Genomic DNA, 57,671 nt, shown 5'->3' with positions numbered 1-57,671 from the left:
GTTTTTTTGATACAGTGTTCATTGTTTTTCCTCCTTTTTTATTCATTTGTAAGAACACAAAAAACTCGTCCCTAAAGAAAGGGACGAGTTATATTTACCCGCGATACCACCCTAATTTACACATGTAGAAATAAATCTATATGTATACGGCTTTGCAACGTACAACATGATACGTGTTCCTTGTAACGGGGGACGGCCGGTAAGAACTTACTGTAACATTCGGTTCTACTTCTCGGAGATGATTTTCGGTTACGCGCTGAACGTTGGCTTTCAGCAAATCGCCAACTCTCTGGGGAACAGTTCTATAACGTACTCGTTCTCGTCAATGAATTTTTATTCAAGTATTCTGACAGTATTGTTGCATGTTTTTTTTAGAAAGTCAATATGTTTTTTGAAAGATATATTTATATACGGAAATATCGAAAGTGATATTCGTTGTTGTAAAGGAAATGATGAATTGTAAAATGGTAGTGAAAATTTGCGGAGAATTGTAAATTTTATAGAGAAAATTGATATTTATAGGAGTGAAGAAGGGATTGTTTGAATTTATAGAGAATAATACAACAATCCACTTGCTGGAAAGAACAAACCAAAAGAGGTGACTGAAATGCTTGCGATGGGAGTATTATTTGGCATTATTGCTATAATTGGTTTTATGTGGTTATATTATTCGCGTTCGTTTAAACAAGCAGAAGTTTTACTCTTTCAAAAAGGTAGTTTGTTGACAAATCAGTCTAGATATTTAGTATGTCCGAAGTGTGGAAGTGCACAGGCCAGAAGTGGAGGATATCAAGAGTGTTGCAAAATTAGATTATGAAAGAAAGGAAGCCTCACATTATTTTGTGAGGCTTCCTTCCTTACAACTTCATGGCGCTCCAAATTGTCCATCGATCTCTTTCAATAATAGGAGAGACGTTTTGTAATGCGGTCTGTATATGTTGTAGAAGTTGAGAAAGTTCATCATCTGTTAACTCATATAGAATAGATCGACCTGTTCGAGGAGATAAATCTTGCAATAATGCTTCTACAGAATCATGTATTTTTCGTATTTCCCATTGTGTTTGTGCGGGAAGTACATGAAGAGAATGTTTTTGTAATTCTGTCTGTATAGTGTTGGTTTTTGGACGTCTTTTTGACTCTATTTCAATAAGTTTTGGAAATAGAGAGAAAAAATATCCGCGAATGTGTTCGGGACTTCCTGGAATTGTACAATCTTCAATTGTTCGATCTTGTAAAATAAGTAAACCGTTTTTATTTAATATACGAGAAGCTTCACGTAAAAATGTAGGAATGTCTTGTAAATGATGAATAACTGCACGCGAAATAACTATGTCGAATGTTTCATTAGGGTATGGGATATTATGTGCATCACCGTGGATGAATGAAATGTTTGAAAAGTTGTTACAATTTTCTTTTGCAGCTTGTAATATTTCTTTTGAAAAATCAAGTCCCACAACATTTTTGGCTCCCATAAGAGCGAGTTCTTTCGTATAAATCCCACCACCACAGCCGATATCAATTATTTGCTTGTTTTGTATTTCTGTAATGTTTTTTACCATTTCAGCCCAAGAAATATGAGCGTTTCTTGTTGCATATGTGTACTTATTATTTTCATCATGAAAATTAATGGACATGATAAAGACCTCCTTTCAATGATTAGTATAGCGTATTTAATAGGATGTCACGTTTTTGTTTTGTGTATGAAGATTATAAGGATTTCTTATCGTAAGAGGAGGATTAATTTGAAAGGGAAATATGTATTGGTGTTGTTGTTTGTTATGTTACTAGCAGCTTGTGGTCAAGTTGAGCCGAAAAAAGAAACAAAAAAAGTAGAAGAGACGGTGAATGAAGTGAAAGAAACAATAGGGGTAACCGTTATACAAAAAAAACATAAAGAGAAAAAGTTGCAGGAATCAGAAGCGAAGTTAGTAATAGACATTTTGAATAAAGCTGAGAAACAAGAAATAACAGGAAGCTTCGGTGAACCTGAATATGAAATACAAATTAGTAGAGATGGGAAAAAAGAAACTTATTATGCATGGTTAAGGGGAGAAGATAGACGAGGATGGGTGCAATATAAGAAAGCTATGTATATGTTGAATGAAAAAGATACGGAAAAGCTTTTGGATATATTTCCAAATGTCTCAGAACAAAAAGAAGATGAGATGCAGGTAAGCCCTTTAACGGAAGTAACAAAAAAAGATTTGCAGATTACCGCGTTTCATATTAAAACAGGCGATCAAAACGTGAATTATACGGTACGGTATACGATTTCACAATCACTATACAATAAGTTAGTGAAGGAGCAAGAATATTATTTGCAACTCAATTTTCCAGAAAAAGTTCAAAAATTAATTGGAGCAAAAGAGAGTGAAATGATTTTAGGTGAAAAAGTAAAGGAAGGGTATAAGCAATATGAATTACATGCTACTGTTCCGATAAAAAGCGCTTCAGAATCACAATTAAAATCATTAGAAACATATTACGAAAATTATGATTTGAAAATATTAAACAGTGAAAAAGAAAAAATAGGTGTGTTTCAAAATATAATTCAGATTGTTAAAGATTATGGTGAAAAAATGAATTTTCAAAGATAAAGTGAGACTTTAATTAGCCCTTACGGATTGGAATGAATGTAAACTCGTCAAATCTATATGACCTTTCCTAGGAAATGATAATAGAGAGGGGAAAGCACCCCTCTCTATTACTTTGCTTTTGTAGATGGCTCATTCATTGATTTTCGTGTAATAAGAAAAGAAATCATAAGAGCGGAAAGGATGACAAGGGCAATAAATACGTGATTGGGCAACAAATCTAATAATAATACGTAACTAACGGTATAAAAAATAAGAGTTGAAGCTAAAAACGATAGAGCACCTATTATAAGAGATTGTAAATTCATTTGTGTACACCTCCTTTTATTTATATTTTTGGCTGAAAATGGATTATATAAACATTATTTCTAACAATAGAAAAAAATATGTCATAATAGAGAAAAGAACAAGCTTTGATGAATGATATGATTCATTAATGAGAGATAAAGGAGAGGAATATGAAAAATAATAAAAAAGGATTATGGGGAATTATTGTTGCGATAGGTCTATTTTTACTGTCTAAGTTAAAGTGGGTATTTGCAATTTTTAAATTAGCAAAGTTTTCAACGGTATTTAGTATGTTTCTATCGCTTGGCGCATACGCAGTTCTATATGGTTGGAAATTTGGAGTGGCGCTCATTTATTTGTTGTTTGTTCATGAAATGGGCCATTTATGGGCTGCGACAAGAAAGGGGATCCCAACATCGCCAGCAATCTTTATTCCATTTATGGGGGCCCTTATTGGAATGAAAGAGATGCCGAAAAATGCGAAAGATGAAGCTTACATTGCCTATATGGGTCCGTTTTTCGGACTTCTGTCATTTTTACCAGCGATACCGCTTTATATAATGACGAAAGAGCCATTTTGGGCGCTTGTTATTTTGCTTGGAAGTATGATTAATTTCTTTAATTTAATTCCCGTTTCGCCGCTAGATGGTGGGCGAATTATTTCAGTTGTCAGTACTAAAATTTGGGGAGCAGGCCTTATTTTATTACTTGGCTATTCAATTTACTTTAAAAGTATTTTGGGAGGATTTATTGTTATTATCGGTTGTATGGAGTTATATAGAGTAATAAAGAGAGATGAGCCGATTAAGGAATTAGGGCATAAAATTGATGGGATGAAAGAATATGTTACTAGGCTTGAAGAGGAATTAAAAGAAACGGGTGCTGTACATCGGACTATATACGTGATGCATCATGAGATGAATGCATTAAGACAAAGAGAACGGGAAAAAGAGTTACAAATAGGTGAACTTCAAAAAATGGAAGTGTTAGAGTATCTTTTACCGAAGTTCGAACCGTTAGATTATGTTCCATATGAAGATGAAAAAGATGAGTATACAATTCACATAAGGGAAGCATTTGAAGCGTCAGAAAGAAAATTAAATGAATGGAAAACAGAAAAGGAACAACAAGAAAACTATTATAAAGTGGATGCGAAAACGAAATGGACAGTATTTGCTTGTTATATCGGATTAATGGCTATACTCGGTTACACAGCTTATGAAGGATATATTGTTTTACAAGAACATTTGCCAACGAGAAATGTATAGAAAAATATTGTCGAAATGATAGGAAGAATTTATACAGGAATTATATTTCTACGAGAGAAAGTTACAAGTATAGTCATACATTGTAATATTTTTAGTAGAGAAGGAGTTCTGTATATGAAGAAATTGTTAAGTGTATTCGGGATTATTATCGTGATGATCATTGCAAGCTATAGTCTTATGAAAGTGCTGTTACATTATGCGAATAAGCCTGCTGAGGTAAATACAATAGCTCAAATAGAAGATGTGCAAGAAGAGACAAAAGTGCTAAATTTTATTCGAATGACACATGAAAGCTATAATAATTTCTTAAATTACGGTAAAGCAGAGAATTATACAGACGGGGATTGGAATCAATTTAAGCAATGGTTTCAACAGCAAGAACAATCTTTAAAAAATATACACATGGAAATAAAGAATGAAAAAATAAAACGCGATGTAAATAGAAGCTATGAAATTGTAAAAAAAGGTGTGGAACTTCAAAATATTGAGTATGTAGTGTATGCCCACCGTGTATATCATGACTTGGATATTATCGTAAATAAATATAGAGGTGAAACGAATATCTGGGGATATACGGAGTTTGGCGATGGGAAAGATATAAAAGTAATTGAACAAGCTATACAAACAAAATAATAAGCTAGCTAGAATTCTAGTTAGCTTATTTTCTTTTGTAAATACAATGTTCATATATTATTCACAAAAACACCGTGTTAATAGTGATTAAAATCACAATCTGCATTATAAGATTCAGTTAAACTAAAAACAGTTAAGGAAATAGAGGAGTGGGATACAATGTTAAGTGCAAAAACAATTGAAATCGTAAAGTCAACAGTACCATTATTACAAGAAAAAGGCGTTGAAATTACAACGAGATTTTACGAAATTTTATTTTCGGAACATCCGGAGTTATTGAATATTTTCAACCATACAAATCAGAAAAAGGGAAGACAACAACAAGCGTTAGCGAATGCTGTTTATGCAGCTGCAACGTACATTGATAATTTAGAAGCTATTATTCCAGTTGTAAAACAAATTGGTCATAAGCATAGAAGTTTAGGTATTAAAGCAGAGCATTACCCGATTGTAGGTACATGTTTACTACGTGCCATTAAAGAGGTCGCAGGTGCACCTGATGAAGTTTTAAATGCATGGGGAGAAGCATATGGTGTCATTGCTGATGCATTCATTAGCATTGAAGCAGAGATGTATGAAGAAGCTGCACATAAAGAAGGTGGATGGAAAGACTTCCGCAACTTTGTGATTGTTAAAAAAGTGAAGGAAAGCGATGTTATTACGTCATTTTATTTGAAACCTGAAGATGGAGGGAAAGTTTCTTCATTCATCCCAGGTCAATATGTAACGGTTCAAATCAATATTGAAGGTGAGACATATACACATAATCGTCAATATAGTTTATCCGATGCTCCTGGGAAAGAATATTATCGTATTAGTGTAAAAAAAGAAAAAGGTGTAGATACACCAGACGGTAAAGTGTCTAATTACTTACATGAACATGTAAAAGAAGGAGATGTTTTACCAGTAAGTGCACCAGCGGGAGATTTCGTGTTAAATATGGATTCAACATTACCAGTTGTACTAATTAGTGGTGGAGTAGGGATTACACCGATGATGAGTATGTTAAATACGTTAATTGAGCAAGATTCAAAACGTAATGTATATTTTGTTCATGCAGCAATAAATAGTAATACACATGCAATGAAAGAAGACGTTAAGGCAGTAGAAAATGAATATGAACAAGTTAAAGCATATACTTGTTATTCTGCACCGACTGAAAAAGATTTAGAAATGAAGAACTTTGATAAAGAAGGTTTCATTGAAAGTGAATGGTTAAAAACTATTATTCCGACAACTGAAGCAGAGTTTTATTTCTGTGGTCCAGTAGCATTTATGAAGCATATAAATGCTGCACTAACTGATTTAGGTGTGAAACAAGAGCATATTCATTATGAATTTTTCGGCCCAGCAACAAGCTTACAATAAGCAAAAAAACGAGGTATTTATTTTACCTCGTTTTTTATTTGTTCTCGTAATAAACGGTTTACTGTTTCACGACGTATACCTATCAGTTGACCAATTTCGGTTTGTGTTAATATTTCATATATAGGAATGTCACCTAAATATAGGGTGAACCATTCTTGTAAACGATGAAGACGTTCTTTCGGAGAGACGGTTGTCAATTGATCAATTCGTTGTTGCATCATTCTTAATTTAGATTGCAATTGCATAGCGATGTTAGCATACGATTCGGGATTTGCTTGAAGTCTCTCGTACCATTCACTACTAGTAATCGGTTCCACTTCTGTTTTTATTAAAGCGATAGCTGTACCGTGATATTCTTTCGGTGAAATTAAAGAATGATGAGGTATCGTTTCACCTGGAACGATAATGTTGAATAAAAATGGTGTTCCGTCTTCTTCTAGCCGAACTACTTTTAATAAGCCTGTTTTTATAAAGTATAAAGGACCGTCCTCGCCTTGACGGAATAGTACATCTCCTTTGTGTAGAATCAATGTTAGCCCCCCATTAATATGTTTCTATTTCTTCTATTTTAGCGTATATGTATATAGACAATATGCTATTTCAACAGCAATTTCATTGACGAAATGTATGCTATTACAGTAGTATACTATTTAGTGTGTAATAGTACTAGCAATGAATACGCTGTAGGGGGTTTAGTATATTGTTAGATGCGATGAGAATGACGGATATGAGAATTCCGGCGAATGCTATCATTCATGTAGAAGAGATGAAAGGTGGAGTCGTTTTATCCGTTGAAGTAGACGGCCAAATTATTTATACGATGGCTTATGATGAAGAAACAGATAGCTATGCTGAATTATATGATCGAAACGATAAGAGGGCGTGCCAAGTACATGAAGACTTCATGGGGTGGTCACTTCTTCATTAAAAAAGATGTCAATATGACATCTTTTTTTATTAAATCGATAGAATATACAAAGAAATGAAATATAAGGATAAAATTTGTAATAATTGATTTTGCATTGTTAGCACTCTGTAACTGCAAGTGAACTATTTTTTCGCTATCATAAAGATAACAGTCGCAGTTATAGGAGTGGTCAACTTGAAGAAAGTACATATTTCAAATTATATGTTATTATGTGTTTGTTTAATTTTATTTGTTCTCCTCGGAGGATTTTTATATTCATGTGTATAAGAAAAACGCATTCTAAAAAGAATACGTTATAAAAGGGAAATAATGATTAATCTAGTTCCAAGAATAATCAACGTAATACGTAATAAATTAATTACGGCGTTGCCACTTAGTTTTGTATTAATGTAAGCCCCGATTTTTCCGCCAATCCATGCACCCGGAATCAGGATTAATGCATAAATCCAGCTGACATTTCCAAGTGAGATGTGAGTTGCAGAACTTACAATTGCTGATAGAAATACGATGAACATTGAAGTTGCTACTGCAATATGTGCTGGGAATGCAAAAAGAAGCATCATTGCTGGAACAAGTAAGGCACCGCCACCAATTCCAAATAATCCAGATATAAACCCAACTATAAAGGCGATAAAGATAGCAAGAAACGGTGGGAATTGGTAGTGTACAGTATTTCCATCATTATCTGTAAAAGAACGCTTAATTACAGACGTATTTGAGAGGGAAAGAGGTTTTAATTTGTCTCGAAGCATAAGTAGAATTGAGACGAATATAAGGAAAATCCCAAAGTATAAAGAAAATGTGTCTTGGTTTAAAAATTTATTTGCCCATGATCCGATAATACCACCAGGGCCGCTTCCGATAAATAAAATAAGTCCACTTTTATAATCTACTCGCTTATGCTTCATGTAAGTAAGGGTGGAAGATAGTCCTGTGAAAACGACTGTTACCATGGAAGTCCCTACTGCAAGTTGTGGTGATAAACTGTGTAATCCAATTAATAACGGAACAATAATAATTCCGCCTCCAAGCCCAACTAGGCTGCCGACTGTTCCGGCGATTAGTCCGATGAAAAGTAACATGATGTATTCCAAAATTGCCAACTCCTCTAAATAACTTATCCACCAATTATTATACACGCTTTTTAATGAGAAATAGGCTTGTTCACAAAAAAGTCGTCTTCCTAGAAAAATAAGGAAGACGACTTTTGATTAGAAAACAAAATGTAATAGGTAGTAAAACAGAGCAGCTAAAGAAGCTGAAATAGGAAGTGTAATAACCCATGTAATTAACATACGTTTTGCAGTTCCCCATTTTACCCCTTTCACACGGTGAGAAGCACCAACCCCTAAAATAGAAGAAGAGATAACGTGCGTCGTACTAACCGGTAAGTGAATGAATGTTGCACCGAAAATAACAAGTGATGATGATAAATCGGCAGCTACACCATTTACAGGACGAATTTTCATAATTTGTCCACCGACAGTTTTAATAATTTTCCATCCGCCGACAGAAGTACCAAGCCCCATTGCGATAGCACAAGATAATTGTACCCAGAACGGGATATCGCTAGAAGTATGATAGTTATTAGCCATAAGTGCCATCGTAATGATTCCCATTGCTTTTTGTGCATCATTCGTACCGTGTGTGTAGGCTTGTAATGCTGCAGTGAAAATCTGGAATATACGGAAGTTCTTATTCGTTTTTGTTAAGTTAAAGTTTTTAAATACTACTTTAAAAATACTGTATACGGTATAACCAATAACGAAAGCGATAATCGGTGAAATGATTAAAGCTTCAATAATTTTAATAAATCCTTTAAGATTTAGCGAGCTAATCCCAGCGGCCGCAATTGCTGCACCTGCGATTGAGCCGATAATTGCATGCGAAGAACTACTTGGAATACCGTAGTACCAAGTAATTAAGTTCCAAGCTATCGCCGCAAGCAAAGCAGCTAAAATTACAAGAGAACCATTTTGTAAGGCGAATGGATCAACGATATCTTTTGTAATCGTTTTTGCTACACCTGTAAATGTCATTGCGCCCAAAAAGTTCATAATAGCCGCCATAATAATGGCATGTCTAGGCTTTAGAGCTTTCGTTGAAACAGCCGTTGCAATAGCGTTTGCTGTATCGTGAAATCCATTGATAAAGTCAAAAGCTAAAGCGCAAATGACTACTAAAACGGTCAGTATCAAGAGTGTATCCATGATCAAACTCCTTACGCGTTCTTCATAATAATTGTTTCTAATACGTTTGCAACGCTTTGACAGCTATCAGCTACTTCTTCAAGCTCTTCGTAAATCTCTTTAAATTGAATAATCTTAATCGGATCTTTTTCACGAGAGAATAAGTTCTTAATCGCATGACGGCGAATATCATCACACTGTGATTCATAATCCTTAATCTTAATCGCATTTGTACGAATGTCGACTAATTTTTTGTTAGACATTAATTCAACAGAGTTTGCAATCTCAATCGCACATTGATTAATTGCTTCTACGAATTTAATCATGTATTCATCAGCTTCTGTAATAGAATACATTTCGAACAGACCAGCACTGTGATCTAATCCGTCTAATACATCATCCATACTCATTGCAAGTTGTAGGATGTCCTCACGCTCAATCGGAGTGATAAACGCTTTGTTTAACTCCATAATGATTTCGTGAATAAATGAGTCACCTTTTGACTCATACTCTTTCATGCGCATAGAAAACTCTTTTAAATCGCTAGCATTTTTAATTTTATACTCCACGAAAAACTGCGCGCCTTCTTTTAAATTTTCGGAAACATTCATTAACATTTCAGAAAATTTATCTTTTTTTGATTTAAAGACCATTATTGTTACCCCCACAAAAGTAATATATGTAAAATATATTGGCTAATCAATTCTAACAAAAAACTGTCGTTTTTTAAAACATTTTATCGAAAAGTTTACAAAAACTTAACATAACTCTCGTTGTTCTATTAATAATATTAATATCCAATAGTGAATATCTTACTTGTAGAATGTCCTTTTCTTGCAAAAAGTATGAATGTAAAAGAAAAGCTTTACACTATAGGAATGACTACGTTATTATAATAAATTTAAAAGGCGGTATATTCTTCCTTTTAAAAAGAAGAGTGTAAATAAATGAAGGAAGTGAACGAATGAAATTGAAGAACACTCATTTTAAAAAAATGCTTGAGTGGTTCAATAAGAGGAAGAAACTTCGTAATTCATTAATTGTATTGGGAAGTGTATTCGTTACTCTATTTATTGCTGTAAATATAATTATTTCCATTCAAGACATATCTGAACTAAAACAAGCTGTTCCACAACCGACTTTAATTTATGATGCAAATAATGAGGTCGCAACTAAATTAGCTTCTTCGAAAACAGAAGGCGTTAAAAGAAAAGATATTCCTGATATTATGGTTCAGGCAATTGTTGCAGTAGAAGATAAGGAATTTTTTAACCATCATGGTATTTATTATAGTGGAATTATAAGTGCGGTTTTTAAAAATATTACAGCAGGAGAAGTTGTAGCTGGGGGAAGTACAATTACACAGCAGCTTGCGAAGAATGTATTTCTGACACAAGATCGTACATTTTCTCGTAAAATAAAGGAATACTTTTTAACAAAAAAAATAGAACGTACTTATACAAAAGATGAAATTATTGAAATGTATATGAATCAAATTTATTTTGGGGAAGGTGCTTGGGGTATAAAAAGGGCAGCAAAATCTTATTTTGATAAAGATGTAAAAGATTTAACAATTTCAGAAGCTGCAACGATTGCAGGCTTAATTAAAGCACCATCTGCATATTCACCTTATAAAAACTTTAACAAGTCAATTGAAAGACGTAATGTCGTATTAAGCTTAATGAAAGAGCAAGGGTATATTTCTGACGAACAGTATAATAAAGAAAAAGAGAGTGGTCTTGTATTAAAACGTGGTGTGGATGATAAATACAAGGGAAAATATTCTCAATATGTAGACTATATTGTTAGAGAAGCGATGGACAAATACGAATTAACACAAAATGAAATTTTAGCAGGTGGTTATCGTATTTATACTGAGCTTGATCCGAAAAAACAACAGGCTGTAGAAGATGTTGTGAATAATGATAGCTATTTCAAAGATAGTGGCTCAGATCAACTTATGCAAACAGGTGTAGTCCTTATAAATCCCAAAACAGGCGGTGTTCCAGCTTTAGTTGGGGGTAGAGGACCATATCAGTTTTTACAATTTAATCATGCTACGCAATTAAAAAGACAGCCAGGTTCAACATTAAAGCCTCTAGCTGTATATGTACCCGCTTTAGAACAAGGGTATGAAGTATACGATATATTAAAGGATGAACCATTTCATATTAAAGAATATGAACCGAAAAATAGTGATCAGGCTTTTCATGGTAATGTGACAATGTATGAAGCGGTAGCAAAGTCGTATAATGTTTCCGCTGTGTGGCTATTAGAACAAATAGGATTAGATAAAGGATTGAAATCTTTAGAGCGATTTGGTATTCCATTAGTACCAGAAGACCGTACGTATCCAATTGCTTTAGGTGGGATGCATGTAGGGACATCACCATTTGTAATGGCCCAAGCATATAGTACATTTGCTAATGATGGGGTTCAAGTAGAGGCTCATGCAATTAGAGAAGTTCAAAATGCTGAAGGGGAAATAATAGGGAAATGGTATAAGAAAGAGACACGAGTGACGAGTGAGAAAATTGCTCAAAAGATGACGTATTTATTAAAAGGTGTTGTAGAAAAGGGAACAGGTGGAAAAGCGAAAGTTACTAATGTTGATACAGCAGGAAAGACAGGGACTACTCAACTTGTAAATGGCCCGAGCGTAGGGGCAAAGGACTCGTGGTTTGTAGGATACACACCAGATTTAGTAGGTGCGATTTGGGTAGGATATGACAAAACAGATAGCGAGCATTATGTTCCAGGTGGTAGTCAAATTACAACGACGATGTTCCGGGATATCATGAAAAAAGCAAATGCAAACCCAGCTCAAAAAGCGTTCCAATTATCGTTAATATCTGAGGCGGACTATAAAAAACAATTGCAAACAATTGAAGAAGAAAAGCGAAGAAAAGAAGAAGAAAAGAAAAGGCAAGAAGAAGAACAACAAAGGAAAAAAGAACAGCAAGAGTGGTTTAATAAAGTGAAAGAGTGGATTCCATCATTATGGTAAAAAAAGAGGCGAATTTCGTTATTCGCCTCTTTTTCATGTGAAAAATAAAGTGTGCTCATAATTTGTGAGGTAAATGCTACTATTCATTAAGAGTAATGTTCGTACTACCAAAGGAGTGGGAATCGTATGTGATGATTATTGTTCCTTTACTAATCGGTTCGTATGGTAATTCTTCTTCATAACTACCATTATTTTCATTATGGATAGACAGCGTGATTTCATCAATTCCTTTATTGGTATATTGATCTTTAATCGTTTCAGCAATTTGAAGTAGAGTTTCGTAACTAGGAGCTTCCGTAATAAGCATTCCTTTTATAACTTTTTTTTCATTATTTGTGGAATTGGAATAAAGGATGTTGTTTTGTTTCGTATACAAAAGTGTGTATGGAACTGTTTTTCTCTCTGCTTTTGAAATAGTGGAATATTTTAGAGTTAAAAAAAATCCTACACATAAAATAATGCATATCATAAGAGCAATCCAAATGCGTATCGGTGACATAACTCTCATTTTTCATCCCTCTTTCATATCTTTGACTTCATTATTTATCATACAAAATGAGGATTAAGATAGAGTAAATTTGAGGTAAAGAAACGTAAAGAAGGAGCACTTATCCTCCCAAACAAGTGCTCCTTTTTATTAAAAGAGAGATTTAATAGACAATCAAAATCACATCTATTACTTATAAATGTGCTTAGTCCTCCCAAAATATTTTCGGAAATTGTGGTTAGTAAATTCGGAAGACAGATAGTGTCGCAGTTGTATCGCCCGCAGGTCCTTGAGCGCCTTGAGGTCCTTGAGCGCCTTGAGGCCCTTGAGCACCAGTAGTCCCCGTAGTTCCTCCGCCTAGGCAACCAGATCTATATTGAACTAGAATAGCTTGACCAAGAGCTTGAAGAAGTCTTTCTGTAAGTTCTGACTTAGGGATGTTAATATGGCTACATGCTCTTAATTTGCAACAATCATTACCATAAAATACTTTTCCTTTATTTTTATTGTTCATCTTTTCATTCTTTTCTTTCATATAATCATTAGTCATTACTATATATTAAAATGAAATTTATACTAAATTCGTGATGGACAAACTACCATTTCTAAAAAAATAAGAAATTGGCCCACCTAGAAAGAAATAAGTAAGATATAGAGAAAGGTTTATATAATGTAAAGAAGAAAAGTGCAACATAAAAAACTACATGCTAATTGTTGGGAGTGTTTAACAATTGGCATGTAGTTCGTGGATTAGTCCTTTATTTACATTGATTTAATTTTTCAAGGGTTGTTTTAGGTAAGATTGGAATTGAAATAGTGAAAGTTGTACCATCTTCATTACTAGTCATTTTTAATGTGCCGTTATGATTTTGGATGATTTTTTTTGTTACTGACAAGCCTAGTCCTGTTCCCGAATCCTTCGTTGAGAAGAATGGATCAAAGATATATTCTTGAATAGCTGGATGAATACCAATTCCATTATCTGTGAAAGTAATCCGAACGAAGTTATTAAGGCGATAACTAGTAATTTGAATAGAAAGAGGTTTGTCGCCTTGAGCATCGACGGCATTTTGAAATAGATTTAAAAACACTTGAACAAGTTCATGTCGATCAATATTGACTAAAATATCATCTAATTCATTAGAGAAGTTATAATCAATTGAAATATTATGCAAGGAGACTTCACTAGCTAGTAACTGTTGAATATAGTCACGTAAAAATGTATTGATGGGAAACGGTTCTCTTGTAAATTCCCGTGTTTTTGAAATGGCTAAAAATTTTGTAATAATATTATTTGCACGATCTAATTCAGGGATAAGCAAGTTTTTAAATAACTCTTTATTTGATGGAGAAATGCTTTCTTGTAAAAATTGTAAGTATCCTCGTACTGTTGTAAGAGGATTTCGTACTTCGTGTGCAATTCCAGCTGCGATTCGCCCTGCTAACGAAAACTTCTCAGCATCACGTTCTGTATTTAAATAATGAAAGACACTAATAACTCTAAAAATCTCCCCGTTATAATCGCGAATAATTCGGTTATTTATAATGCCATAGTTTTTGTCTAAAACTTCTTCATTATATATTTCTGTTCCCGTTTTTAATGTTTCAATTGCTTTAATTTTTTCTTCCGGCAAGTTTAGTAATTGTTGAATCGGTTTTCCGATAATATCATTTCGTATTACACCGAAATCATCTGCAGCAACTTGATTACATAAAGTAATATTCCCTTTACTATCGATAAAGGTTACATGATGTGAAAAGGCATCAAAAATATGTACAAAGTGTTTTTCAAGTTGTTCAAATAAAAATAATGAATCACAAGTAAGTTGAAAATGAGCCTCTTTATTCTCTTTTGGTATTTCTTGAATGGAATGAGTCGTTCTAGTTTTCTTTATTCGTAAACCAATATGTGGATTTTTGTATGTGAAATGATGTGGTAATTGATTCACAAGTTCTTCATAAAAACGTACTTTATTTTCTAGTTCTTCAATTCGTTTTTCATGAGATACAGTAGCATCGTTTGGAAGCATAAATAAATAACCCCTCATTTTAAAAATTCTTCCATATAGTATATCATATTTTTATAAGGATACTCTTAAAGAAAAGGCTACATGATGCAAAGTGTTTGGAAAGTGAATTGAAGATGAAGTTAAAAGGGAGGGGTATATGTGCTGTTTATTGGAGTGACAGGATGGGGAGATCATGATTCTTTATACATAAATCCCTATGAAAATAGAAATAAATTACGAACATATAGCGAGTATTTTCCTATTGTGGAAGTGGATAGTTCATTTTACGCGATGCAACCTGCACGAAATTATATAAAATGGGCAATGGAAACGCCGAAAGATTTTTCTTTTGTCGTAAAAGCGTATCAAGGAATGACAGGACATATGAAAGGTGAAATTCCTTTTTCTACGTTCGATGAGATGTTTGATGTGTATAAACAGTCTATTCTTCCTTTAATAGAAGCTGATAAATTAAAAACAATTTTATTTCAATATCCACCATGGTTTGATTGCAAAAAGAAAAATGTAGATTTTCTTCGATATACGAAAGAAAAAATGGAAGGTTTACCATGTGCAATAGAATTTCGAAATCAAACATGGTTTTATCCAGAAATGAGAGATAAGACGTTACAGTTTCTAGAACAGGAGAAATGGATTCATACAATTTGTGATGAACCACAGGCTGGGATAGGTTCTGTGCCACTCGTGTTAGAGGTTACGAATTCAGACATGGCATTAATACGTTTTCACGGTCGAAATGTTCATGGTTGGCTTGATAAAGGGGAAAATTGGAGAGCGGTTCGCTGTTTATATCGCTACAACAATAAAGAACTGGAAGAATGGGTTGAACGACTAGAGCAATTAAAAAAGAAAACAAAGGATATATACGTACTGTTTAACAACAATTCAGGTGGGGATGCAGCAGATAATGCGAAACAGCTTATGAAAATGATGAACATTACATATGGTGAGCCGAAGCCGGAGCAATTAAATTTTTTTGAATGATAATAAACAAGAAAGGCACTGTACAAACAGGGGGAATGTACAGTGCCTTTCTATATGAAAAAGAGGGGTAACAATGTTACTGAGCGTTTGGTTGATTCATCAATTGTTGGCTTCATAATAAATGATAATGGTTATCATTATCATTGTCAATGGTTTTTCTAAAAATATATAAAAAACTTTGTGTATTTTAAATAGAGATAAAAAAAGAACAGCGATTAATGCTGTTCTTTTCCATTGACGAATTGTTGTAAATCAAAAGGAGTTATCGCTTGGATAAATTCTTTTGAGATAAGTGTTTGAACGAGAGTGCTCTCAGAGATAGAAGCACCTGTTTTCTTTTCATAAGCTTGTTTTAATAAATCAAGTTTTTCAGCCGTTTCTTTTGGTAATTCAATTGTAAGTGTGTTCATAATTTCTCCCCCTTATTACTAGAGTACCACTACAGTATAGGAGAGACAAGAAAAGAGAATATGAAATATAAAAAAGGTTACCAAATTTTAAAATGGTAACCTTTTTTATATATAAGAGTTATTAAGCAATACCGATATACTTTAAAGTTTTTGATGGAGTACTGTGATCAAAGAAGTGTTGTAAAAACGCAATATCAACACCTGATTTGTATGCACAATAACCCCAAGTTTTTCGAAGTGTATGTGAGCTAATCCCTTCTAATCCAACTTCTTTTGCAGCTTTGTTTAAAATGTACCATGCATGTTGTCTCGTAATAGATTTTGTTCCTTTTTGAGATTTTAACAATGGTTCATTACGTTTCCAAGTTTTACGTTCTTTCATGTAGTCTTCGATTGCGTGCTGTAAGTCTTCATTTACAGCAAACCATTTATGTTTCTTCACTTTTTCATTGTAAAATAAAATGGAATGGCGAACATTTTCATTTTCATCGATTACATCACTAACTTTTAATTGTAAGATTTCACTTACTTTTAAGCCAGAATTTACAGCTAATACGAATAATAAGCCATCACGTTTCGAAGATTGTAAAAGTATATTTTTGATAGTTTCTAATTGTTTTTCATTTTGAATAGGTTGTCCTGCTTGTTTCATTTCACGCACTCTCCTCTTTTATATGTGTAAAGGAAAGGATTAACTTGTTTCTTACTATAAAGGGAGAGTGTGAATTTCATGTGAACTCCTAGTGAAATTAAGACAAATTATTTGACTTCTTTTACTTTTTGTAAATTGAAATAGAATACAACACTGTTAGTCGTATTATACACACCATACTCGGCATGATGTAGGTCTAAAATGTTTTTTACAATAGATAATCCGAGACCGGTACCTCCAGTGTGACGGCTACGTGATGCATCTAGACGATAGAAGCGATCCCAAATTTTTTCAAGACTTTCTTCAGGGATAGGGTTTCCTGTATTCTCAATTTCGACTTTTACGGTATCTTCTGCTTCTATAATGGAGACTTGTATTTTTTCTCCCTCTGGCGTATAACGGATTGCATTACTTAGTAAGTTCACAACTACTTGCTCAATGCGACTGCGATTTGCTGTAACAAGTATAGAAGGGTCTGCATCGATGTTCACTTGTAAATGTTTTTCTTCCATGCTAAATAATAATTTTGTGTAGACTTGTTGCGTTAATTCACCGATTGAGAACGTCGTCATATCTAGTTTGTAAGTACCAGATTCCAACTTTGCTAATTCTAACATTTCAACAATCAGCCTGTTCATATTTTCTGTTTCTTCTAAAATAACATCAGTATAATACGAAGTATCCTTACTAACACCATCTTTAATTCCTTCTGCAAAACTTCTAATTACACTTAGCGGTGTTTTTAATTCGTGTGATACGCCAGAAATGAATTCTTTTCTTGTTTTTTCTAATTGACGTTCACGTTCAATATCTTGTTGTAACTTTGTATTAGCAACATTTAATCGATCGATTCGATCTTTTAAATTTACAGATAATGTATTGATACTGCCAGAAAGCCCGCCAATTTCATCGTCAGCTGTAACAGGTAATTTCTCGCTGAAATCAAAATTAGCCATTTTTTTTGTAACACGATTTATTTTAATTAATGGCTTAACAATGATTTTTGAGTAGTAGAAGGATAACAAAATAATTACGAGAAACACGATGATTAAGGCATAGACATAATAATCTTTTAAAACGAGCATCGCTTCATTAACAGGCTGCAAAGATGCTATCGCAAAAGCGTATTCTGTAATCCTTCCATTTTCTATAATCGGTTTTACAAAGATACTATTTTTTATATTTTCTCCGCCATCTAATATGAAAGTACTTAATTGGTTCGAGTTAGAAGTTCCCTCTCTAATCATATCTGCAAAATATTGAACGGCTTGTAATGTTTCAATATCATTTGCAAGACGAACCTCAGCTTTGGATGGGAGCTGTAACTTAGTTATAACACCTGTAAAGACGATTCGAGTTGTAGATTTGTATCGGCTTGCAAGTCTGTTCTTAGAAGGGTTACCATTAATTGACTGAAAATCCGAATAGAAATGTTCGTTTTGCCATTGATTATAATTCGTTCCTAATTTTTGTGGTGTGATTATATTATTCTCTTGCACGACTCCATCAACATTGATTATTACATCTTTTTTTAAACCTAAATTTTCGAATTTATTATATTCTTCTGGTGTTAAAAGATTATTGAGTGGAATGGAATACTGTTTATTATTGTTGGGATTAAATACATCGATATAGTAATTGTTATCACTTTTAATAATACCGTTAGAGTCCAAAAACTGCATATCGGCATTTGTTTTATCATGAAATTCTTGTTTTAGTTTTCTAACCTGCTCATAACTTTTATCACTTTTATCATAATTATCTACGAATTTTTCAAAAGCAGTTTGGACTGTTTTTACTTTCTTATTAATATAAAATTTCTCTAAAAATAGAGATTGTCCTAGGAAAAAAAGTAGGAATATGATTGTAAATAAAGTGGATGTTAATAAAAATAGTTTAAAGACGATACTTCTGTTTTTCACTACGTCACCTCTTATGAGAAATACTGTAAATGATTTCTTTATCCCGCTTTAACGGGCAATAAGACTCCCACTTCAAAATTCGGCGAATACAAGGGAGTTAAGTGGGAAATCAATTGCCCGTAAAATCCGATTGGTTCAACTAATAATCAGTGGGGGATGGAAAAAACCCCCACTGATTAAAGTTTCACTTTATTATAACAAACGTTACAAGAAAGTAGAGGGGAGAAATCTGTCTCTTTATAAAGTAGTTGTTTATAAAAAGTCACATAAAAAGAACTCGCCAGACGTATGACAAGTTCTTTAGTGTATTATTGTTGAATTGCTGCATCTAAAGCGATTTCAATCATTTCGTTAAATGTAGTTTGACGCTCTTCAGATGTTGTTTCTTCGCCAGTGAAGATGTGATCGCTAACTGTTAATATAGATAATGCATTTACACCGTATTTCGCTGCTAATGTGTAAAGAGCAGTTGTTTCCATTTCTACTGCTAATACACCGTAATCTCCAAGTTTTTTAACCATGTCCATGCTTTCACGATAAAACACATCTGCTGTTAAAACGTTACCGACACGAACGTGTAATCCTTTTTCAGTTCCAGCATCATAAGCTTTCTTTAAAAGGTCAAAGTTTGCAGCTGGTGCAAAATCAAATCCTGGGAATGTTAAACGGTTCATATTAGAATCAGTACAAGCCGTCATTGCGATAATAACATCACGAACTTTTACATCTTTTTGAATTGCACCGCAAGTTCCAACGCGAATTAAATTTTTAACTCCGTAGCTTTGGATTAATTCGTTTACATAAATAGAAATAGAAGGAACACCCATACCTGTACCTTGAACAGATACACGTTTTCCTTTATAAGTTCCAGTGAAACCTAACATACCACGCACATTATTATAGCAAGTAACGTCCTCTAGAAATGTTTCAGCGATATATTTTGCACGTAATGGATCACCAGGTAATAGAATAGATTCAGCGATTTCACCTTGTTTTGCTTCGATATGTACACTCATAAAAAAGTCCTCCTTATAATGTATTGATAGAAATCAATATCATTTGCATTATACACTACGAATCCTTTCAATTAAAATCTTTTTATTATTTGTAATATGTGCAAAATAGGAGGATTTCATAAATCATAATCTAGAATATATATCTTAAGAAGTTTTGTATGAATAGAGACAATAAAAATGGTAGGTGATGTTTTGAAAAATCTTGTCATCGGGCTTATTGCGTTAGTACTTATTGTGGCAGGAGGATTTTACATAAAAAAATATCAAGAAAACGAAGAGACTGTAGGAGATGTTCAGGAAGTAAAGTGGGGTGTTTCAAATGGAAAGGGAAATGAGAAAGTAGATATTGTATTTCAGTTGTTAAACAACAAGAATAATGAAATTCGTGGTGTAAATGATCAAATGCGGGCAGTGATTGTAGATGGACAGTTAAAAAACATACAACAAATTAAACCCACATTTGCAGGGAACGGGTCATATAAGTTATCTTCCAAAATAGCGAAAGACGAAGAATATACAATATTTTTATACGAAGACAAAAATAAGTCCGTAGAGTCATTCGCTAGGAAGAATTTTGGTAGAACGAAAGAGGAGAACAATAAGAAAAAAGTGAAATTTCCAATCGACAGTGTACTTACAAAAAAAATAGGAGAGTATGAAGTTTCTCTTTTATTTGGTGCATTACATCCGAATGAACCAGTTACGTTAACATTTCAGTTTCAAGCGAAAAAGGGTGAAAAATTGAAATTGCATTCAGAGAGAGGAGAAGTAGAGTCACTCTATATAGTGGATGAAACGAAGGAGAATTTTTTATACGCTATGCCTGTAGATACGGATGAACAATTACAATACCGAATTACATTTCCTGCCGAGGGCACGTATAAAATGTGGGGGAATTTCTATATAAATGGTAAGAAGTATGAAAAAGAATTTATTGTACAAGTTCAAAAAAGAAAAAACAGCTAAGAATTTAGCTGTTTTTTCTTTTTCCTATTAATTTTGTTACAGAGAGCATTGTAATTGGTAAAGAATGATTCTTCCTAAATGCTAAATATTTACCGCTCCATGCTGGTTTATATTTTTCTTTAAAATGTCGTAATCCGCTGAAACTATACGTATAACGAACGTTATTAAAGATTGCAGCAGCCACTCGTTCAGACCAGAAAGACTGTGTGGATAAACCAACATTTGAAAGTGGTGCCATACCGATATTAAAGGAGTGGTATTCATTTTCTTTTGCCCACTGGAATAAGTGGATGAAAATTGCGTCCATAATGCCGCTAGGCGCATCTGGATAATATCGCATTAAATCGACAGATAATGATCCGTTTTGATATACAGGCATGAATGTTGTGAATGCAATAATTTTTCCATCCGCATCAGATAATGTTGCGATAGGAGCGCGACTAATATATTCACGATCGAAGTATCCGAGTGAAAAACCTTTCTCTTTTTTTCCACCAAGCCATGCATCTGAAACTTTTCTTAACTCTTCATATAATTCGTCGGAGAAAGGTGGCTCATGAATAGAGAATGTATAGCCTTCTCTTTCAAAACGGTTGAAAGTAGCTCGCATGCCAGCGCGTTTCTTTCCTGTTATTGTAAAGGTATTTAAATCAACAACAGCTTCTTCACCAAGCTTAAAGAAGTTATAACCAAAATCGTGGTATAAACTCATCCATTTACTTTCAATTTGATAGAATACACAAATGTATCCAAATCGATCAGCCTCAGCTAAAAACTCTTGCAATACAGTACGATAGGAGGAAGGGTCCCCAATTGGATCACCTAGTACAATAAGTCGTTTTCCAGTTATTGAGAAGAGAATGAGTGCTTTTCCATCACTACTGAAAAAGAACTGTTTATCTCCTAAAAAACCTAAATGACTAAGTACATTTCCCCCATGTTCATCTAAGAAGTTTTGTAATCGTTTATCATTAGCTGGTTGCCCGGGAAATTCATTTCGATAACGATTTGCAATGAGTGAACCAATTAGTAAAAAAGTAGGAACAAAAAAGGCAGCTGCTAATGCACTTCGTTTCACTTGTGTAATATTACGAACGACAAAATCAGGTTTGAAAGCTTCTTTTGCACCTGCAAATAAAATACCTAAGTTTTTATATAAATATAACGTTACAAGTAGGAATATAAAAACTTTTACGATATCGGAAAGTGAGACTTCCATTTTCTCACGTACAAACCTTTTACGAAGCATATACAATACAGCGAGTACGATTAATAAAATAAAAGTTTCTTCAACATCAATTCCTTTTAGTGTGTTAAAAATAGCCGCTCCAATTAAAGAAACAATCGTCATATAATAAGAACGTTTTGTTCCGTAATATATCCCCCGCGAAAGAATGAGGAGGAGAATACCGAATGTTAGCGATAAGCTAAAAGAAAATTGAATAAGATGTTTTGGAGCTAGAATATGTAAGGCGTGTGCCCGATTTATACTTGTCGGTAGAATGGTTGATAAAATAACCATTAAGCCAGCAAATACTGTTAAAGCAGCAGATGCCCAAGAACCTAACTTTCCTAGAAAGTCACGCTGCAAAGTCCATATAACACCAGTTGTCTCTAATGCAGGCGCAATAAAAGGTTTATCTTCAAACTTTTTAATGGCTACTCCTGTCATTTCAAAAGCTGCAAAAATGAGACCAAGGCAGAAGGGCAAGATGTAATAGACGAGACGATATAATAACATAGCAGGGAGTAAAACACCTGTATCGATGCCGTATTGCCCAAGCCCAGTTAAGAAGACAAGATCAAATGATCCAAGGCCACCAGGAACAAGACTAACGACACCAGCTAAAGCAGCAATAACATATACGCCTAAAAACTTTTGGAATTCGATTTCAATGCCAAATAATAGTAATATGACGTACATAACAATACCAGCAGATACCCATTCGACTAATGAAACTAATGAGTATAAAACAGTTGGGTTTTTCTCCTCTTCTTCTTGTTCCTCTGTTTGCGTCGCTTTTCTATTTTTTAATTTAGAAAATCCGATATATATAGGGACGAAAAGAGCGAAGAAGATAAGAACAGGCCATAGCCATGGTTTTTCATGCAAAATAAATCTCGTGTCTAATATTCCGATGAGACCAAGAAATGAAAGAATGGCTAATCCATTAATAAAGGCAGTTGTCATCCAAGCGATACTTTTAATAAGTTTTCCATTTTCTTTTATATATGGACGATAAAGCATTGTGCGTACGCCGGCTCCAACAAGACCACCAAACCCGATAAATCCATTTAAAGTATTAGCAATCCACGAGATACGGAAAATCTTTTGGACAGGGATATCAGCTTTTAAGTAACGAAGCATAACATAGTCATAAAAGAACATTGTTGATACAGCGAATGCACCAAGTGTAATTGCTAAAAAGACTCCTCCAGTTGGAATGTTTTTAATTGTATCAATCGCTTCTAAAAAAGAAATGCCCGCTAATTCTTTTTTTGCTTGAAAGAATACAATTGTTAATACAACAAATGGGAAGACAATTTTCCCGATTTGTAAGAAACGTTTCCATGAAAACGACATAAATACAACTCTCCTTGTATAAGAAAACTGAGACAATAATATTATTATGACAAACTTCAAGAAAAATAAAAAGGTAAATTCCTGTATAGGCGAGCTATTTTTTATATAGGTATATTTAAAAGAATATTTTGTTTATCAGAAAATTAAGTTAGAATAAGATGAAAGAGGGGAAGGGGAGTATATGATTATAAAAGGTTATGTAGGATATGAGTTAGAAAAAGCGAAACCTAATACATCAGAAGATTTTTTTAACAGATCTGAAGTGACATATATATTAAATGGTAAAGAGAAAACTTTTTCGGTTTTATACGTTCGATATTTTGAAGAAGTTTTACAAGAAATTACTCCTTTTGAAGGAAATCCAGTGTATAAAGTAGAAGAACAAAACATATATTTGCGTGATATTGTAGCGATATGTTGTTTAGTGAAAGATAAGGAGCTTCGTGCGCAAAAACGTTTGTATTTAAATAATATGGAAGAATTTCAACAATATTTTGATGAGGGAACGGTGTCGAAAGTACAAGAAATATTGGCCGAATTACATAAAAATAAAAGAGTAGAAATAGCGTGAAATGGCAAAGGAGAGAGAAAAATGTCTAATTTGATGGTTGAAAATCAAACAGAACAAGTTTCTATATTTTTAGAAGATGCTATTAATTTGATAACCAATTATGTAAATTATCATACGTTACCTTCTTTATTAGAGGAAACACCAGCAGGGAATGAGCAATATTATAAAGGGGTATTAGCATCAATGAGACGACTTCTCGTTTTTTGCGAAGAAGGACAGGATGCATGTTTTGTTTTGTTGAATAGCCAGCCATTTCGAAAAACAGCAGCTGAAAAAATTTTATATAAGATTTACCATCAAGTAATTGCAGAGTTTTTTTCACCGAAGAGTGATCATTGGTATGAAAATAGTCGGTCTGCATATACAGGGAAAAATTCTATCGTTTTTCAACAAACACCACCTGCATCTTTGGAGCAAGTGATGAAGAATTTAGAAGGTAAATTTCAATTGATGCGTGAAGAACTAGAATATTATGAGACGGATTATCAGACAAAGATGTTACACAAATATTGATTGAGGAAAAGAAGCTAAGGTTACTTAGCTTCTTTTCCTTTTGTACAGTTATATAAGGGATTTTCATTGAATATAGTTAAGTGGATAGCATTAGGGAGGTGCAACATGAATCAGCAAGGTGTATTTACAGATTACTTTCATGAAGTAGAAAATTGGTGTGAAAGTGTTCTTCACGTATTAGATAGCCGCGCAATGGAAGTGTATGATGTCCATATGCTTGCCTATAAAATTCAGACGTTATTAGAGCGTATGAAAGAGCATGAGTATGAAACAGATGCAGAGTTTATGTATGAAATAAGCGATGATGTAGAACATATTCAGCATCACTTGCAGGAAGTATTTATGCAAGAAGAAGAGGAATATGAATTATATGAAAGAGGGGATAGTGAACGAGCTGTCCCGATTGGAGGACATACACTCCCGCCATTACCTTATCCGTATAATGCATTAGAACCGTATATTTCTAAAGAAATTATGATGTTACATCATGATAAACATCATCGGAGTTACGTGGAAGGGTTAAATAAAGCAGAGAAGATGATGGAAGAAGCGAGAAAAACAAATAAATTTGATTTAATTAAGCATTGGGAAAGGGAAGCGGCTTTTCATGGGTCAGGTCATTACTTACACACGATATTTTGGAATAACATGAAAAAAGACGGTGGTGGAAGTCCAAGAGGAGCTTTTTCACAACAAATTGAACAAGATTTTGGGAGCTTTTTACGTTTCCAAAAACATTTTACAGAAGCGGCCTCTAAAGTAGAAGGTTCAGGCTGGGCAATTCTCGTTTGGGTACCCCGGTCTGGAAGGTTAGAAATTTTGCAAAGTACACTTCATCAATTATTTACACAATGGGATACGATACCGCTCCTTGTACTAGATGTCTGGGAACATGCGTATTATTTACAATACCAAAATCGAAAAGATGAATATATTAAAAACTGGTGGAATGTTGTAAATTGGCCTGATGTAGAAAAAAGGTTTGAAACTGCGAAACAAATTGAATGGACACCATATTAGACGCAAATTCTCTGCGTCTTTTTTAATGGAAGTAGAAGGAAGATTTCGTTCATATTTTAAAAGGCCAAGCATACACTTGTACAAAAAGTGCCAAAAGGACGTGGGGGGAAATATGAGACGAATTTGTGTAATCATTACGCTTCTTATGATGTATGCAAGCGTTATGCCGATTCCTACATATGCAAAGATGAACAGCAATGTCAGTGCTCGAAATGCTGTATTAATGGAGCAACAGTCTGGTCGTGTATTATACGGAAAAGCAGAACATGAGCCTCAAAAAATTGCTAGTATAACAAAAATTATGACCGCTTTATTAGCTGCTGAATCAGGGAAGATGAAAGAAATGGTATCAGTTAGTAATGAAGCGGTGAGGGTGGAAGGATCGGCAATCTATTTAAAGCCTGGACAAAAAGTGAAGTTAGAAGATTTAGTATACGGACTCATGCTTAGATCTGGTAATGACGCAGCGCAAGTAATTGCTGAAAGTGTGGGTGGGAGTATAGATGGATTCGTATATTTAATGAATCAAAAAGCGAAAGAAATTGGAATGAAAGATACGCACTTCTCAAACCCTCACGGCTTAGATGGAGATGGATCACATTATTCGTCGGCTTACGATATGGCATTATTAACGAAATATGCAATGGGAAACGAGACATTTAAGAAAATCTTTGGAACCAAAACATATAAATCAGATTCTTGGGATTACCCGTGGAAAAATAAACATAAGCTGGTAACGTCTTATTATGAATTTGCAACAGGAGGAAAAACAGGCTTTACGAAGAAAGCTGGGCGAACGCTTGTGACAACGGCATCAAAAGATGGACTAGATTTAATTGTCGTAACTTTGAGTGCCTCTAGTGATTGGGATGATCATATGAATTTGTTTGATAAAGGTTTTGAACGTTTCAAACAAACGAAAGTTTTAGGACAAGGAGCAATTGCTGAAATAAATGAAAAGAAGTATGCCAACCATGTTTATACGAAAAATAGTTTTTCGGTACCGTTAACTGAAGAAGAAAAAAAGAACGTAGTATTAAAAGTTGAACTCCATAAAAGTATAAAACTTACGGATGGAGTAAAGGTTGGGAAGACAGACATTTATGTTGGTAATGAAAAAGTTGGAGAACGGAATTTATTTTATAGTAAACGGAAGTTAGTAGCTACAACGGGACTTTACTGGAATAATGTGAAAGAAATTTTTTCTTACATGATAGGTGTTGGGAACGATGGTTAATCTCGTATGGGTAGCGATGGCTGTCATTGGGATTGTATACGCCATGATAAATGGCACGATGGAAGAAGTGAATAAAGCTGTATTTGACGGAGCAAAAGATGCGGTAACGATTTGTATAGGACTTATTAGTGTTTTAGTATTTTGGCTCGGTTTAATGAAAATTGCAGAGGAAGCCGGATTGTTAAAAAAATTAGTTACACTTTTTATGCCGATAGTAAAAAGGTTGTTTCCAGAAATACCAAAGGATCATCCGTCCATGGGATTTATTCTATCAAATATGATGGCAAACTTTTTTGGTCTAGGTAATGCAGCAACCCCTCTTGGTATTAAAGCGATGGAACAACTGAAAGAGTTAAATGGAGGAAAGGATTCGGCGAGCCGTTCTATGGTGACGTTTCTAGCATTAAATACATCAGCCATTACATTAATTCCTACGACAGTCATTTCCATTCGAATGACGTATGAATCAGCGAATCCTACTGAAATTGTTGGGGTAACATTTATTGCACAAGTACTTTCTATGATTGGAGCAATTTGGATTGACCGCTATTTTTACCGAAGAAGGAGTAGAAAGGGGCGGAAAAAATGAGTATTGTAAATACAATTTCCTTATGGGTAATTCCTTGTGTAATTGGTTTTATCCTTTTATATGGCACAATAAAGAAAGTACCGACGTATGAATCGTTCGTTGAGGGAGGAAAAGAAGGGATTCAAATTGCAATTTCCATCTTACCGTTTATGGTTGGAATGCTTGTGTCTATTTCTATATTCCGGTCTTCAGGTGCGTTAGATGCAATGATATCGGTAATGAAGCCAATGTTAGATTTGATCCATGTTCCAGCAGAAATTGTTCCACTAGCACTTATACGCCCTATTTCAGGCTCTGCTGGTTTAAGTATTACGACCGATTTAATTGCCACATATGGGCCAGATTCGTTTATTGGGAGATTGGCTTCTACGATGCAGGGGAGCACAGATACGACTTTCTATATTTTAACTGTATATTTTGGAGCGGTCGGGATTAGAAAAATGGGTGATGCACTAAAAGTAGGACTTTTTGCAGATTTAATCGGGATTATATGCTCAATTGTGTTCGTTTCTTTATTGTTTCAGTAATACTATTCATTTTTTACGCTATTTCGCTTATAATACGTATACGACCACTATTAAGGTGTAGCTTAATAGTGGTTTTTTTTATGTGGTATTTTTGACAAAATGATGAACTTTTATTGTGAGAAATATGAAAAATATGGACAATAATAAAAGGTAAAAACATGATTTGACCTTTATATGTTTATTATCATCGCTATGTTGTTTAAGTAAGATGAAGCGAATAGCCGTAAAGCGTATGCGGTTGCCAAGTCTTTCTAATGTAAGGTAAGATAAATTCGAGGTGAAAAAAAGAAATGGAACGATTACAAAAAGTGATTGCGCAAGCAGGTATTGCATCGAGAAGAAAGGCTGAGGAATTAATTCAGCAAGGAAAAGTGAAAGTTAATGGAAAAATAGTGAAGGAGTTAGGGACAAAAGTAACTCCTCAAGATAAAGTAGAAGTAAATAACATCCCTCTTGAAAAAGAAGAACCTGTTTATTTTTTACTATATAAACCAACTGGCGTAATTTCAAGTGTATCAGACGATAAAGGAAGAAGTGTTGTAACGGACTTTTTCCCGGAAATTACACAACGTTTATTCCCAATCGGACGCTTAGATTATGATACGTCTGGCGTATTATTAATGACAAATGATGGGGACTTCGCAAACGTATTAATGCATCCTAGATATAAAGTTGAAAAAACATATGTTGCAAAAATAAAAGGGCCATTAACAGGTGAGAAAATTCGCATGTTAGAACGCGGTGTTACGTTAGAAGACGGTAAAACAGCACCAGCACGTGTGAAAATTATTTCTTGGGACAAGCGTAAAGAGATGGCTATTGTACAATTAACAATTCATGAAGGACGTAATCGTCAAGTACGTCGTATGTTTGAAGCGTTAGACTGTAAAGTAGTGAAATTAAAACGTGAACGTTATGCTTTCTTAGAAGTAGGAAGCCTGCGACCTGGTGATGCGAGAGAATTGACACCACATGAGGTGAAACAATTACGCGCGCTTGCTTCTACAAAGCCAAGATAAGCTATAGAGTTAAAAATTCACCAGTGGAGTGCTCTGCTGGTGATTTATTCAATACAACATTTACAGAAGATAATACATAACATTTATCGAGGAGAGGAGAAGTAATATGAAGAAAAATCGCTTATTATTTCGCGTTATTATTCTACTCATTTTATGTGGTGCTGTAGGATTTACCCTTTATCAAGGATTCTTTGCTAATAAAGAGAAAATGCAAATCGGAAAAGAAGCACCTAACTTTGTTGTGACGGATTTAGAAGGGAAGAAAATTGAACTAAAAGATTTAAAGGGAAAAGGTGTATTTTTAAACTTTTGGGGCACGTGGTGTAAACCTTGTGAAAAAGAAATGCCTTATATGAATGAATTATATCCAAAGTATAAAGAAAAAGGTGTTGAAATCATAGCGTTAGATGCAGATGAAACGGATATTGCAGTAAAGAACTTTGTGAACCAGTATGGTTTGAAATTCCCAGTTGCCATTGATAAAGGACAAAAGATTATAGGAACATATGGAGTAGGTCCATTACCGACAAGCTTTTTGATTGATAAAGATGGAAAAGTAGTGGAGCAAATTATAGGTGAACAAACGAAAGAACAGTTAGAAGGGTATTTAAAGAAAATTACTCCGTAATAAAGAAAGCCTTTACATAAGGGGTGCGTGTCTATAGTGCCTCTGGTTTAAAAATTCTGAGTATTGCGGTAACTTGAGGTTAGAATATACAATAGTACATATAGATACAGGGGCGGTGAGAGTGTTGAAAGAAATTAAATGTGAATGTGGACATGTTAATCCGATAGGAACCGTTTTTTGTGAAGCTTGCGGGAAACCATTTGAAAGCAATGAAAATACAAAACTATTGGATATGCGCTATGAGGGGAGTGCACGGAGATCTCTCACGCAGACAAAAACGATAATCGATAAAATTTGGAGCTTTTTCTCTTCTGTAAAAGTGGGTGTATGGCTAATCGTAATAACTTTAGCTGCATCAGCGATAGGAACTATTTTTCCGCAAGAAATGTACATAACTCCAGGGATTGCACCAGCTGAATATTATAAACAAGAATACGGATTTTTAGGACAATTATACTATCAATTAGGGTTTAATAATTTATACGGTTCATGGTGGTATATGATTTTGATTGCTTCTATCGGTATTTCACTTGTGATATGTAGTTTAGACCGTGTTATTCCGCTTTATAAAGCTTTAAAAAAGCAAGGCGTAAAAAGACATCCTAGCTTTTTAAAGAGACAGAGATTATATGGGACTGGTACACCGCAAGAAGGTGACCTGGAAAGAGTGCAAAAGAATTTAAAGAAAAGAAACTATAACGTGAAAGTGGAAGACGGAAACGTTTTAGCAGAAAAGGGACGCTTCTCGCGTTGGGGTCCATATGTAAATCATATCGGTCTTATTATCTTTTTATTCGGTGCGATGCTTCGTTTTTTACCGAGTATGTACGTAGACGAAGCACTTTGGTTACGTGACGGTGAAACGAAAGAGATACCAGGGACGGATGGACAATACTACTTAAAAAACGAGAAATTTATAAAAGAAGTTTATGATAAAAGTAAGGACAAGGAAGTTTTTGATGAAGCGATTGATCGTGTAGGCGATAAAATGATTGCGAAAAACTTCCAAACGAATGCCGTATTATATAAAGCAGTAGGAGAAAATATAGCAGGACAAAAACCGAAATTAGAAAAAGTAAAAGAAGCGGAAATTCGAGTGAATGAACCACTGAAATTTGATCAATTTGCAGTGTATCAAGTGGATTATAAAGAAAGTGAATTTAAAAGTATGTCCTTTAACTTACAAAATAAAGAAAATAATCAAAAGTGGGGACCGATTAAAGTAGATTTAACGAATCCTAAGGAAAAATATGATTTAGGAACTGGTTATTCTCTAGAACTATTAAGCTATTTTCCTGATTTTTATTTTGATGAGAATGGAAAACCAAATACGAAAACGAAATTACCAAACAATCCTGCATTTGTATTTAAAATGTTTACACCTGAAACACCAGATGGTGAAGTGAGTTTTGTTGGTATTCAGCAAAATATAGAACCAGATGGAAACAACAAATATAAAATGTCGTTTGCAGGTGTTGAAATGCAAAATGCAACAGCACTTACTGTAAGAAAAGATTTAACGCTTTGGATTCTCGGCATTGGAGGATTTATATTTATGGTTGGTGTCATTCAAGGTATGTATTGGAATCATCGCCGTATTTGGATACAACGTGTTAATGATGAATGGTGGATTGCAGGGCATACAAATAAAAATTGGTTCGGTTTAAAGAAAGATATTGAAAGAGTAATAGAAGGTACAGCAATTCCACAGCCAAATGATAAAGTAATTGATAAAAAAATTAGTTAAGGTGGGGAAACGATATGGTGCAAATAAGTAGTAACTTTCTCTTTACCGCATTTATTTTATATTTAATTGCGACTCTATTTTTTGGGGGAGCCATTAAAGAAAAGGGTCATAAATGGGCAAATGTAGGAATAACGATTACAATTTTAGGGTTTATAGCACAAACAGTATATTTTGTTACAAGGTGGATTGCATCAGGGCATGCGCCAGTTAGTAACTTTTTTGAATTCGGTACATTTTTCGGCATGATGCTTGTAGGAGCATTTATTGTCATGTATTTTATGTACCGTGTAAGCATAATCGGACTATTTGCATTACCAGTTGCGCTTTTATTAATTGCCTATGCAAGTATGTTTCCGAGGGAAATATCTCCGCTTATTCCATCTTTAAAAAGTAATTGGTTACATATTCACGTGACGACTGCAGCAGCAGGACAAGCCATTTTAGCGATTAGTTTTATTACAGGCGTTATGTATTTATTGAAAAATGTAGATCAATCGACGAGAAGTAAACGTACATTTTGGCTAGAGACGGTAGTATTTACACTTGTTTGTACAGTTGGATTTATTGGAGTAACAACGGTATTTTCTAGTATGAAATATGAAGCGAAGTTTCAATGGATTGATAAAAATGAACAACAACTGGAAATGAAGTACAATCTTCCGGCTTTAGTTGGACCGCATGAAGGGAAGTTACTGACAGAAAATAAATTAGAACCGGCAGTTGAAGTTCCAACAATTGTAAATGCAAAAAAATTAAATACTGTTATTTGGTCAGTGTTAGTTGGAACATTACTGTATATTGTATTAAGACTCGTTTTACGGAAGCGAGTATCGGCGGCACTTCAGCCGTTAGTAAAGAATACGAATAGTGATCTACTAGATGAAATCGGATATCGATCTATTGCAATTGGATTCCCAGTTTTCACATTAGGTGCATTAATTTTTGCGATGATTTGGGCTCAAATAGCGTGGACGCGCTTTTGGGGCTGGGATCCGAAAGAGGTTTGGGCACTTATAACGTGGCTCTTTTATGCTGCAGTACTACATTTACGATTATCTAAAGGGTGGCATGGAGAGAAATCAGCTTGGCTTGCAGTAATTGGTTTTGCAATCATTATGTTTAACTTTATTGTAGTAAACTTAATTATTGCCGGTTTACATTCATATGCATAGAGAAATAAAATAGGAGAGTGCATGTCACTTTCCTATTTTATTTTTGTCAACTTTTCTTCTTTTTTGAGAAAAACATGACAAAGTAGCGGTTGATTTTGTAAAATGATGTCGAGGACATTATATACAGTTCAAAAAAAATACATAGTTTTGGAAAAAAATTGAACAAAATTTATTATTCTTGTGAAGCATAATATGGGAAGTGAAACATTTAGAAGATTGCTTAAATAAGCGAGAATAGCGCAACATAATAGTTAAAGAAGGGTAGGTGTGAACCGCTGAGGTGAGAGTACGCAGCGGGTAGAGATGGAAAATGAATCAAGAATTTTAATTGTAGATGATGAGGATCGTATTCGTCGTTTATTGAAAATGTACTTAGAAAGAGAACAATATACGATTGAAGAAGCAGATAATGGTGATACAGCTTTAGAAATGGCGTTGCAAAATGATTACGATTTAATCTTATTAGATCTTATGATGCCTGGTAAAGATGGCATTGAAGTATGTAAAGGGGTTCGTGAGAAGAAAGCGACACCAATTATTATGCTGACAGCAAAAGGTGAAGAAGTAAATAGAGTACAAGGATTTGAAGTTGGAACAGATGATTATATTGTAAAGCCGTTTAGTCCACGTGAGGTCGTGCTACGTGTGAAAGCGGTATTACGTCGTGCTGTACCAACAACATTCTTTACACAAGATACAACGACAAAAGATGTTACTGTATTCCCTCACTTAACAATTGATAACGATGCACACCGTGTTACTGCAGATGGCAATGAAGTAAACTTAACGCCGAAAGAATATGAGTTACTATTATTTTTAGCGAAAGCTCCTGATAAAGTATTCGATCGTGAGCAGCTGTTAAAAGAAGTATGGCAATATGAATTCTTCGGAGATTTACGTACAGTTGATACACATGTAAAGCGTTTACGTGAGAAGTTAAGCAAAAAATCACCAGATGCAGCGAAAATGATTGTTACTGTTTGGGGTGTAGGTTACAAATTTGAGGTTGTGAACGACTGATGCTTTGGAGAAGTGTAGTAGGGAAGTTATGGATGACCATATTACTTCTCGTTTCGTTTGTTCTTGGATTTGTTGCGATTTTACTTTCACAATTTTTTAGAACGTATTATGTTGATATGAGTGAAAATAGACTTCAAAAAGTCGCAACAAGTGTTACGGAATTAATTGAAGAAGGTGCCGATGTAAAAACGATTGAGAACATCGCGTACAAATTCTCTGATCCACTTTCAAGGATTATTATTGTAGAAGATGGCAAGGAAATCTCTTCTTCACCGAAACAAGAAGGGTTAGTCACCCTTACAATGGATAATTTAAAAGAAGATAAAGAATTAGCCGCTGTTTTTACGGACAAAAAAGAAATTAAGAACAACATTAGAAAAGCTTCTGATAGTAGAAAGAATAAAAGCACTGAAAATGATATTGTGATCGTTGGGAAACCAGTGCAATCAAAAAATCAAAGCGCAGTGTTCGTATATGAATCTTTACAAGTGCCAATAAAAGATATGGAGAGAACGACTGATTTCATTTTCTTAGCCGCTGGGATTGCGATTATATTAACAACTTTCTTTGCGTTCTTCTTATCTACTCGGATTACAGCACCGCTTCGTAAAATGCGTGAGGTTGCTTTTGAAGTGTCACGTGGGAAATTTGATGCAAAGGCTCCTATGGTATCTCAGGACGAAATTGGTGAGCTGGCAACGGCCTTAAATCAAATGGGTAAACAGTTGAAGTTTAATATGAATGCTTTGCAGCAAGAAAAAGAACAGTTAGCTAGTATTTTGAGTAGTATGGCAGATGGAGTTATTACGTTAAATCAAGAAGGTGAAGTCGTAGTTATTAATCCACCGGCTGAACATTTCTTACAAGTTTGGCAAGAAGAAAAAGAGATAGAGTTAAGTAAAAAATTACCTTCTGAACTTGTGGAACTATTCCATCTCGTTGTAGAAAGCGAGCAACAACAAGTTGTTGAAATTAATTTACAAAAAGGGAACTATGTAGTTCTTATGACACCACTTTACAATCAAACGAAAATTCGTGGGGCTGTAGCGGTACTGCGAGATATGACGGAAGAACGTCGTCTTGAGAAAATGCGTCAAGACTTTATTGCGAATGTATCACATGAACTTCGTACACCGATGGTCATGCTGCAAGGGTATAGTGAAGCGATTTTAGATGATATTGTGCAAACGAAAGAGGAAATAGATGAGTTTGTTCAAATCATTTATGATGAATCCGTTCGTTTAGGTAAACTTGTAAATGAATTGTTAGATTTAGCTCGTATGGAAAGCGGTCACGTAGAGTTACATATTGGTGAAGTGGACATACATCCGTTTGTGGAAAAAATTGGTCGTAAATTCCAAGGGATTGCAAAGGATAAAGAAGTTGAACTAACAGTTGATTTCCGGAATCAGATTGAAGAATATGCGTTTGATGCAGATCGGATGGAACAAGTGTTGACGAACTTGATTGATAACGCAATTCGTCATACGAATGCGGGTGGACATGTAACGCTTGTAATTGATACGAAAAATAATGGCCTCATTTTTGAAGTACAAGATTCGGGTGTAGGCATTCCAGAAGAGGATATTCCATTTTTATTTGATCGTTTCTATAAAGCTGATAAAGCAAGAACACGTGGGAAAAAGGGTGGAACAGGACTCGGGCTTGCAATTGCGAAAAATATTGTTCAAGGCCATGACGGTAAAATTTCTGTATCAAGTGTTGTTGGAGAAGGAACTACATTCTCTGTATATTTACCGAATCGTATAATTTAGATATGCTTTTTTAAAGTTGATAATGAATAAAGTTCTGCTGTTTTTTATTTTTTTGTAAACTCAATTAAATAAAGAATGGTAGAACTTTTTTCTATCTTGGTCGAATCAAGAATAACAAGAGAGGGTGCTGTGAAGAAATGAAATTATATACAAAAACAGGAGATAAAGGAACGACAAGTGTAATAGGTGGCAGGGTTGATAAAGATGATATCCGTGTGGAAGCGTATGGAACAATAGACGAGGCAAATTCTCATATTGGATATGCAATGACTAAGGTTCAAGGCGGGGCTTTTAGAGATATTTACAATGAGCTCGAAAATATTCAACATGAACTATTTGATTGCGGAGGAGACTTGGCAATAGTGGAACAAAAAATTCCTTATAAAGTGACAATTGAGATGGTTGAAAGTTTAGAAAGAAAGATTGATTTATATATAGAAGAAGCCCCGCCATTAGAACGCTTTATTTTGCCAGGTGGTAGCGAGGCGGCGGCTACTATTCATATTGCACGTACTGTTGTAAGGAGAGCAGAACGCTCTATAGTATCATTGCAAAAAGAAGTGAAAATAAATGAAGTTGTCTTAAAGTATGTAAATAGATTATCTGATTATTTGTTTGCGATAGCTCGAGTAATAAATGCCCGATTACAAGTGAAAGATGTGGAGTATAACCGTAGTGCATTAGTTTTTCGTGATAAGAAAGAGAAGGAAGTGGAGTAATTCACTTTCTTTTTTTGTATACTTTTTTCTGTAATATACCAAAATAGAGAAGGTATGGTGGTAATTAGAAAACGGAGGATGTATATGAAAGTTTTAAAATGCGGCGTCATGTTATTGAGTATGCTGTTTGTATCTCAATTACATGTTTATGCAGAAGAAAATCGATGGACATGGCCTGTTGAAGGTCAGATAAGTGATTATTTTGGGACAAGGCATGGAAAACACTATGGTATTGATGTAGCTGCGCCGATTGGAACGCCTGTGGCAGCTATTCAAGATGGTAGGGTAACGAAGTCTTATTATTCAAGTAGTTATGGAAATGTTGTATTTATTAAACACGGAGAATATGAGGCTGTATATGCACATTTAAATAAGAGATATGTGGGGCAAGGAGATTATATTTCCAAAGGAGAAAAAATTGGAGAAGTAGGGAACACGGGAGAATCGCGAGGTGCACACTTACATCTAGAACTTCATCAAGGAAGATGGACGATGGCGAAAAAGAATGCGATGAACCCATTGCTTGTTTTAAATGAACAAAGAAATGAAGTTGTTTCTTCATCATTATATGTCGTACAAAAAGGGGATACTTTAGTTAGTATTGCACGGAAATTTAGTATGACACTTAAGGAAATTAAAGAAAAAAATGGATTGCAGCAAGAGCTAATTTATCCTAATCAACAATTATATGTTAAGTGAAGGAAACATTTCAAAAATTAAACTTTGAACAAATTTATGTTCTTCTTAAATAAGGTTCAATGTAAATGAAATTATATGGGCGCTTTTGCTAGAACTATTGAGTGAATTAGAGCATCTATATCTAAAAGAAAACCGTCCCAAAATTTATTTTGGGACGGCTTCTTTTACCAAAAAATAAAGACACATATAAATCCAGAAATAGCTAAATAGCTATATAAGTAAAAAACTTTTGTTCTTGTTTTCTCTTTTGTTCGAAACAGTACGATAGTCGGTTCAATTAAACCGATTGTCAAACAAAGTAGGCCAAGAAGCATACAACCAATCGAAATAGAATACAGGGCGATTTGTGGTGCTTGAAATGGAATCATCCATTTTAATAAAAATGCAATAAGTGCAGTGTAACAAATACTACCGATGTATTTATTCAGTGGTGTATTAGAACGAAAACCAGGAAGTTTTTTTAAGAAAGAGCGGGAAACAACTTCTGTTTGTAAAGATGTATGCTCTTCAATAATTTTTTGAGCTTCTTTTCCTTTTTGAAAAAGAGATAAGATCCAATTTCGCTCACCCTGAAAAATAAATTGAGAAGTTGTCAAATAGTGATCAATCTTCACTTTATTCCAACTCTTCCACGGATGACGCTCACACAATTTTAATTTACTTTCTGTTTTTTTATCATACTGATAAATACTAATGCCATCTTCATCGAAAGTAGCATAGTATGTCTCGTTTGAGAATGTGCCTAAATCAATTGGACAGTAGAAAAGTAATTCTTTTTTTAAGTAAAAGTATTCTTTTCTTAAGTTTTTTTTCATTGCTTCTCGAATAGAATGTCTCTTGTCTTTTTTCATGACATTTCCTCCATAACTCAGAAAATGTTCTTATCTTAACAATTCAATATCTTATCACTTTTAATTATATATGACTAGGTAATTCAAAAGAGAAATGCCGAATAATAAAAAATATGGATTGTATTGTAAAATATCTCGCAATTTATTTTTTGTTACGAAAAATAAATAACTAATTTTAAATAAGTTACAATTTTTTAGTTCACAATGTTATGAGGTTGTTGTATAATGAAGGGGAAAATAGAATATCGGTCTATCTTCGGGGCAGGGTGAAAATCCCGACCGGCGGTGATGAACTATTTATGATTTTGTTCTAAGCCCGCGAGCCGTTAAGGCAGGATTTGGTGTGATTCCAAAGCCGACAGTATAGTCTGGATGGGAGAAGATGGAGGTTCAAGCGTTCAAAAAAGATATGGATTTGAACGTCTGTTTGATGTGCCTTAAATTCTCCCTTTGTGTAAAACACAAAGGGTTTTTTCGTTCTATGAAAAAATAGGCATAGCAGAACCTTTCCACTTTCCATGAGATGATCGATGGAAAAGGAGAGAGAAAGATGAAACAAAAAAACAGTGTAGTGCAGATGGTGAGTGTAGCGATGCTAAGTAGTATTGCATATTTACTAATGATGTTAGATTTCCCGTTCCCAGGGCTTCCGCCATTTTTGAAAATTGATTTTAGTGATGTACCAGCTCTAATTGCAGCAATTATCTTTGGACCAGTAGCAGGAGTGATTGTAGAGGCGATAAAGAACATTTTACATTACGGGATTCAAGGAAGTTTAACGGGAGTACCAGTTGGAGAAATTGCAAACTTTATTGCAGGATGTTTATTTATTGGACCAGCAGCTTTCTTATTTAGAAAGTATCGTACTGTGAAGAGTTTAACTACAGGATTAATGCTAGGGACAATTACAATGGCGCTTATTATGAGTGTATTAAACTACATCATCATATTCCCGGCTTACACTTGGTTTTTAAATTCACCGGCTATGTCTAGCGAAGCTATAAGAACAACGGTTGTAACGGCAATCTTACCATTTAATTTAATTAAAGGGATTGTTGTAACAATTGTATTTGTAGCATTATTCTCACGCCTGAAAGTATGGGTGTTTGCAAAAATGAAAAATGCATAATATATATTAAAACCATTAGTAGTGTGAAACTACTAATGGTTTTTTATTAAGGAAAATAAAATTTAGATACAAAAAATGCCCCTCATCAATATGAGGGGCATTTTTTGAAGTTAATAAAAGACTATTCGAATTTTAAAGCGTCTCCGTCGAATGATTCGTCAGCAACTTTAATTGAGTCAGTTGGACAGCCTTCGAATGCATCCATCATATCTTCAATTAATACATCTGGAATTTCAACGATACCTTGGTTATCATCTAATGTTACAAATGCAATACCTTCATCATCATAGTCATAAATGTCTGGTGCAGCAGCGCCACAAGCACCACATGCAATACAAGTATCTTTATCAACGATTGTATATTTTGCCATCTTTTTTCCCTCCTGATAATATGTATGTGAAAAGCTCGCCATAAAAATTATAACCTTATTGTAAAACGGTTTGTAAAACTTTTCAACATAAAATTATAATGATAATGCTTATCAATTAGAGTGTCAACTTATTTTTGAATTATGTCATAAGATTTTCAAAATACGTAAATATGATTTCGTTTGATACAATAGAATATATACAAGTATATAGTTCTTATATGATAAGTTTAATGAGCGAAAGTAGATAGTGTAATTGTACTGAAAAGAATGAAGTTAAGATTGGAAGGTGGAAGCGGTCATGCAAATACAATATACTTTGTTGCATTGTTTAAAACAATTGAATGGTGAAAGAACCGTTTCTTCTATTTATTATTTACTAAAGGGCAAACGTTCTTCGCAAACTTTACAAGATGGAAATATGTTCCGAATTTCTTTTTTGTTCGGAATATACAAATCATTGAATAGAAATGACTATGATGGTGAAGTTGCAAAGTTGTTGCAAGCGAATTTTATTCAAGAAATACATGAAAATACATATGTGTTAACACCTACGGGTAAAATGCAGTTACATAAATGGGAGGAAGTTTATGCTTTTCCGGCGCATTTGCATGGTTTACATTATGGTGAATTAGGTGAAACATTTTGGAAAAGATTATCATTAATTATTCAAACTATATCAAATTTACAACAGAATAATACGAAGTTTATCCCAATTCAGCAAGATACAGAAATAATGATGTGGGTGAAACGTTTTCTAACAGGAATACCATATAAGAGAAGTGAGTTGGCGAGAAAACTATGGACGGAAGTACATAATCTTTTAGAAAAGAGCAATACGATAGAAGCGACGATTGTAACATATCGACTAACGGGTTATGAACGTATTGGTTGTACATTGCAACAATTAGCAGAAATTACGAAACAAGATATATTCAGGGTGTATTTTTTATTTTGGGGTACAATGCATTTCTTTATACAAGAAGTTCGTGATAAAGAAAATGAATTTCCACTATTAGCTGAAATTATATCTTATCCAAATGAGAGAGCTGAATTATTTAGTTTATCCACGAAAAAAACATATAATTTTTGGAGACAAGGACGTTCTTTAGAAGAAATAGCGACGATTCGGAATTTAAAGGTTGCAACGATAGAAGATCATTTTGTTGAAATTGCTTTGCGAGAAAAAGATTTTTCTATTGAAATGTTTATGGAAAAAGAAAAGATAGACAAAGTAATAAAAGTAATTGAAGCATTGCAAACGCGGAAGTTACGTGTTTTGAAACAAGCGGTTGGAGAAGATATCTCTTATTTTGAAGTTCGTCTTGTATTAGCGCGGATGGAGGGTGTAAATGAAACTTGAAGAATATTTATATAAGTGGTTTGGATATTCTGAATTTCGTCCAGGTCAAAAAGGAGTTATTACAGATTTATTAGAAGGAAAAGATGTGATAGCAATGCTTCCGACTGGAAGAGGGAAATCTATGTGCTATCAGTTTCCGGGGCTTATGCGAGAAGGAACAGTGCTTGTTGTATCACCGTTATTATCTTTAATGGAAGATCAAGTGACACAATTAAAGTATGTTGTGAAAAACCGAGTAATAGCATTTAATAGTTTTCGGACATTAAATGAAAAAAGAGAAGCGATGAAAAAATTATCTTCATATAAATTTATTTTTGTTTCACCAGAGATGTTACAGTCGGAGTTATTAATTAGGGAATTGAAGAAAATTCATATTTCATTATTTGTTGTTGATGAGGCTCATTGTATTTCTCAATGGGGTTATGATTTTAGACCGGACTATAAAAAACTAAATGTAGTTATTGAAAATATTGGTTCTCCTACAGTATTAGCATTGACAGCCACAGCGACAAAAGGGGTACTGCAGGATATCGCAAATAGTTTAAATTTAAAGGGTGCCGCGGAACATGTATACTCTATTGATCGTCCTAATATTGCAATGGATGTGCAATTTGTAGAGACGATAGAAGAAAAGAAAGAGGCGCTTTTAGAGCAGGTGATGTATTTACAAGGGCCGGGGATTGTATATTGCTCAAGTAGAGCGTGGACAGAAAGGTTAACGGAATACTTGAGAGGGAAAGGTGTTACTGGTGTAGCTTTTTATCATGGTGGTATGGAACATGAAGAGCGTATGTTAATTCAACAGCAGTTTATGAACGATCAATTGCAACTTGTAATATGCACAAGTGCATTTGGTATGGGGGTAAATAAGGCGAATACGCGATATATTATTCATTTTCATTATCCAACTAATATAGCTTCTTACTTACAAGAAATCGGAAGAGCTGGAAGAGATGGCGAACCGAGTATAGCTATTTTATTATGTAGTCCGCTGGATCATGATTTACCAATTTCAATCATTGAGGATGAATTGCCAAGTAAGTCACAAATACAATTTTTATTTTCTTTACTACAAGAAAGAATGTTTCAAACGAAAGAATTACCAATAGAAGATGTAGAAGAAATTTGTTATAATGCAGCAAGATTTAATGAGCAATATTGGCGTTTCGTTCGTTATCATCTCGAACAGGTTGGAATTATACAACAACGAAGATTATTATTAGAAGGTTTGTCAGATGAAATTATGAACCGATTAATAGCTGAAGTAGAAATAAGGTTGCGTAATAAATATAGTGAGCTAGAAAATATGAAATCATGGATACAAGTTAAAGGGTGTAGACGTGAATATGTGCTGCAACAGTTCGGTTATAGGAAAGAGCAAGAGTTAATTAATTGCTGCGATTATTGCGGTATTATAAAAGAAGATTATAAAAAAAGACGAGCGCAACAATCGGATTTCGACTATAATTGGGAAACAGAGTTACAAAAGCTTTTCGGCCTAGAAAAGATGGAGGAATGATGAACATTCAAAGGCATAATGTTGAAGATATGAGTCCGCAGGAAATAAGGCTGAATCTATATATAACACAGTTAATTATTATCGGTATTGGCTGTTTACTGGCATATATATTATTTCAAGATGTAAAAGAAGTCTTTAATTTATGGAAATGGGAACCAGTATCTATACTTATTATAGGTGGTTTGTTAGCGATTGGTATTGTGTTATTAGATTATGTTGCAATGCGAGTGTTTCCGGAGTCTTGGTTTGATGATGGTGGTATTAACGATAAGATGTTTCGAGGAATGTCCGTTCTACACTTACTCGTTATTACGTTCTTAATTGGTTTTGCAGAAGAATTTTTATTTAGAGGTGTAGTACAGACTCATTTTGGAATTGTAATTGCGAGCTTCGTATTTGCAGTGTTACATATTCGTTATATAACAAAGCCATTTTTGTTTTGTTTCGTCTGTTTCATTAGTTTTGTCTTTGGTTATGTATTTGAATGGACAGGAAATTTGTTTATAACAATCTTTGCACACTTTCTTGTTGATTTTATAATGGGACTCCAATTAAGAAAATAAATGGAAGGTGGTGGTGAACAACATGAGGAAACGAATTCCTGATTTTGAAGAGGAATTAGAAGTTGAGCGAGTGGAAGAAAAAGAAAGTTTACCGCCGCGTAGTGAAATTCATAGAAATAAAGAAAAAAAACAAAAGTTTAAAATAAATCACATTTTCGTCCGGGTTTTAACATTTCTATTCATTCTGCTGCCGATTAGTATTTTGTGGTACACGGATAAATATATTCAGGTGAAGGGTGATAGTAATAATGCCGGAAAAAGTGCGTTTGAAGTAATCTTCTTTGATTCAGCTAAATCTGAGTCGCAGAAACATTCTGAAAAAGTAATAACGCATACTGTGAAAGAGGGAGAAACTTTAGAAAGTATAGCGAAGCAATATTTTTCAGATGGAAATGGAATTGAAGTAATTAAAAAGTATAATAACTTGCAAGAAGATGAAGTGAGTGCAGGTCAAGAATTAAAAATTCCGATAAAAGATAAGTCCACAAAGCAAGAAAGCTAGTGAGTTAAGCGATCACCGTTTGTTATAAAAGCCTAGGATTATCTTTATGAGGAGGGGAGTCAAAAATATGATATGGATTATATTATTCAGTACTCTCATAGGCATGGGGATTTTATTGCTTCTTGTGATGTATAAAGAAGCGATGCGTAATACGGTGTTGGAACATACTTTAGTATTTAAAGAATTTCCGAAAAGTTTTCAAAAGGTAAATGTGTTTTTTATTTCTGATATTCATAGAAGAGTCATTTCGAATTTGTTAATTGAACAAGTAAAAGGAAAAGTAGATCTCGTAATTATCGGAGGAGATTTAGCAGAGAAAGGTGTCTCTTTATCAAAAATCTCTGCGAATATTCAAAAGTTAAGAGAGGTAGCTCCTGTATATTTTGTGTGGGGAAACAATGATTATGAGATAGAATATCATGAATTAGATGCGTTATTATTAGAAAATAACGTAAAAGTTTTAGATAATACAAGAGTGGTATTTGAGTCTGAATTAGGCGAGAAAATTTGTTTGCTCGGTATAGATGATGTTGGATTGCACCGTGATCGTCTAGATTTGGCATTGGCGGATTGTAAAGAAGATGGTTTTCGTATCCTAGTTAGTCACAACCCTGATATAATAAAAAAAATGTCTGGAAATGAACAGATTTCACTTGTCTTAAGTGGACATACGCATGGAGGGCAAATCCGATTATTCCCATCTAAAAAATATTTAAAAGGTGGCGTATATAACCATTTAAATACGATTCTCTTTGTTAGTAATGGGTATGGAACAACATTGATACCACTTCGTTTCCGAGCACCTGCTCAAACACACATCATTACATTGTGCGGAGGGAAATGATGCCAACTCTTAATGGGAAATACAATATAAAAGCCGTTTCGAATATAATTGGAGTTCAGCCGAGTACGCTTCGTGCATGGGAAAGACGATATCAAATTATTGCCCCAAAGCGGAATCAAGCTGGGCATCGTTTATATACAGAAGAGCATATTCAAATTTTAAAATGGTTAATGGAAAAAGTTTCTTCCGGTATGATGATTGGACAAGCAGTTCAATTATTAGAAGAAAATCGTTTGCAGAGTACAGTTCAAAAAGAGATACATTTCGATAAAGAAGTTGTTTTAGTGGACGATTTGCTACAAGCTTTGTTAAAATTTGATGAAATTACAATTGCTGCATTATTAAACGAAGCTTTTAGTATATATTCAACAGAGAAGGTTGTTGCCAGTATTGTTCTTCGAGTGACAGACAAATTATTAACGTCAAAAAATAATAATGAGATTTCAATGGTGCAATTTCAATATGCACTATCATTTTTACAAACGCGTCTAGGGATGGTGTATCACAATGCCTCAATGTTTTCCTCTTTACACAAAGTTATTGTGTTAGAAAAGGATGCATTGAAAGGATTTATTTTTTCAACTTATTTACGCTTAAAAGGATATGAGGCGATATATATTAGGACAAGCTTAGCTGAAGATGGTATGTTATCAGCGGTAGAGGAAATACAGCCGAAATATGTATTTATATCTTTTGCTGACGAACAAGAAATGAAAAAGACGATGAACTTTATAAATTTATTACAAGAAAAAAGGGAATCTCTTTCTGTTGGATTCATCGGAAAGCTAGGCGTTCTAAACCAGTTGGACATTGAAACAATCTTAATTGGTGATACGAAAGAAGAATGGGATGGATGGTTAAAAATGTCGGAATAGTTGTTCGAAAAGAACCATCTATTTTCTATTTCATATAATAAAAATTAGATGCATTGGTTACGTAGGGAGGGTATGAGATGAGGCTGGAACGATTAAATTACAATAAGATAAAAATTTTTCTAACATTTGATGATTTATCTGAACGAGGATTAACGAAAGAAGATTTATGGAGAAATGCACCGAAAGTACAGCAATTATTTCGTGATATGATGCAAGAAGCAAATAAGGAATTAGGATTTGAAGCAGATGGTCCGATTGCAGTTGAAGTGTTTTCTCTACAAGCACAAGGGATGGTTGTAATTGTAACGAAAGAAAATCAAGAAATAGATACAGATGATGAGTTCCGTGACGAGTTTATTGAAATGCAAGTGACTCTAGATGAAAGTGAGCATATATTATATGAGTTTGCTACGCTAGATGACGTAATTAACCTGTCGAATCGCTTATATAACCTTGGTGTAACTGGCGGAAAGCTATATACGTGGGATGAGCGCTTCTATCTTTGGGTGGAAGAAGAGGAACAAATTCAATTGTTAAAGGCGGATTTTATAGCTATTTTAGCGGAATACGGTAATCCGTCTACAGCAACCATTTATCGCATCATGGAGTACGGTAAAGAATTAATGGATGTTAACGCGATAGAACAAATACACAATTACTTTGTGAAAAAACAAAACCTCAGCTAATACAACATAGCTGAGGTTTTGTTCTTATTTGGAGAAGGGAAGGGATGATTGTAAATACTCGAACATACTTTTTGAAAATAAAATATGCAGTTTTATGGGAGTGTGGTTGATGAAAATAAAAAATATTTAAATATTTAAGTATTTTACTTTTCTAAAAGTAATAAAAGGACTATAATAATAGTGAAAACGCTTGCAATAGAAAATAGTTTGTATATATTTGTTAGCGTTTTCTATTGCATTCCAAATTTAAGGGTGTATACTAGGCAATGAAGGTTTACTAAACAAGTGAAATTACAGGGGGTTTACTTACTATGGTAGCCGAAAAGGGAACTCAAACAAAAACACAACAACAAAGGGAACAACATTTTGAACTATTGAATTCAACACAAATTGTTATTAGTGAAGCGTTAGAAAAATTGGGTTATCCAAACGAAGTATATGAATTATTAAAAGAACCAATTCGTATGATGACAGTGAAAATACCAGTTCGTATGGATGACGGGACTGTTAAAATATTTACAGGATATCGTGCGCAACATAATGATGCTGTTGGTCCAACGAAAGGTGGAATTCGCTTCCATCCGAATGTAACAGAAAATGAAGTGAAAGCACTTTCAATCTGGATGAGTTTAAAATGTGGTATTGTTGATTTACCATATGGTGGAGGTAAGGGTGGAATTATTTGTGATCCACGTGAAATGTCATTCCGTGAGTTAGAAAGATTAAGCCGCGGTTATGTACGAGCAATTAGCCAAATCGTAGGACCGACGAAAGATATTCCAGCTCCAGATGTATTCACAAACTCTCAAATTATGGCATGGATGATGGATGAGTATAGCCGTATTGATGAATTTAATTCACCAGGATTTATTACAGGTAAACCGCTTGTACTAGGTGGATCACATGGACGTGAAACAGCAACAGCGAAAGGTGTAACAATTTGTATTCGCGAAGCTGCGAAAAAACGTGGCATTGATATTAAGGGTGCACGCGTTGTTGTTCAAGGATTCGGTAATGCTGGTAGCTTCTTAGCTAAATTTATGCATGATGCAGGTGCGAAAGTTATTGCAATCTCAGATGCTTACGGCGCGTTACATGATCCAAACGGATTAGATATTGATTATTTATTAGACCGTCGTGATAGCTTCGGTACAGTAACAAAGTTATTTAACAATACAATTTCAAACAAAGAATTGTTAGAACTTGATTGCGATATTTTAGTTCCAGCTGCAATTGAGAACCAAATTACAGAAGAAAATGCTAATGATATTAAAGCGAAAATCGTTGTTGAAGCTGCAAATGGTCCAACAACATTAGAAGCGACTAAAATTTTAACAGATCGCGGAATTTTACTTGTTCCAGACGTGTTAGCAAGTGCTGGTGGTGTAACAGTATCTTACTTTGAGTGGGTACAAAATAACCAAGGTTACTACTGGACTGAAGAAGAAGTAGAACAACGTTTAGAAAAAGTAATGGTAAGATCATTTGATTCTATTTATGAAACAGCACAAGTTCGTAAAGTGAACATGCGCTTAGCGGCGTACATGGTTGGTGTTCGTAAAATGGCTGAAGCAAGCCGCTTCAGAGGTTGGGTATAAAATATTATATCTTGAGAAAACGTGATTTCCTTTCGAGGGAATCACGTTTTTTTGTTGAAGTATTAAATGAGGTGTTGTATATGGAGAATGAAATGTTGGAACGAGTAGAACAATTAGAAGAAAAGGTTAATAGGTTAGAGGGAGAACTCGCAAGAACGATGAAAGCTCGCAAAATAAGTACCGTTCGGATGTTCGGGGAAGGGCTACTGTTTCTGATATTTGGTGTGGTTGTAGTAGGGCCGATTATTGCCGTTGTAATCTCAATTTTTACTTGGCTTGCTGAAAAATAAAATAAAATAAAAATAAAAAAGAACGCTTGTTCTATACGAACAAACGTGCTATACTCTCCTTAGATAAACAAAACGGAAATGATTTTAAGGAGAGATAAATGATGAAAATGACAGTAGACCAAAGATTTATGATGCCAGCAGATGTTGTAGAGCGAGTGGAAGTATTACGAAACAAACAAAGCAAGCGTGGCACATTATTACAATCGGTAAATAAATTTTTCGGTTTAGATACGAAAGAAGATTGTGTTTGGTTTTACGGTTTTTATGGAGTGGCTGTAAGTATCTTGTTGTTTATGGTGTTCACTTCAAATATTTTCGATTTTCTCTTCGCGTAAGAAATATGCGATAAGGACATTGCTACCGAATACATATATAAGGAAGTAAGGTAATCTTCTAGAGCGGGAGTTGGTAGCAATGGCGATGTTTCCTATAGAGCGCAATTATATTGGATATGGAAGTTCACGACCGGGGATTCCTCTGACTAAAGTGAGATTTATCGTAAGCCATGATACGGGGAATCCTGGAAGCAATGCGATAGGCAATCGAGATTACTTTAATGAATTACAACCGAAAGCTTCGGCACATACATTTATAGATGATAAAACAATATTGGAGATTATTCCTATAAATGAAGTTGCGTATCATGTTCGATATGGTGTGCCGACGGATAATGACTTATATGGCTATGACGCGAATAAGGCGGCCATTGGAGTGGAACTTTGTTATGGTGGTGATGTTAACTTTTGGGAAGCGTATAATCGTTTTACATGGTATCATGCGTATTTATGCCAAAACTTTGGCTTAAATCCGAAAAAAGATATCGTGTCACATAAAACGCTTGATCCAGCTAGAAAGATTGATCCTGAGAATGTATTAGGGAAACAAGGTATTAAATTTCAACAGTTTTTAGCAGATGTCTATCGGATGTACGTTTCGTTTAGATGACAAATATATGAAAAATGAATACAATAAAGATAGGTGCCTACTGCTGTAAGTAGGTTTTTTCTTGTTTTTATAAATAGTGCATTGGTAGAAGACTAGGAGTGGACGAGTATGCAGAAAGAAACAGTTATTATAATCGGAGGCGGTCCGTGCGGATTAGCGGCTGCAATTTCGTTGCAAAAGGTAGGGATAAATCCGTTAGTAATTGAAAAAGGAAACATTGTAAATGCCATTTATAATTATCCAACTCATCAAACATTTTTCTCTTCTAGTGAAAAATTAGAAATTGGTGATGTAGCTTTTATTACAGAAAATCGTAAGCCATTTCGAAATCAAGCGCTTGCGTATTATCGTGAAGTAGTAAAACGTAAATCTGTACGTGTAAATGCTTTTGAGCGAGTGGAGAAAGTTCAAAAAGATGGAGAAGTTTTTCAGGTTGAGACGACAAAGCGTGATGGAAGTAAGGAAATGTATATAGGGAAATATATTGTTGTAGCAACTGGATATTATGATAATCCAAATTATATGAATGTTCCAGGTGAGGAATTGAAGAAAGTAGCTCACTATTTTAAAGAGGGGCATCCTTATTTTGATCGAGATGTAGTAGTTATAGGTGGGAAAAACTCGAGTGTAGATGCCGCGTTAGAACTTGTTAAATCTGGTGCACGTGTAACGGTACTGTATCGTGGAAGTGAGTATTCACCAAGCATAAAGCCTTGGATTTTGCCGGAATTTGAGGCGTTAGTACGAAACGGTACAATTCAAATGCATTTTGGAGCTCATGTGAAAGAGATTACTGAGCATACATTAACGTTTACAGTTGATGGTGAAGCTTTTACAATCAAAAACGATTTTGTATTTGCGATGACTGGTTATCATCCTGATCATAGCTTCTTAACGAAGATGGGTGTTCAGATTGATGAAGAAACAGGACGTCCAATTTATACAGAGGATAGAATGGAAACGAATGCTGAAAATATTTTCATTGCAGGTGTCATTGCTGCTGGAAATAATGCAAATGAAATATTTATCGAGAACGGTAGATTTCATGGAGATGCGATTGCGCAAACCATTGCATTAAGAGAAAAATAAAAAGGAGCTGTCGGGAAAATCTCGACAGCTCCTTTTTATTCGTGCATAAACATATTTTGAATGGATTCATGAGAATTTGTATTCTCTAATGCAACAAGTAATTTAATGCGTGCTTTTTGTGCATTTAAGCCGTATGTGAATACAATGCCCATATCTTTTAAGTGTTTACCGCCACCTTCATACGAATATACGTCTTGAACGATACCGTTGAAACAGCGAGAAACTAATACGACAGGAATACCTTTATTTAATAATCTTTCTAGGCTAGGTAGTGTTCTTGGAGGGAGGTTACCTTGTCCAAGAGCTTCGATAACAATGCCGTCTACAGGAAGATTTTCGATTGCTGCTAATAATGTATCATCCATGCCAGCATATGCTTTTAGAACAACTACATTTTTAGACACTTTGTTTATCGTATATGATTCGCGATGTACTAAAGCGTGATGGAAGACAACGCCGCGTTTTGTTACCATTCCAATTGGTCCGTATTGTGGACTTTGGAATGTTGCGACATTACTTGTATGTGTTTTTGTTACATTTGTAGCGCAATGAATTTCGTCGTTTAATACGACTAAAACACCTTTTTCTGCAGCTTCATCACAACTAGCAACTTTTACAGCTGATAAGAAGTTATATAGACCATCAGCACCTAACTCATTGCTAGAGCGCATTGCACCTGTCACTACGATCGGAATAGTTGCTTGTACTGTTAAATCTAAGAAATAAGCTGTTTCTTCTAATGTATCCGTACCATGCGTAATAACTACGCCATGAATGTTGTCTTGTTTTACTCTTTCATCAATGATGACTTGTAATTGTAACATTTCGCTCGGTGTCATATGAGGAGATGGTAGATGGAACACATCTTCAACGATTAAATCAACATCGCCTTCTAAATCAGGAATGAATTTTAAAAGAGGATTTTTTTTACCTGGTTGTACGACCCCAGTTTCTTTATCTTCCTCCATTGCAATTGTTCCACCTGTGTGTAAAACTAGGATTCTTTTCAATGCTTATACCCCTTTCAAGTAAAAAAATACATTTAGAACATAACATGTTTTGAGTAAATTCGACAATGGAAATGTATAAAAGTATGCCTCGAAAATGACAATAAAATTAACTGCTATATGTACGATGTATAAAATTACGAAACGAAATGTGCAAATATAGTATAGGAGGGAGAAATTACGTTGAAAAAGATGGAGAGAATTTTTATTCGTATATTGATAATACAATTCATTTGTCTTTCTGTTGTACAATTGTTATTTATACATAAGTCATCAGTGAAATATTTATCTAAAATTGTTTATTATGAGGGTGTTATGGTAAAAAACAAAGTGGAAATCTTGCAGGTGAATCGGTAGTTTTCATTTTCTTCTATGAAGGATTATGCTACAATAATTGAAGATTTAATGACGCGAAGCAAATGAGAAGAAGCAGGGTGAACACCTGCTTTTCGTTTTGTTTTATAAGTGAAAAAATGAGGTGTTACAATGGATAAACGAATTTCAATTGCTATAGATGGTCCAGCAGCTGCAGGGAAAAGTACAGTGGCAAAAGTTGTTGCGAAGGAACTTTCTTATGTTTATATTGATACAGGCGCAATGTACCGTACGCTTACATATGCAGCCCTTGAACAAAAAGTAGACATTGAAAATGAAGAGCAGTTAATGGAAGTTGTAAAGAATGTAAATATTGAGTTTCAGCAAGGAGAAAATACACAGCTTGTATTTTTAAATGGACAAGATGTTTCTGAAGTAATTCGTACACCTGATGTGACGAATCGAGTATCTATTGTAGCGAAACATCGCCTTGTTCGTGAAGAAATGGTACGTCGTCAGCAAGAGTTAGCGAAAAAAGGCGGCGTTGTAATGGACGGCCGTGATATTGGTACACATGTATTACCGGATGCTGAAGTGAAAATCTTTATGCTTGCTTCTGTTGAAGAAAGAGCGGAAAGAAGGCATTTAGAAAATTTAAATAAAGGTTTCGATTCTAATTTAGAGCAGCTAAAAGAAGAAATTGCTCAGCGTGATAAATTAGATTCAGAACGCGAAGTTTCTCCACTAAAAAAGGCTGATGATGCATTGGAATTAGATACGACTTCTTTATCAATTGAAGAAGTTGTCCAAAAAATTATGAGCATTGTTTCTGGAGTGTTTGCGAAATAAAGAAAGGGGATAATCCTCTTTCTTTTTTTGTTTAAATAGAAATGTAAAGGATACGTGAATTGTGAGTCTCTTTCCTTGACAAATGAGCTGATTTGTAAGAAGTTAGTTAAAGAGGAATAAAACTGTCAGAATATATTCGCTATTATATTTCAAAACATACTTTTTTCAAGCTGGTTTTGCTGTATACTATTTATATAGGTTTAATATATTTTCTTGTGAATGTTATTGAAAAAGAGTATGTGATGAGAAATTCTTAAACATGCAAATGAAAACTTTGTTTTCATTTCGTATATACATAAAAAATGCTTTGTCAATTCTGTAGGGAGGTATTTCCATGGTAGAGAAAATGAATGAAGAAGTTATGGATTCAAAAGAATTACAAGTTGGTGACGTTGTTACAGGTTCTGTAACGAAGGTTGAAGAGAAACAAGTGCTTGTAAATGTTGGATACAAAACAGATGGCGTAATTCCAATTAGTGAATTAGCTAACGTTCATATTGAAAAAGCAAGCGATGTTGTAGAATTAGATCAAACACTAGAGTTGAAAATTATTAAATTAGAAGAAGATGATCTTGTCTTATCTAAACGTGCTGTTGATGCAGAAAAAGCATGGGTAGAACTACAAGAGAAATTTACTTCTGGTCATGTATTTGATGTTACTGTAAAAGATATTGTGAATGGCGGATTAGTTGTGGACCTTGGTGTTCGCGGTTTTATTCCAGCTTCACTTGTAGAAGTACATTATGTAGAAGACTTTACTGACTATAAAGGTAAAACATTAGCTGTGAAAATTGTTGAATTAGACCGTGAAAAAAATCGTGTAATCCTTTCGCATAAAGCGGTAGTAGAATTAGAACTAGATTCTAAGAAAAAAGAAGCAATTTCTTCATTAAAAGAAGGGGACGTTGTTGAAGGAACAGTACAACGATTAACTGACTTTGGCGCATTCGTTAATGTTGGTGGAGTGGACGGTTTAGTTCACATTTCACAAATTTCACACGAACGTGTAGAGCAACCTTCTGAAGTGTTAGAGCAAGGTCAAAAGGTTAAGGTAAAGGTGTTATCTGTTGATGCTGATACACAACGTATTTCTTTATCAATTAAAGCAGCTCAACCAGGACCTTGGGAAAACGTTGCTGGCGAAATAAAAGCTGGAGATATTCGTGAGGGAGTAGTAAAACGCCTTGTTACATTTGGTGCATTCGTTGAGATTTTACCGGGCGTTGAAGGACTTGTACACGTATCTCAAATTGCAAATCGTCACGTGAAAAATCCGAATGAAGTATTGGAAATGGGACAAGAAGTAAAAGTGAAAGTACTTGAAGTTCACGTAGCAGAGAAACGTATTTCTTTAAGTATAAAAGAAGCGCTTGAGGAAAATAATGTAACTGAAGATTATAGTCAGTATGAGCCAAATGCTGATTCTGCTACTTTCCAATTAAGTGATATTATTGGTGAACAACTGAAAAAATTAAAGAAATAATGAGGGGTACAAGTGGTAAGGGCAAAACGTAAATTAGATCATATTGAATACGCTCTTTCTACTGGTCAGTCTCGTACGCATGGCTTTCATGATATTGATTTTGTGCATCAAAGCTTGCCAAATTCAAATTATGACACAATAACATGTGAAACAAAAATCGGCGAACTTTCACTAAGTTCGCCGATTTTTATCAATGCGATGACTGGTGGTGGAGGAGAGAAAACGTTACATATTAATGAGCAATTAGCATATGTAGCGAAACATCATAACCTTGCTATGGCTGTAGGTTCGCAAATGGCGGCGTTAAAAGATGAAAGTGAAGCTGCTTCTTATAAGGTGATCAGAAAGGTAAATCCAAATGGTATTTTCTTTGCTAATTTAGGTAGTGAGGCAACTATCGAACAGGCAGAGCGTGCCGTTGATATGATTGAAGCGAATGCATTGCAAATTCATTTAAATGTCATACAAGAGTTAACGATGCCAGAAGGAGACCGTGATTTTACTGGAGTACTTCAGCGCATTGAGAAAATTGTTTTAAATAGTAAAGTTCCTATCATTGTAAAAGAAGTTGGATTTGGGATGAGTAAGGAAACAGTGCAGCAGTTAGCGAACGTAGGTGTAACAGCAATTGATATTGGTGGGCAAGGTGGTACGAATTTTGCTGCTGTTGAAAATGAAAGAAGACAGCGAATGCTTTCTTATTTTAATAACTGGGGCATACAAACAGCAACCTCGATTATTGAAGCAACCTCTACAAATAATAACCTCTCTTTTATTGCATCTGGGGGCATACAAACAGCGCTTGACGTAGCGAAAGCGATCGCATTAGGGGCGAATACAACTGCGTTTGCTGGTTACTTTTTACGTATTTTAATGCAAGATGGTATCGAGAAGTTAGTGGATGAAATTGAGCTCCTACATACAGATTTGAAATTTATAATGACAGCTCTTGGTGCGAAAACGATAGAAGAGTTGCAATCTGTACCTCTTGTTGTAAAGGGTGAAACGTATCATTGGTTAATGCAGCGTGGTATTGATACTGCGCATTATAGTAGGAGATAAAAAATCAACCGTTCGGTTGATTTTTTTTGTTCTATTCTTTTTCGTAATATAAAGTGGAGAAAGGAATTAGTATTATATAAAAATATCATTTCGTAAAAATTGCAATTGAAAAAGGGTTGAAAAATGTAGATGGTGTGTTGTCGAATTACTGGAGAGAACTTAATTTTTAATAGGAATAGGTGAAGATAAAAAGAAGTAATGGGAGGATATAGTGTGCAAAATATTATTTCAATATGAATAGAAAACATTAAACTGATTATGTAAAAGACGGTTTCGTACAATATCGAAACCGTCTTTTTGCATTAATTAGTGCTGGTTTTGTTTTCGAGCCTGTTCTGGTGTATCAAGTCCAGTTGCACCTGGATATTGTAGTGATTGATCACGATCGGATTCAACGCGGCGTGATTCTCGTAGTTTTCGTTCTTGGCGATCTTTACCCATAATGAATAACACCTCCTTGTTAAAAGTGTTGCTGTTATAAGAAAAAACTATGCGTAAATAAAGTGGATTAACTTTCATAAAAAGTTCCCATAATGGAAAACATAGGAGGTGAAGTTGATGGATGGAAGTACTTTTTATTTTGTAGCTTGGATAGGGTGGATCATTGTAACCTTTTTTATGAAAAAGGACCTTATTCGGTGGAAGTTAGGCGCTTGTATACTGATTTTTATAATTTGCTCTCCGTTACATGTAACGATCGCCTCATTCGTGGTATCAGTAAATGCTCTTTTACTTTGTATTATTTCTTTTATAGGGATCACGCTATATTCTGTCTGGAAAAAATTATATAGCTTACTTTCGGCGCTTATTATTGCAATGTTATATACAAGTTTTCATCTGTTAGAAATATATGATCCGATTTGGATTGTGGTGGATAGAGTGTTTCTGCTAAGTAGTGCTCTTGTGTATGCATCGGTGTTATTGCATGGAGATCGCATATTACGATTATGTTCTCTATATGTAGGGATGTTACAAGGAGAGCTGCTAGTGACATTTATTTTTAGGAAATTGAATTTTCCATATGATTACGGTAGTTTAGCATTTTTTGATATCGTCGCCATTTCTACATTATTCATGGCCATATTGTTTTGGATTGCAAAAGCATCAGTATACATGGAACGGTTTAAGAGAAAAACACGTAAAAGAAAGGCGAGGGTAATACATGACTGAATATACACCAGCCATTTTATGCGGCGTAATAGCGGGGACAGTTACAAGGGTGCTAATGCTTCGGACGGATACGCGGCAATATCCGACGAGGCTACATGGGAAAATTATTCATATTGCAATGGGGTTAATTGCAGCTGCTTTAGGAGCGATTGCAATCCCGTCTATTTTGAAAAAAGATTTTTCTGCCATTACATTTCTTACATTAGCAGCGACACAATTTCGTGATGTACGTAATATGGAAAGAAATACGCTTCAACAATTAGATGGGTATGAGCTCGTACCGCGTGGAAATACATACATTGAAGGAATTGCATTAGTTTTTGAAAGTCGCAACTATTTGGCGATGTTAACGTCGTTTGTGACGACGTTTGCATATATAGGGTTTCGTTCGTGGATTGCTGGAGTAATTATGGCGATCATCGCATTTTTTATTGCGAAAAAATTAATGTCTGGCAGAAGGTTACATGATCTTGTTGATATCGAGCATGTTCCGCTTCGGTTTGAAGGAGCGGGGCTATATATTGATAATATTTACATTATGAATATTGGATTGCCAGCAAGACAAGAAGAAATTATGAAATATGGTATGGGTTTTATTTTAAAGCCGAAATCAATTGATGCGATGGTTACAATCTCAAATTTAGGGCAACGACAAGCTATTTTACACGATGTTTCAGTAGCGTTAGGGATTTATAGAGATTCTGGTACACCAGCGCTTGTACCGTTAGCAAAGCGTGATTTAGAGGATGGCAGGGTTGGGATTTTTGTCCTGCCGCAAGATCAAGATGCAGAGAAAGCGATAGGTGTCATAGGAAATGTACCAACGTTAGAAAGTGCTGTCCATATGTCATCGGAAGCCCCGAAAGGAAGGGGAGATAAGAGATGATGTTAGAAAGTGTTATTCTGGCAGTTATAACAACGACTCCAGAAAAATTTGCAGGTGGTGCTCCTTTATTCGTTTGCGAATCGACAGAGGAACTAGAATTTGTTGCAAATAATTTAGAGGCAATTTTAGATGGTATTGCACATCGCTTACAAGAGAATGTATATATTATTGTGAAACATTAGCAACGTGTGTTATAATGTGAGGTGTTTTGATACGTTGAGAAATATTCTGGAATGCAAATCCCTTCTTGCACAAAGAAGGGTTTTTTACATAATAAACAGAAGCAAGTTGAAAGGATGAAAGTATATGCCGAAACCAGTAATAGCGATAGTAGGTCGCCCGAACGTAGGGAAATCTACTATTTTCAATAGAATTGTTGGAGAAAGAGTTTCAATCGTAGAAGATATTCCAGGTGTAACGCGCGATCGTATTTATAGCGCTGGAGAATGGTTAAATCATGAATTTAACATTATTGATACGGGCGGAATTGATATTGGAGACGAGCCGTTTTTGACACAAATTCGTCAACAAGCTGAAGTAGCAATTGATGAAGCGGATGTTATCATTTTTATGACAAACGGTCGTGACGGTGTAACAGCAGCTGATGAAGAAGTTGCAAAAATTTTATATCGTTCAAATAAACCGGTTGTACTTGCAGTAAATAAAGTGGACAATCCGGAAATGCGCAGTGACATTTATGACTTTTATGCATTAGGATTTGGCGAACCATTCCCAATTTCAGGTACACACGGATTAGGGTTAGGTGACTTACTAGACGAAGCTGCACAACATTTTCCAAAGATTGAAGAAGATGGATATGATGAAGACACAATTCGTTTCTCTTTAATTGGACGTCCAAACGTAGGAAAATCATCACTTGTAAATGCTCTTCTTGGTCAAGAGCGTGTAATTGTTAGTAATGTAGCAGGAACAACTCGTGATGCTGTCGATACACCATATAGTAAAGATGGAAAAGATTATGTAATTATTGATACAGCTGGTATGCGTAAAAAAGGAAAAGTGTATGAAAGTACAGAAAAATATAGTGTACTTCGTGCGCTAAGAGCGATTGAACGTTCTGACGTTGTTTTAGTCGTTTTAGATGGTGAAGAAGGAATTATTGAGCAAGATAAAAAAATCGCTGGATATGCTCATGATTCAGGGCGAGCTGTTGTTATCGTTGTAAATAAATGGGATGCAGTGAAAAAAGACGAAAAAACAATGAAAGCATTTGAAGAAAATATCCGTGCTCATTTCCAATTCTTAGAATACGCACCAATTGTTTTCTTATCTGCAAAAACAAGAAAACGTACACAAACATTAATACCGGTTATCGATGAGGTAAATGAAAGTCATAGTATCCGTATTCAAACGAACGTATTAAACGATGTAATTATGGATGCGGTAGCGATGAATCCGACGCCAACTCATAATGGTAGCCGTCTGAAAATTTTCTATGCAACACAAGTTGCGGTAAAACCACCGACATTTGTTGTGTTTGTAAACGATCCAGAATTATTGCACTTCTCATATGAGCGTTTCTTAAAGAATCGCTTACGTGAATCATTTGGCTTCGTAGGAACGCCGATTCACATTATCGCTAGAGCAAGAGACTAATGGAGAGGATGTGATTTTATGACAAAAATCACAGTAGTAGGAGCAGGTAGCTGGGGAACAGCGTTAGCGATGGTATTAGCTGACAATGGACATGATGTA

Annotated in this window: 64 protein-coding genes, 1 riboswitch and 1 other annotated feature (2 of these 66 cut by a window edge); of the genes, 45 read left to right on the top strand and 19 right to left on the bottom strand. The window is 34.7% G+C overall.

What is annotated here, in order from left to right; translation table 11 throughout:
* Positions 1–22: the 5' end (the start) of a branched-chain amino acid transport system II carrier protein gene (gene brnQ, locus AU379_RS16475; RefSeq protein WP_001099143.1), read on the bottom strand. Its footprint begins 1,334 nt before the window's first position; 22 of the gene's 1,356 nt are visible here — the first part of the coding sequence; its start codon is at positions 20–22; the stop codon falls past the left edge of the window.
* A gap of 54 nt (positions 23–76) precedes the next feature.
* Positions 77–335 (bottom strand) — a binding site (T-box leader).
* A gap of 272 nt (positions 336–607) precedes the next feature.
* Here brnQ and AU379_RS16470 point away from each other — a divergent pair.
* A complete protein-coding gene (locus AU379_RS16470; RefSeq protein WP_000880630.1) occupies positions 608–817 on the top strand; it encodes a hypothetical protein in 210 nt (69 codons plus the stop codon).
* Positions 818–857: 40 nt separating this feature from the next.
* On the opposite strand, the gene AU379_RS16465 is transcribed toward AU379_RS16470, so the two are convergent.
* Positions 858–1,634, bottom strand: coding sequence for a class I SAM-dependent methyltransferase (locus tag AU379_RS16465; RefSeq protein WP_000026279.1), 777 nt, complete (start codon positions 1,632–1,634; stop codon positions 858–860).
* Positions 1,635–1,742: 108 nt separating this feature from the next.
* Here AU379_RS16465 and AU379_RS16460 point away from each other — a divergent pair, with 108 nt between their 5' ends.
* A complete protein-coding gene (locus tag AU379_RS16460; RefSeq protein WP_000677063.1) occupies positions 1,743–2,597 on the top strand; it encodes a hypothetical protein in 855 nt (284 codons plus the stop codon).
* Between the two features lie 107 nt (positions 2,598–2,704).
* Here AU379_RS16460 and AU379_RS16455 read toward each other — a convergent pair whose 3' ends face one another.
* The gene (locus AU379_RS16455) at positions 2,705–2,902 is read right to left on the bottom strand and encodes a hypothetical protein (RefSeq protein WP_001053357.1); all 198 of its coding nucleotides are present in this window, start codon (positions 2,900–2,902) and stop codon (positions 2,705–2,707) included.
* A gap of 150 nt (positions 2,903–3,052) precedes the next feature.
* On the opposite strand from AU379_RS16455, the gene AU379_RS16450 reads away from it, so the two are divergent.
* The 3 genes from AU379_RS16450 (at position 3,053) to hmpA (ending at position 6,151) form a co-directional block, all read left to right on the top strand.
* Positions 3,053–4,150 (top strand): site-2 protease family protein, encoded by a 1,098-nt coding sequence (locus tag AU379_RS16450; RefSeq protein WP_061139492.1) that lies wholly within the window; start codon positions 3,053–3,055, stop codon positions 4,148–4,150.
* Between the two features lie 114 nt (positions 4,151–4,264).
* Complete coding sequence (locus tag AU379_RS16445; protein ID WP_000735525.1) at positions 4,265–4,783, top strand: hypothetical protein; 519 nt, start codon at positions 4,265–4,267, stop codon at positions 4,781–4,783.
* A 159-nt stretch (positions 4,784–4,942) separates the two neighbouring features.
* Positions 4,943–6,151: an NO-inducible flavohemoprotein gene (hmpA, locus tag AU379_RS16440; RefSeq protein WP_000947320.1), complete on the top strand. Its 1,209-nt coding sequence runs from the start codon at positions 4,943–4,945 to the stop codon at positions 6,149–6,151.
* A gap of 17 nt (positions 6,152–6,168) precedes the next feature.
* On the opposite strand, the gene AU379_RS16435 is transcribed toward hmpA, so the two are convergent.
* Positions 6,169–6,681 carry a Crp/Fnr family transcriptional regulator gene (locus AU379_RS16435; protein WP_000600585.1) on the bottom strand — a complete coding sequence of 171 codons (513 nt, stop codon included), beginning with the start codon at positions 6,679–6,681 and terminating at the stop codon, positions 6,169–6,171.
* A gap of 170 nt (positions 6,682–6,851) precedes the next feature.
* Between AU379_RS16435 and AU379_RS16430 the strand changes: the two genes are divergently transcribed.
* Complete coding sequence (locus tag AU379_RS16430) at positions 6,852–7,079, top strand: hypothetical protein (RefSeq protein WP_000883009.1); 228 nt, start codon at positions 6,852–6,854, stop codon at positions 7,077–7,079.
* A 293-nt stretch (positions 7,080–7,372) separates the two neighbouring features.
* Here the strand turns inward: AU379_RS16430 and AU379_RS16425 are convergent, their stop codons facing one another.
* The 3 genes from AU379_RS16425 to AU379_RS16415 all read right to left on the bottom strand — a co-directional run bounded on the left by AU379_RS16425 (position 7,373) and on the right by AU379_RS16415 (position 9,921).
* Positions 7,373–8,173, bottom strand: a complete 801-nt coding sequence (locus tag AU379_RS16425) for a sulfite exporter TauE/SafE family protein (protein WP_000455762.1) — start codon at positions 8,171–8,173, stop codon at positions 7,373–7,375.
* A 117-nt stretch (positions 8,174–8,290) separates the two neighbouring features.
* The gene (locus tag AU379_RS16420) at positions 8,291–9,289 is read right to left on the bottom strand and encodes an inorganic phosphate transporter (protein WP_000380273.1); all 999 of its coding nucleotides are present in this window, start codon (positions 9,287–9,289) and stop codon (positions 8,291–8,293) included.
* Between the two features lie 11 nt (positions 9,290–9,300).
* A complete protein-coding gene (locus AU379_RS16415; RefSeq protein WP_000231449.1) occupies positions 9,301–9,921 on the bottom strand; it encodes a DUF47 domain-containing protein in 621 nt (206 codons plus the stop codon).
* Positions 9,922–10,232: 311 nt separating this feature from the next.
* On the opposite strand from AU379_RS16415, the gene AU379_RS16410 reads away from it, so the two are divergent.
* Positions 10,233–12,275, top strand: coding sequence for a PBP1A family penicillin-binding protein (locus AU379_RS16410; protein ID WP_000769234.1), 2,043 nt, complete (start codon positions 10,233–10,235; stop codon positions 12,273–12,275).
* Between the two features lie 79 nt (positions 12,276–12,354).
* Here the strand turns inward: AU379_RS16410 and AU379_RS16405 are convergent, their stop codons facing one another.
* The 3 genes from AU379_RS16405 to AU379_RS16395 all read right to left on the bottom strand — a co-directional run bounded on the left by AU379_RS16405 (position 12,355) and on the right by AU379_RS16395 (position 14,792).
* Positions 12,355–12,783: a hypothetical protein gene (locus AU379_RS16405; protein WP_050964634.1), complete on the bottom strand. Its 429-nt coding sequence runs from the start codon at positions 12,781–12,783 to the stop codon at positions 12,355–12,357.
* A gap of 217 nt (positions 12,784–13,000) precedes the next feature.
* Positions 13,001–13,297: a hypothetical protein gene (locus AU379_RS16400; protein WP_002098656.1), complete on the bottom strand. Its 297-nt coding sequence runs from the start codon at positions 13,295–13,297 to the stop codon at positions 13,001–13,003.
* A 223-nt stretch (positions 13,298–13,520) separates the two neighbouring features.
* A complete protein-coding gene (locus tag AU379_RS16395) occupies positions 13,521–14,792 on the bottom strand; it encodes an ATP-binding protein (protein ID WP_000937241.1) in 1,272 nt (423 codons plus the stop codon).
* A 138-nt stretch (positions 14,793–14,930) separates the two neighbouring features.
* On the opposite strand from AU379_RS16395, the gene AU379_RS16390 reads away from it, so the two are divergent.
* Positions 14,931–15,776 carry a DUF72 domain-containing protein gene (locus tag AU379_RS16390; RefSeq protein WP_000897354.1) on the top strand — a complete coding sequence of 282 codons (846 nt, stop codon included), beginning with the start codon at positions 14,931–14,933 and terminating at the stop codon, positions 15,774–15,776.
* Positions 15,777–15,991: 215 nt separating this feature from the next.
* On the opposite strand, the gene AU379_RS16385 is transcribed toward AU379_RS16390, so the two are convergent.
* The 4 genes from AU379_RS16385 to deoD all read right to left on the bottom strand — a co-directional run bounded on the left by AU379_RS16385 (position 15,992) and on the right by deoD (position 19,776).
* Positions 15,992–16,186 carry a DUF3924 domain-containing protein gene (locus tag AU379_RS16385; RefSeq protein ID WP_001094860.1) on the bottom strand — a complete coding sequence of 65 codons (195 nt, stop codon included), beginning with the start codon at positions 16,184–16,186 and terminating at the stop codon, positions 15,992–15,994.
* Between the two features lie 121 nt (positions 16,187–16,307).
* Positions 16,308–16,838: a tyrosine-type recombinase/integrase gene (locus AU379_RS16380; RefSeq protein WP_000806236.1), complete on the bottom strand. Its 531-nt coding sequence runs from the start codon at positions 16,836–16,838 to the stop codon at positions 16,308–16,310.
* Positions 16,839–16,945: 107 nt separating this feature from the next.
* Positions 16,946–18,760, bottom strand: coding sequence for a HAMP domain-containing sensor histidine kinase (locus AU379_RS16375; RefSeq protein ID WP_000797517.1), 1,815 nt, complete (start codon positions 18,758–18,760; stop codon positions 16,946–16,948).
* A gap of 308 nt (positions 18,761–19,068) precedes the next feature.
* On the bottom strand, positions 19,069–19,776 hold the full coding sequence (gene deoD / locus AU379_RS16370; protein WP_000110705.1) for a purine-nucleoside phosphorylase: 708 nt from the start codon (positions 19,774–19,776) through the stop codon (positions 19,069–19,071).
* Positions 19,777–19,953: 177 nt separating this feature from the next.
* Between deoD and AU379_RS16365 the strand changes: the two genes are divergently transcribed.
* Entirely contained in the window at positions 19,954–20,742 is a 789-nt protein-coding gene (locus AU379_RS16365) for a hypothetical protein (protein WP_000232614.1), read from the top strand.
* 4 nt (positions 20,743–20,746) lie between these two features.
* Here the strand turns inward: AU379_RS16365 and mprF are convergent, their stop codons facing one another.
* Positions 20,747–23,326, bottom strand: a complete 2,580-nt coding sequence (gene mprF, locus AU379_RS16360) for a bifunctional lysylphosphatidylglycerol flippase/synthetase MprF (protein ID WP_000010892.1) — start codon at positions 23,324–23,326, stop codon at positions 20,747–20,749.
* Between the two features lie 181 nt (positions 23,327–23,507).
* Between mprF and AU379_RS16355 the strand changes: the two genes are divergently transcribed.
* From AU379_RS16355 to AU379_RS16290, 14 genes are all read left to right on the top strand, one after another.
* Entirely contained in the window at positions 23,508–23,897 is a 390-nt protein-coding gene (locus tag AU379_RS16355) for a hypothetical protein (RefSeq protein ID WP_000584363.1), read from the top strand.
* A 21-nt stretch (positions 23,898–23,918) separates the two neighbouring features.
* Positions 23,919–24,410, top strand: a complete 492-nt coding sequence (locus AU379_RS16350) for a YpuI family protein (RefSeq protein ID WP_061139491.1) — start codon at positions 23,919–23,921, stop codon at positions 24,408–24,410.
* Between the two features lie 105 nt (positions 24,411–24,515).
* Positions 24,516–25,430: a superoxide dismutase gene (locus AU379_RS16345; RefSeq protein ID WP_001075739.1), complete on the top strand. Its 915-nt coding sequence runs from the start codon at positions 24,516–24,518 to the stop codon at positions 25,428–25,430.
* A gap of 112 nt (positions 25,431–25,542) precedes the next feature.
* A complete protein-coding gene (locus tag AU379_RS16340; protein ID WP_001252636.1) occupies positions 25,543–26,667 on the top strand; it encodes a D-alanyl-D-alanine carboxypeptidase family protein in 1,125 nt (374 codons plus the stop codon).
* Positions 26,660–27,256 (top strand): spore maturation protein SpmA, encoded by a 597-nt coding sequence (gene spmA / locus AU379_RS16335; protein ID WP_000247811.1) that lies wholly within the window; start codon positions 26,660–26,662, stop codon positions 27,254–27,256. The genes AU379_RS16340 and spmA overlap by 8 nt, the downstream gene beginning before the upstream one ends.
* Complete coding sequence (gene spmB / locus AU379_RS16330; RefSeq protein WP_000029514.1) at positions 27,253–27,783, top strand: spore maturation protein SpmB; 531 nt, start codon at positions 27,253–27,255, stop codon at positions 27,781–27,783. The genes spmA and spmB overlap by 4 nt, the downstream gene beginning before the upstream one ends.
* Before the next feature lie 290 nt (positions 27,784–28,073).
* Positions 28,074–28,802: a 23S rRNA pseudouridine(2605) synthase RluB gene (gene rluB, locus AU379_RS16325; protein ID WP_000440556.1), complete on the top strand. Its 729-nt coding sequence runs from the start codon at positions 28,074–28,076 to the stop codon at positions 28,800–28,802.
* A 106-nt stretch (positions 28,803–28,908) separates the two neighbouring features.
* Entirely contained in the window at positions 28,909–29,430 is a 522-nt protein-coding gene (gene resA, locus AU379_RS16320; protein WP_000742194.1) for a thiol-disulfide oxidoreductase ResA, read from the top strand.
* A 121-nt stretch (positions 29,431–29,551) separates the two neighbouring features.
* Complete coding sequence (gene resB / locus AU379_RS16315; protein WP_000910547.1) at positions 29,552–31,177, top strand: cytochrome c biogenesis protein ResB; 1,626 nt, start codon at positions 29,552–29,554, stop codon at positions 31,175–31,177.
* A 14-nt stretch (positions 31,178–31,191) separates the two neighbouring features.
* On the top strand, positions 31,192–32,349 hold the full coding sequence (gene resC / locus AU379_RS16310; protein WP_061139490.1) for a cytochrome c biogenesis protein ResC: 1,158 nt from the start codon (positions 31,192–31,194) through the stop codon (positions 32,347–32,349).
* A gap of 303 nt (positions 32,350–32,652) precedes the next feature.
* Entirely contained in the window at positions 32,653–33,369 is a 717-nt protein-coding gene (gene resD, locus AU379_RS16305; RefSeq protein WP_000426861.1) for a DNA-binding response regulator ResD, read from the top strand.
* On the top strand, positions 33,369–35,144 hold the full coding sequence (gene resE / locus AU379_RS16300) for a sensor histidine kinase ResE (protein ID WP_000964697.1): 1,776 nt from the start codon (positions 33,369–33,371) through the stop codon (positions 35,142–35,144). Before resD ends, resE begins: the two co-directional genes overlap by 1 nt.
* A 137-nt stretch (positions 35,145–35,281) precedes the next feature.
* On the top strand, positions 35,282–35,863 hold the full coding sequence (locus AU379_RS16295; RefSeq protein WP_000781277.1) for a cob(I)yrinic acid a,c-diamide adenosyltransferase: 582 nt from the start codon (positions 35,282–35,284) through the stop codon (positions 35,861–35,863).
* An 84-nt stretch (positions 35,864–35,947) separates the two neighbouring features.
* Positions 35,948–36,562 (top strand): peptidoglycan DD-metalloendopeptidase family protein, encoded by a 615-nt coding sequence (locus AU379_RS16290; RefSeq protein WP_000866125.1) that lies wholly within the window; start codon positions 35,948–35,950, stop codon positions 36,560–36,562.
* A gap of 164 nt (positions 36,563–36,726) precedes the next feature.
* Here AU379_RS16290 and AU379_RS16285 read toward each other — a convergent pair whose 3' ends face one another.
* On the bottom strand, positions 36,727–37,413 hold the full coding sequence (locus tag AU379_RS16285) for a hypothetical protein (RefSeq protein ID WP_000710837.1): 687 nt from the start codon (positions 37,411–37,413) through the stop codon (positions 36,727–36,729).
* Positions 37,414–37,661: 248 nt separating this feature from the next.
* A riboswitch (FMN riboswitch) is annotated at positions 37,662–37,801 on the top strand.
* Between the two features lie 162 nt (positions 37,802–37,963).
* Here AU379_RS16285 and AU379_RS16280 point away from each other — a divergent pair.
* The gene (locus AU379_RS16280; protein ID WP_000810856.1) at positions 37,964–38,542 is read left to right on the top strand and encodes an ECF transporter S component; all 579 of its coding nucleotides are present in this window, start codon (positions 37,964–37,966) and stop codon (positions 38,540–38,542) included.
* Positions 38,543–38,663: 121 nt separating this feature from the next.
* Here the strand turns inward: AU379_RS16280 and AU379_RS16275 are convergent, their stop codons facing one another.
* Positions 38,664–38,912 (bottom strand): ferredoxin, encoded by a 249-nt coding sequence (locus AU379_RS16275; protein ID WP_001151993.1) that lies wholly within the window; start codon positions 38,910–38,912, stop codon positions 38,664–38,666.
* 298 nt (positions 38,913–39,210) lie between these two features.
* Here AU379_RS16275 and AU379_RS16270 point away from each other — a divergent pair, with 298 nt between their 5' ends.
* The 12 genes from AU379_RS16270 (at position 39,211) to AU379_RS16215 (ending at position 49,183) form a co-directional block, all read left to right on the top strand.
* Positions 39,211–40,272 carry a helix-turn-helix domain-containing protein gene (locus AU379_RS16270; RefSeq protein ID WP_001167008.1) on the top strand — a complete coding sequence of 354 codons (1,062 nt, stop codon included), beginning with the start codon at positions 39,211–39,213 and terminating at the stop codon, positions 40,270–40,272.
* On the top strand, positions 40,262–41,791 hold the full coding sequence (recQ, locus tag AU379_RS16265; protein ID WP_000762979.1) for an ATP-dependent DNA helicase RecQ: 1,530 nt from the start codon (positions 40,262–40,264) through the stop codon (positions 41,789–41,791). The genes AU379_RS16270 and recQ overlap by 11 nt, the downstream gene beginning before the upstream one ends.
* Positions 41,791–42,354, top strand: a complete 564-nt coding sequence (locus AU379_RS16260) for a CPBP family intramembrane glutamic endopeptidase (protein ID WP_001025780.1) — start codon at positions 41,791–41,793, stop codon at positions 42,352–42,354. Before recQ ends, AU379_RS16260 begins: the two co-directional genes overlap by 1 nt.
* A 22-nt stretch (positions 42,355–42,376) precedes the next feature.
* Entirely contained in the window at positions 42,377–42,856 is a 480-nt protein-coding gene (locus AU379_RS16255; RefSeq protein WP_001231553.1) for a LysM peptidoglycan-binding domain-containing protein, read from the top strand.
* Between the two features lie 67 nt (positions 42,857–42,923).
* Positions 42,924–43,700, top strand: a complete 777-nt coding sequence (locus tag AU379_RS16250) for a metallophosphoesterase (protein ID WP_000637799.1) — start codon at positions 42,924–42,926, stop codon at positions 43,698–43,700.
* Positions 43,700–44,575 (top strand): MerR family transcriptional regulator, encoded by an 876-nt coding sequence (locus tag AU379_RS16245; protein ID WP_001142650.1) that lies wholly within the window; start codon positions 43,700–43,702, stop codon positions 44,573–44,575. Before AU379_RS16250 ends, AU379_RS16245 begins: the two co-directional genes overlap by 1 nt.
* 77 nt (positions 44,576–44,652) lie before the next feature.
* Positions 44,653–45,261 carry a genetic competence negative regulator gene (locus AU379_RS16240; RefSeq protein WP_001235397.1) on the top strand — a complete coding sequence of 203 codons (609 nt, stop codon included), beginning with the start codon at positions 44,653–44,655 and terminating at the stop codon, positions 45,259–45,261.
* A gap of 311 nt (positions 45,262–45,572) precedes the next feature.
* A complete protein-coding gene (gene gudB / locus AU379_RS16235; protein ID WP_000225173.1) occupies positions 45,573–46,859 on the top strand; it encodes an NAD-specific glutamate dehydrogenase in 1,287 nt (428 codons plus the stop codon).
* Between the two features lie 80 nt (positions 46,860–46,939).
* Complete coding sequence (locus tag AU379_RS16230) at positions 46,940–47,149, top strand: hypothetical protein (RefSeq protein WP_000426768.1); 210 nt, start codon at positions 46,940–46,942, stop codon at positions 47,147–47,149.
* A 98-nt stretch (positions 47,150–47,247) separates the two neighbouring features.
* Positions 47,248–47,484 carry a DUF3961 domain-containing protein gene (locus AU379_RS16225; protein ID WP_001983018.1) on the top strand — a complete coding sequence of 79 codons (237 nt, stop codon included), beginning with the start codon at positions 47,248–47,250 and terminating at the stop codon, positions 47,482–47,484.
* 79 nt (positions 47,485–47,563) lie between these two features.
* Complete coding sequence (locus AU379_RS16220; RefSeq protein ID WP_001240655.1) at positions 47,564–48,094, top strand: N-acetylmuramoyl-L-alanine amidase; 531 nt, start codon at positions 47,564–47,566, stop codon at positions 48,092–48,094.
* Between the two features lie 108 nt (positions 48,095–48,202).
* Positions 48,203–49,183 (top strand): YpdA family putative bacillithiol disulfide reductase, encoded by a 981-nt coding sequence (locus tag AU379_RS16215; RefSeq protein WP_001168509.1) that lies wholly within the window; start codon positions 48,203–48,205, stop codon positions 49,181–49,183.
* Positions 49,184–49,218: 35 nt separating this feature from the next.
* On the opposite strand, the gene ansA is transcribed toward AU379_RS16215, so the two are convergent.
* Entirely contained in the window at positions 49,219–50,193 is a 975-nt protein-coding gene (gene ansA, locus AU379_RS16210) for an asparaginase (protein WP_000822026.1), read from the bottom strand.
* Positions 50,194–50,373: 180 nt separating this feature from the next.
* Between ansA and AU379_RS30605 the strand changes: the two genes are divergently transcribed.
* The 4 genes from AU379_RS30605 (at position 50,374) to AU379_RS16195 (ending at position 53,899) form a co-directional block, all read left to right on the top strand.
* Positions 50,374–50,547 carry a YpfB family protein gene (locus AU379_RS30605; RefSeq protein WP_000738057.1) on the top strand — a complete coding sequence of 58 codons (174 nt, stop codon included), beginning with the start codon at positions 50,374–50,376 and terminating at the stop codon, positions 50,545–50,547.
* A 129-nt stretch (positions 50,548–50,676) separates the two neighbouring features.
* Positions 50,677–51,354: a (d)CMP kinase gene (gene cmk, locus AU379_RS16205; protein ID WP_000361252.1), complete on the top strand. Its 678-nt coding sequence runs from the start codon at positions 50,677–50,679 to the stop codon at positions 51,352–51,354.
* A gap of 334 nt (positions 51,355–51,688) precedes the next feature.
* Positions 51,689–52,837 carry a 30S ribosomal protein S1 gene (rpsA, locus tag AU379_RS16200; protein ID WP_000229559.1) on the top strand — a complete coding sequence of 383 codons (1,149 nt, stop codon included), beginning with the start codon at positions 51,689–51,691 and terminating at the stop codon, positions 52,835–52,837.
* A 12-nt stretch (positions 52,838–52,849) separates the two neighbouring features.
* Positions 52,850–53,899: a type 2 isopentenyl-diphosphate Delta-isomerase gene (locus tag AU379_RS16195; RefSeq protein WP_000251037.1), complete on the top strand. Its 1,050-nt coding sequence runs from the start codon at positions 52,850–52,852 to the stop codon at positions 53,897–53,899.
* A gap of 306 nt (positions 53,900–54,205) precedes the next feature.
* On the opposite strand, the gene AU379_RS30310 is transcribed toward AU379_RS16195, so the two are convergent.
* Positions 54,206–54,340, bottom strand: coding sequence for a YpzI family protein (locus tag AU379_RS30310; RefSeq protein WP_000513900.1), 135 nt, complete (start codon positions 54,338–54,340; stop codon positions 54,206–54,208).
* Positions 54,341–54,457: 117 nt separating this feature from the next.
* Between AU379_RS30310 and AU379_RS16185 the strand changes: the two genes are divergently transcribed.
* The 5 genes from AU379_RS16185 to AU379_RS16165 form a co-directional block, all read left to right on the top strand.
* Positions 54,458–55,069, top strand: coding sequence for a hypothetical protein (locus AU379_RS16185; RefSeq protein ID WP_000349095.1), 612 nt, complete (start codon positions 54,458–54,460; stop codon positions 55,067–55,069).
* On the top strand, positions 55,062–55,955 hold the full coding sequence (locus AU379_RS16180; protein WP_000141601.1) for a YIEGIA family protein: 894 nt from the start codon (positions 55,062–55,064) through the stop codon (positions 55,953–55,955). Before AU379_RS16185 ends, AU379_RS16180 begins: the two co-directional genes overlap by 8 nt.
* Entirely contained in the window at positions 55,952–56,137 is a 186-nt protein-coding gene (locus AU379_RS16175) for a hypothetical protein (RefSeq protein WP_000979059.1), read from the top strand. The genes AU379_RS16180 and AU379_RS16175 overlap by 4 nt, the downstream gene beginning before the upstream one ends.
* A gap of 124 nt (positions 56,138–56,261) precedes the next feature.
* Entirely contained in the window at positions 56,262–57,572 is a 1,311-nt protein-coding gene (gene engA, locus AU379_RS16170; RefSeq protein ID WP_001125893.1) for a ribosome-associated GTPase EngA, read from the top strand.
* A gap of 18 nt (positions 57,573–57,590) precedes the next feature.
* On the top strand, positions 57,591–57,671 hold the beginning of the coding sequence (locus AU379_RS16165) for an NAD(P)H-dependent glycerol-3-phosphate dehydrogenase (protein WP_030024641.1). Its footprint extends 942 nt past the window's final position; the window shows 81 of its 1,023 coding nt (coding positions 1–81); the start codon lies at positions 57,591–57,593; its stop codon lies off the right edge, out of view.

The organism is Bacillus sp. JH7 (assembly GCF_001563515.1).
GTDB lineage: Bacteria > Bacillota > Bacilli > Bacillales > Bacillaceae_G > Bacillus_A > Bacillus_A cereus.
The sequence above is the reverse complement of the archived record's forward strand: the minus strand, read 5'-3'. Positions and strand labels throughout refer to the sequence as shown.

Coding starts and splice junctions, on each gene's coding strand:
- AU379_RS16470 (WP_000880630.1), top strand. CDS start 608: ATGCTTGCGATGGGAGTATTATTTGGCATTATTGCTATAATTGGTTTT.
- AU379_RS16465 (WP_000026279.1), bottom strand. CDS start 1,634: ATGTCCATTAATTTTCATGATGAAAATAATAAGTACACATATGCAACA.
- AU379_RS16455 (WP_001053357.1), bottom strand. CDS start 2,902: ATGAATTTACAATCTCTTATAATAGGTGCTCTATCGTTTTTAGCTTCA.
- AU379_RS16450 (WP_061139492.1), top strand. CDS start 3,053: ATGAAAAATAATAAAAAAGGATTATGGGGAATTATTGTTGCGATAGGT.
- AU379_RS16445 (WP_000735525.1), top strand. CDS start 4,265: ATGAAGAAATTGTTAAGTGTATTCGGGATTATTATCGTGATGATCATT.
- hmpA (WP_000947320.1), top strand. CDS start 4,943: ATGTTAAGTGCAAAAACAATTGAAATCGTAAAGTCAACAGTACCATTA.
- AU379_RS16420 (WP_000380273.1), bottom strand. CDS start 9,289: ATGGATACACTCTTGATACTGACCGTTTTAGTAGTCATTTGCGCTTTA.
- AU379_RS16415 (WP_000231449.1), bottom strand. CDS start 9,921: ATGGTCTTTAAATCAAAAAAAGATAAATTTTCTGAAATGTTAATGAAT.
- AU379_RS16410 (WP_000769234.1), top strand. CDS start 10,233: ATGAAATTGAAGAACACTCATTTTAAAAAAATGCTTGAGTGGTTCAAT.
- AU379_RS16405 (WP_050964634.1), bottom strand. CDS start 12,783: ATGAGAGTTATGTCACCGATACGCATTTGGATTGCTCTTATGATATGC.
- AU379_RS16400 (WP_002098656.1), bottom strand. CDS start 13,297: ATGAAAGAAAAGAATGAAAAGATGAACAATAAAAATAAAGGAAAAGTA.
- AU379_RS16395 (WP_000937241.1), bottom strand. CDS start 14,792: ATGCTTCCAAACGATGCTACTGTATCTCATGAAAAACGAATTGAAGAA.
- AU379_RS16385 (WP_001094860.1), bottom strand. CDS start 16,186: ATGAACACACTTACAATTGAATTACCAAAAGAAACGGCTGAAAAACTT.
- AU379_RS16380 (WP_000806236.1), bottom strand. CDS start 16,838: ATGAAACAAGCAGGACAACCTATTCAAAATGAAAAACAATTAGAAACT.
- deoD (WP_000110705.1), bottom strand. CDS start 19,776: ATGAGTGTACATATCGAAGCAAAACAAGGTGAAATCGCTGAATCTATT.
- AU379_RS16365 (WP_000232614.1), top strand. CDS start 19,954: ATGGTAGGTGATGTTTTGAAAAATCTTGTCATCGGGCTTATTGCGTTA.
- mprF (WP_000010892.1), bottom strand. CDS start 23,326: ATGTCGTTTTCATGGAAACGTTTCTTACAAATCGGGAAAATTGTCTTC.
- AU379_RS16355 (WP_000584363.1), top strand. CDS start 23,508: ATGATTATAAAAGGTTATGTAGGATATGAGTTAGAAAAAGCGAAACCT.
- AU379_RS16350 (WP_061139491.1), top strand. CDS start 23,919: ATGTCTAATTTGATGGTTGAAAATCAAACAGAACAAGTTTCTATATTT.
- AU379_RS16345 (WP_001075739.1), top strand. CDS start 24,516: ATGAATCAGCAAGGTGTATTTACAGATTACTTTCATGAAGTAGAAAAT.
- AU379_RS16340 (WP_001252636.1), top strand. CDS start 25,543: ATGAGACGAATTTGTGTAATCATTACGCTTCTTATGATGTATGCAAGC.
- spmA (WP_000247811.1), top strand. CDS start 26,660: ATGGTTAATCTCGTATGGGTAGCGATGGCTGTCATTGGGATTGTATAC.
- spmB (WP_000029514.1), top strand. CDS start 27,253: ATGAGTATTGTAAATACAATTTCCTTATGGGTAATTCCTTGTGTAATT.
- rluB (WP_000440556.1), top strand. CDS start 28,074: ATGGAACGATTACAAAAAGTGATTGCGCAAGCAGGTATTGCATCGAGA.
- resA (WP_000742194.1), top strand. CDS start 28,909: ATGAAGAAAAATCGCTTATTATTTCGCGTTATTATTCTACTCATTTTA.
- resC (WP_061139490.1), top strand. CDS start 31,192: ATGGTGCAAATAAGTAGTAACTTTCTCTTTACCGCATTTATTTTATAT.
- resD (WP_000426861.1), top strand. CDS start 32,653: ATGGAAAATGAATCAAGAATTTTAATTGTAGATGATGAGGATCGTATT.
- resE (WP_000964697.1), top strand. CDS start 33,369: ATGCTTTGGAGAAGTGTAGTAGGGAAGTTATGGATGACCATATTACTT.
- AU379_RS16295 (WP_000781277.1), top strand. CDS start 35,282: ATGAAATTATATACAAAAACAGGAGATAAAGGAACGACAAGTGTAATA.
- AU379_RS16290 (WP_000866125.1), top strand. CDS start 35,948: ATGAAAGTTTTAAAATGCGGCGTCATGTTATTGAGTATGCTGTTTGTA.
- AU379_RS16285 (WP_000710837.1), bottom strand. CDS start 37,413: ATGAAAAAAGACAAGAGACATTCTATTCGAGAAGCAATGAAAAAAAAC.
- AU379_RS16280 (WP_000810856.1), top strand. CDS start 37,964: ATGAAACAAAAAAACAGTGTAGTGCAGATGGTGAGTGTAGCGATGCTA.
- AU379_RS16275 (WP_001151993.1), bottom strand. CDS start 38,912: ATGGCAAAATATACAATCGTTGATAAAGATACTTGTATTGCATGTGGT.
- AU379_RS16270 (WP_001167008.1), top strand. CDS start 39,211: ATGCAAATACAATATACTTTGTTGCATTGTTTAAAACAATTGAATGGT.
- recQ (WP_000762979.1), top strand. CDS start 40,262: ATGAAACTTGAAGAATATTTATATAAGTGGTTTGGATATTCTGAATTT.
- AU379_RS16260 (WP_001025780.1), top strand. CDS start 41,791: ATGAACATTCAAAGGCATAATGTTGAAGATATGAGTCCGCAGGAAATA.
- AU379_RS16255 (WP_001231553.1), top strand. CDS start 42,377: ATGAGGAAACGAATTCCTGATTTTGAAGAGGAATTAGAAGTTGAGCGA.
- AU379_RS16250 (WP_000637799.1), top strand. CDS start 42,924: ATGATATGGATTATATTATTCAGTACTCTCATAGGCATGGGGATTTTA.
- AU379_RS16245 (WP_001142650.1), top strand. CDS start 43,700: ATGCCAACTCTTAATGGGAAATACAATATAAAAGCCGTTTCGAATATA.
- AU379_RS16240 (WP_001235397.1), top strand. CDS start 44,653: ATGAGGCTGGAACGATTAAATTACAATAAGATAAAAATTTTTCTAACA.
- gudB (WP_000225173.1), top strand. CDS start 45,573: ATGGTAGCCGAAAAGGGAACTCAAACAAAAACACAACAACAAAGGGAA.
- AU379_RS16230 (WP_000426768.1), top strand. CDS start 46,940: ATGGAGAATGAAATGTTGGAACGAGTAGAACAATTAGAAGAAAAGGTT.
- AU379_RS16225 (WP_001983018.1), top strand. CDS start 47,248: ATGATGAAAATGACAGTAGACCAAAGATTTATGATGCCAGCAGATGTT.
- AU379_RS16220 (WP_001240655.1), top strand. CDS start 47,564: ATGGCGATGTTTCCTATAGAGCGCAATTATATTGGATATGGAAGTTCA.
- AU379_RS16215 (WP_001168509.1), top strand. CDS start 48,203: ATGCAGAAAGAAACAGTTATTATAATCGGAGGCGGTCCGTGCGGATTA.
- cmk (WP_000361252.1), top strand. CDS start 50,677: ATGGATAAACGAATTTCAATTGCTATAGATGGTCCAGCAGCTGCAGGG.
- rpsA (WP_000229559.1), top strand. CDS start 51,689: ATGGTAGAGAAAATGAATGAAGAAGTTATGGATTCAAAAGAATTACAA.
- AU379_RS30310 (WP_000513900.1), bottom strand. CDS start 54,340: ATGGGTAAAGATCGCCAAGAACGAAAACTACGAGAATCACGCCGCGTT.
- AU379_RS16185 (WP_000349095.1), top strand. CDS start 54,458: ATGGATGGAAGTACTTTTTATTTTGTAGCTTGGATAGGGTGGATCATT.
- AU379_RS16180 (WP_000141601.1), top strand. CDS start 55,062: ATGACTGAATATACACCAGCCATTTTATGCGGCGTAATAGCGGGGACA.
- AU379_RS16175 (WP_000979059.1), top strand. CDS start 55,952: ATGATGTTAGAAAGTGTTATTCTGGCAGTTATAACAACGACTCCAGAA.
- engA (WP_001125893.1), top strand. CDS start 56,262: ATGCCGAAACCAGTAATAGCGATAGTAGGTCGCCCGAACGTAGGGAAA.